The organism is Rhodococcus sp. Q (assembly GCF_005503035.1).
GTDB lineage: Bacteria > Actinomycetota > Actinomycetes > Mycobacteriales > Mycobacteriaceae > Rhodococcus_G.
This window is the reverse complement of sequence record NZ_SCOY01000003.1, coordinates 57,672-114,191: the sequence shown is the minus strand read 5'-3', so window position 1 is coordinate 114,191 and position 56,520 is coordinate 57,672. Positions and strand designations below refer to the sequence as shown.

General features: G+C 67.0%; 57 protein-coding genes (2 of these 57 running past the window's edge). 30 read left to right on the top strand and 27 right to left on the bottom strand.

The window, feature by feature from the left end:
• Positions 1–73: the 3' portion of an acyl-CoA dehydrogenase family protein gene (locus FFS72_RS04680; protein WP_137872861.1), read on the top strand. It extends 1,040 nt beyond the left edge of the window; only the last 73 of its 1,113 coding nucleotides appear in the window; the start codon falls outside the window, past its left edge; it ends in the stop codon at positions 71–73.
• 148 nt (positions 74–221) lie between these two features.
• Positions 222–1,844, top strand: coding sequence for a long-chain-fatty-acid--CoA ligase (locus tag FFS72_RS04675; RefSeq protein WP_137872860.1), 1,623 nt, complete (start codon positions 222–224; stop codon positions 1,842–1,844).
• Positions 1,845–1,851: 7 nt separating this feature from the next.
• Here the strand turns inward: FFS72_RS04675 and FFS72_RS04670 are convergent, their stop codons facing one another.
• From FFS72_RS04670 to FFS72_RS04660, 3 genes are all read right to left on the bottom strand, one after another.
• On the bottom strand, positions 1,852–3,252 hold the full coding sequence (locus FFS72_RS04670; RefSeq protein ID WP_137872859.1) for an NAD(P)-binding protein: 1,401 nt from the start codon (positions 3,250–3,252) through the stop codon (positions 1,852–1,854).
• A gap of 120 nt (positions 3,253–3,372) precedes the next feature.
• Entirely contained in the window at positions 3,373–4,488 is a 1,116-nt protein-coding gene (locus FFS72_RS04665) for an NAD(P)H-dependent flavin oxidoreductase (protein WP_050066389.1), read from the bottom strand.
• The gene (locus tag FFS72_RS04660) at positions 4,488–6,149 is read right to left on the bottom strand and encodes an acyl-CoA synthetase (RefSeq protein WP_137872858.1); all 1,662 of its coding nucleotides are present in this window, start codon (positions 6,147–6,149) and stop codon (positions 4,488–4,490) included. The genes FFS72_RS04665 and FFS72_RS04660 overlap by 1 nt, the downstream gene beginning before the upstream one ends.
• 80 nt (positions 6,150–6,229) lie before the next feature.
• Between FFS72_RS04660 and FFS72_RS04655 the strand changes: the two genes are divergently transcribed.
• Together FFS72_RS04655 and FFS72_RS04650 are read left to right on the top strand one after the other, a co-directional pair.
• Complete coding sequence (locus FFS72_RS04655) at positions 6,230–7,054, top strand: crotonase/enoyl-CoA hydratase family protein (RefSeq protein ID WP_050066387.1); 825 nt, start codon at positions 6,230–6,232, stop codon at positions 7,052–7,054.
• Between the two features lie 91 nt (positions 7,055–7,145).
• Positions 7,146–7,595, top strand: coding sequence for a PPOX class F420-dependent oxidoreductase (locus tag FFS72_RS04650; RefSeq protein ID WP_137872857.1), 450 nt, complete (start codon positions 7,146–7,148; stop codon positions 7,593–7,595).
• Between the two features lie 14 nt (positions 7,596–7,609).
• Here FFS72_RS04650 and FFS72_RS04645 read toward each other — a convergent pair whose 3' ends face one another.
• Complete coding sequence (locus FFS72_RS04645) at positions 7,610–8,263, bottom strand: superoxide dismutase family protein (RefSeq protein ID WP_137872856.1); 654 nt, start codon at positions 8,261–8,263, stop codon at positions 7,610–7,612.
• A gap of 58 nt (positions 8,264–8,321) precedes the next feature.
• Positions 8,322–9,362, bottom strand: coding sequence for an LLM class F420-dependent oxidoreductase (locus FFS72_RS04640; protein ID WP_137872855.1), 1,041 nt, complete (start codon positions 9,360–9,362; stop codon positions 8,322–8,324).
• Between the two features lie 106 nt (positions 9,363–9,468).
• Here FFS72_RS04640 and FFS72_RS04635 point away from each other — a divergent pair, with 106 nt between their 5' ends.
• From FFS72_RS04635 to FFS72_RS04615, 5 genes are read left to right on the top strand one after another with little or no spacing between them, the layout of a single operon-like run.
• A complete protein-coding gene (locus FFS72_RS04635; RefSeq protein ID WP_502704080.1) occupies positions 9,469–10,419 on the top strand; it encodes a Zn-ribbon domain-containing OB-fold protein in 951 nt (316 codons plus the stop codon).
• A gap of 14 nt (positions 10,420–10,433) precedes the next feature.
• A complete protein-coding gene (locus FFS72_RS04630; RefSeq protein WP_137872853.1) occupies positions 10,434–11,498 on the top strand; it encodes a thiolase family protein in 1,065 nt (354 codons plus the stop codon).
• Between the two features lies 1 nt (position 11,499).
• Positions 11,500–12,675: a thiolase family protein gene (locus FFS72_RS04625; protein ID WP_050066383.1), complete on the top strand. Its 1,176-nt coding sequence runs from the start codon at positions 11,500–11,502 to the stop codon at positions 12,673–12,675.
• 10 nt (positions 12,676–12,685) lie between these two features.
• Positions 12,686–13,549, top strand: a complete 864-nt coding sequence (locus FFS72_RS04620) for a TIGR03619 family F420-dependent LLM class oxidoreductase (RefSeq protein WP_137872852.1) — start codon at positions 12,686–12,688, stop codon at positions 13,547–13,549.
• A 7-nt stretch (positions 13,550–13,556) separates the two neighbouring features.
• Positions 13,557–13,985: a nuclear transport factor 2 family protein gene (locus FFS72_RS04615; protein WP_050066381.1), complete on the top strand. Its 429-nt coding sequence runs from the start codon at positions 13,557–13,559 to the stop codon at positions 13,983–13,985.
• Positions 13,986–14,171: 186 nt separating this feature from the next.
• On the opposite strand, the gene FFS72_RS04610 is transcribed toward FFS72_RS04615, so the two are convergent.
• Positions 14,172–15,437, bottom strand: a complete 1,266-nt coding sequence (locus FFS72_RS04610) for a cytochrome P450 (RefSeq protein WP_137872851.1) — start codon at positions 15,435–15,437, stop codon at positions 14,172–14,174.
• 162 nt (positions 15,438–15,599) lie between these two features.
• On the opposite strand from FFS72_RS04610, the gene FFS72_RS04605 reads away from it, so the two are divergent.
• The 3 genes from FFS72_RS04605 (at position 15,600) to FFS72_RS04595 (ending at position 18,154) form a co-directional block, all read left to right on the top strand.
• Positions 15,600–16,763: a steroid 3-ketoacyl-CoA thiolase gene (locus FFS72_RS04605; protein WP_137872850.1), complete on the top strand. Its 1,164-nt coding sequence runs from the start codon at positions 15,600–15,602 to the stop codon at positions 16,761–16,763.
• A gap of 136 nt (positions 16,764–16,899) precedes the next feature.
• Positions 16,900–17,724: an alpha/beta fold hydrolase gene (locus FFS72_RS04600; RefSeq protein WP_137872849.1), complete on the top strand. Its 825-nt coding sequence runs from the start codon at positions 16,900–16,902 to the stop codon at positions 17,722–17,724.
• Between the two features lie 82 nt (positions 17,725–17,806).
• Positions 17,807–18,154: a zinc ribbon domain-containing protein YjdM gene (locus FFS72_RS04595; protein WP_137872848.1), complete on the top strand. Its 348-nt coding sequence runs from the start codon at positions 17,807–17,809 to the stop codon at positions 18,152–18,154.
• Between the two features lie 138 nt (positions 18,155–18,292).
• On the opposite strand, the gene FFS72_RS04590 is transcribed toward FFS72_RS04595, so the two are convergent.
• Complete coding sequence (locus FFS72_RS04590) at positions 18,293–18,967, bottom strand: hypothetical protein (RefSeq protein ID WP_137872847.1); 675 nt, start codon at positions 18,965–18,967, stop codon at positions 18,293–18,295.
• A 145-nt stretch (positions 18,968–19,112) separates the two neighbouring features.
• Positions 19,113–21,422 (bottom strand): ATP-binding protein, encoded by a 2,310-nt coding sequence (locus tag FFS72_RS04585; protein ID WP_137872846.1) that lies wholly within the window; start codon positions 21,420–21,422, stop codon positions 19,113–19,115.
• A gap of 225 nt (positions 21,423–21,647) precedes the next feature.
• On the opposite strand from FFS72_RS04585, the gene FFS72_RS04580 reads away from it, so the two are divergent.
• Positions 21,648–22,325 (top strand): aldose epimerase family protein, encoded by a 678-nt coding sequence (locus FFS72_RS04580; RefSeq protein ID WP_137872845.1) that lies wholly within the window; start codon positions 21,648–21,650, stop codon positions 22,323–22,325.
• Positions 22,326–22,402: 77 nt separating this feature from the next.
• On the opposite strand, the gene FFS72_RS04575 is transcribed toward FFS72_RS04580, so the two are convergent.
• On the bottom strand, positions 22,403–22,882 hold the full coding sequence (locus tag FFS72_RS04575) for a hypothetical protein (protein ID WP_137872844.1): 480 nt from the start codon (positions 22,880–22,882) through the stop codon (positions 22,403–22,405).
• Between the two features lie 331 nt (positions 22,883–23,213).
• The gene (locus tag FFS72_RS04570; RefSeq protein WP_137872843.1) at positions 23,214–23,630 is read right to left on the bottom strand and encodes a DoxX family protein; all 417 of its coding nucleotides are present in this window, start codon (positions 23,628–23,630) and stop codon (positions 23,214–23,216) included.
• A 230-nt stretch (positions 23,631–23,860) separates the two neighbouring features.
• Between FFS72_RS04570 and FFS72_RS04565 the strand changes: the two genes are divergently transcribed.
• The 9 genes from FFS72_RS04565 to FFS72_RS04530 all read left to right on the top strand — a co-directional run bounded on the left by FFS72_RS04565 (position 23,861) and on the right by FFS72_RS04530 (position 32,683).
• Positions 23,861–24,079: a three-helix bundle dimerization domain-containing protein gene (locus FFS72_RS04565; RefSeq protein WP_137872842.1), complete on the top strand. Its 219-nt coding sequence runs from the start codon at positions 23,861–23,863 to the stop codon at positions 24,077–24,079.
• 129 nt (positions 24,080–24,208) lie between these two features.
• Entirely contained in the window at positions 24,209–24,415 is a 207-nt protein-coding gene (locus FFS72_RS04560; RefSeq protein ID WP_137872841.1) for a three-helix bundle dimerization domain-containing protein, read from the top strand.
• A gap of 90 nt (positions 24,416–24,505) precedes the next feature.
• Complete coding sequence (locus tag FFS72_RS04555; RefSeq protein ID WP_137872840.1) at positions 24,506–24,946, top strand: hypothetical protein; 441 nt, start codon at positions 24,506–24,508, stop codon at positions 24,944–24,946.
• A gap of 133 nt (positions 24,947–25,079) precedes the next feature.
• Complete coding sequence (locus FFS72_RS04550; RefSeq protein WP_137872839.1) at positions 25,080–25,955, top strand: hypothetical protein; 876 nt, start codon at positions 25,080–25,082, stop codon at positions 25,953–25,955.
• A 328-nt stretch (positions 25,956–26,283) separates the two neighbouring features.
• On the top strand, positions 26,284–26,418 hold the full coding sequence (locus FFS72_RS26935; protein ID WP_283235402.1) for a hypothetical protein: 135 nt from the start codon (positions 26,284–26,286) through the stop codon (positions 26,416–26,418).
• A 46-nt stretch (positions 26,419–26,464) separates the two neighbouring features.
• Complete coding sequence (locus FFS72_RS04545; RefSeq protein WP_137872838.1) at positions 26,465–27,628, top strand: N(5)-(carboxyethyl)ornithine synthase; 1,164 nt, start codon at positions 26,465–26,467, stop codon at positions 27,626–27,628.
• 121 nt (positions 27,629–27,749) lie between these two features.
• Entirely contained in the window at positions 27,750–27,914 is a 165-nt protein-coding gene (locus tag FFS72_RS26330; protein WP_171018562.1) for a hypothetical protein, read from the top strand.
• Positions 27,915–28,505: 591 nt separating this feature from the next.
• Positions 28,506–29,147: a ScbR family autoregulator-binding transcription factor gene (locus FFS72_RS04540; protein ID WP_249353121.1), complete on the top strand. Its 642-nt coding sequence runs from the start codon at positions 28,506–28,508 to the stop codon at positions 29,145–29,147.
• A gap of 266 nt (positions 29,148–29,413) precedes the next feature.
• Positions 29,414–32,683: a protein kinase domain-containing protein gene (locus tag FFS72_RS04530; protein WP_137872837.1), complete on the top strand. Its 3,270-nt coding sequence runs from the start codon at positions 29,414–29,416 to the stop codon at positions 32,681–32,683.
• Between the two features lie 97 nt (positions 32,684–32,780).
• Here FFS72_RS04530 and FFS72_RS04525 read toward each other — a convergent pair whose 3' ends face one another.
• Complete coding sequence (locus FFS72_RS04525; protein WP_137872836.1) at positions 32,781–33,488, bottom strand: hypothetical protein; 708 nt, start codon at positions 33,486–33,488, stop codon at positions 32,781–32,783.
• 498 nt (positions 33,489–33,986) lie between these two features.
• Here FFS72_RS04525 and FFS72_RS04520 point away from each other — a divergent pair, with 498 nt between their 5' ends.
• Positions 33,987–34,265, top strand: coding sequence for a hypothetical protein (locus FFS72_RS04520; RefSeq protein ID WP_137872835.1), 279 nt, complete (start codon positions 33,987–33,989; stop codon positions 34,263–34,265).
• Positions 34,266–34,344: 79 nt separating this feature from the next.
• Positions 34,345–34,785: a HEAT repeat domain-containing protein gene (locus tag FFS72_RS04515; protein ID WP_137872834.1), complete on the top strand. Its 441-nt coding sequence runs from the start codon at positions 34,345–34,347 to the stop codon at positions 34,783–34,785.
• A gap of 146 nt (positions 34,786–34,931) precedes the next feature.
• On the opposite strand, the gene FFS72_RS04510 is transcribed toward FFS72_RS04515, so the two are convergent.
• The 7 genes from FFS72_RS04510 to FFS72_RS04480 all read right to left on the bottom strand — a co-directional run bounded on the left by FFS72_RS04510 (position 34,932) and on the right by FFS72_RS04480 (position 41,469).
• Positions 34,932–37,088 (bottom strand): MMPL family transporter, encoded by a 2,157-nt coding sequence (locus FFS72_RS04510; protein ID WP_137872833.1) that lies wholly within the window; start codon positions 37,086–37,088, stop codon positions 34,932–34,934.
• Positions 37,089–37,119: 31 nt separating this feature from the next.
• On the bottom strand, positions 37,120–37,509 hold the full coding sequence (locus tag FFS72_RS04505; RefSeq protein ID WP_249353120.1) for a DUF3817 domain-containing protein: 390 nt from the start codon (positions 37,507–37,509) through the stop codon (positions 37,120–37,122).
• 299 nt (positions 37,510–37,808) lie between these two features.
• Positions 37,809–38,444, bottom strand: coding sequence for a response regulator (locus tag FFS72_RS04500; protein ID WP_137872832.1), 636 nt, complete (start codon positions 38,442–38,444; stop codon positions 37,809–37,811).
• Positions 38,441–39,607 carry a sensor histidine kinase gene (locus FFS72_RS04495; protein WP_137872831.1) on the bottom strand — a complete coding sequence of 389 codons (1,167 nt, stop codon included), beginning with the start codon at positions 39,605–39,607 and terminating at the stop codon, positions 38,441–38,443. Before FFS72_RS04495 ends, FFS72_RS04500 begins: the two co-directional genes overlap by 4 nt.
• A 98-nt stretch (positions 39,608–39,705) precedes the next feature.
• Complete coding sequence (locus tag FFS72_RS04490) at positions 39,706–40,242, bottom strand: hypothetical protein (protein ID WP_137872830.1); 537 nt, start codon at positions 40,240–40,242, stop codon at positions 39,706–39,708.
• Between the two features lie 142 nt (positions 40,243–40,384).
• On the bottom strand, positions 40,385–40,831 hold the full coding sequence (locus tag FFS72_RS04485) for a hypothetical protein (protein WP_137872829.1): 447 nt from the start codon (positions 40,829–40,831) through the stop codon (positions 40,385–40,387).
• A gap of 137 nt (positions 40,832–40,968) precedes the next feature.
• Positions 40,969–41,469, bottom strand: coding sequence for a hypothetical protein (locus FFS72_RS04480; RefSeq protein WP_137872828.1), 501 nt, complete (start codon positions 41,467–41,469; stop codon positions 40,969–40,971).
• Positions 41,470–41,649: 180 nt separating this feature from the next.
• On the opposite strand from FFS72_RS04480, the gene FFS72_RS04475 reads away from it, so the two are divergent.
• Together FFS72_RS04475 and FFS72_RS04470 are read left to right on the top strand one after the other, a co-directional pair.
• The gene (locus FFS72_RS04475) at positions 41,650–42,228 is read left to right on the top strand and encodes a dihydrofolate reductase family protein (protein WP_137872827.1); all 579 of its coding nucleotides are present in this window, start codon (positions 41,650–41,652) and stop codon (positions 42,226–42,228) included.
• A gap of 112 nt (positions 42,229–42,340) precedes the next feature.
• Positions 42,341–42,643 (top strand): hypothetical protein, encoded by a 303-nt coding sequence (locus tag FFS72_RS04470; RefSeq protein ID WP_137872826.1) that lies wholly within the window; start codon positions 42,341–42,343, stop codon positions 42,641–42,643.
• Positions 42,644–42,745: 102 nt separating this feature from the next.
• Here the strand turns inward: FFS72_RS04470 and FFS72_RS04465 are convergent, their stop codons facing one another.
• The 7 genes from FFS72_RS04465 to FFS72_RS04435 form a co-directional block, all read right to left on the bottom strand.
• Positions 42,746–43,327: a GTP-binding protein gene (locus FFS72_RS04465; RefSeq protein ID WP_137872825.1), complete on the bottom strand. Its 582-nt coding sequence runs from the start codon at positions 43,325–43,327 to the stop codon at positions 42,746–42,748.
• A gap of 6 nt (positions 43,328–43,333) precedes the next feature.
• Complete coding sequence (locus FFS72_RS04460) at positions 43,334–43,723, bottom strand: DUF742 domain-containing protein (protein ID WP_050066352.1); 390 nt, start codon at positions 43,721–43,723, stop codon at positions 43,334–43,336.
• Positions 43,724–43,729: 6 nt separating this feature from the next.
• The gene (locus FFS72_RS04455; protein ID WP_050066658.1) at positions 43,730–44,143 is read right to left on the bottom strand and encodes a roadblock/LC7 domain-containing protein; all 414 of its coding nucleotides are present in this window, start codon (positions 44,141–44,143) and stop codon (positions 43,730–43,732) included.
• Positions 44,144–44,145: 2 nt separating this feature from the next.
• A complete protein-coding gene (locus FFS72_RS04450) occupies positions 44,146–46,605 on the bottom strand; it encodes a sensor histidine kinase (RefSeq protein ID WP_137872824.1) in 2,460 nt (819 codons plus the stop codon).
• A 299-nt stretch (positions 46,606–46,904) separates the two neighbouring features.
• On the bottom strand, positions 46,905–47,831 hold the full coding sequence (locus FFS72_RS04445; RefSeq protein WP_137872823.1) for a dipeptidase: 927 nt from the start codon (positions 47,829–47,831) through the stop codon (positions 46,905–46,907).
• A 16-nt stretch (positions 47,832–47,847) separates the two neighbouring features.
• Positions 47,848–49,080, bottom strand: coding sequence for a DUF6578 domain-containing protein (locus FFS72_RS04440; RefSeq protein ID WP_137872822.1), 1,233 nt, complete (start codon positions 49,078–49,080; stop codon positions 47,848–47,850).
• A 98-nt stretch (positions 49,081–49,178) separates the two neighbouring features.
• Entirely contained in the window at positions 49,179–49,556 is a 378-nt protein-coding gene (locus FFS72_RS04435; RefSeq protein WP_137872821.1) for a cupin domain-containing protein, read from the bottom strand.
• A gap of 72 nt (positions 49,557–49,628) precedes the next feature.
• Between FFS72_RS04435 and FFS72_RS04430 the strand changes: the two genes are divergently transcribed.
• Entirely contained in the window at positions 49,629–50,084 is a 456-nt protein-coding gene (locus FFS72_RS04430; RefSeq protein ID WP_137872820.1) for a MarR family winged helix-turn-helix transcriptional regulator, read from the top strand.
• 107 nt (positions 50,085–50,191) lie between these two features.
• Here FFS72_RS04430 and FFS72_RS04425 read toward each other — a convergent pair whose 3' ends face one another.
• Both FFS72_RS04425 and FFS72_RS04420 read right to left on the bottom strand, forming a co-directional pair.
• On the bottom strand, positions 50,192–51,148 hold the full coding sequence (locus FFS72_RS04425) for an NAD(P)H-dependent flavin oxidoreductase (protein ID WP_137872819.1): 957 nt from the start codon (positions 51,146–51,148) through the stop codon (positions 50,192–50,194).
• Between the two features lie 44 nt (positions 51,149–51,192).
• Positions 51,193–52,749: a class I adenylate-forming enzyme family protein gene (locus tag FFS72_RS04420; protein WP_137872818.1), complete on the bottom strand. Its 1,557-nt coding sequence runs from the start codon at positions 52,747–52,749 to the stop codon at positions 51,193–51,195.
• Positions 52,750–52,839: 90 nt separating this feature from the next.
• Here FFS72_RS04420 and FFS72_RS04415 point away from each other — a divergent pair, with 90 nt between their 5' ends.
• From FFS72_RS04415 to FFS72_RS04405, 3 genes are all read left to right on the top strand, one after another.
• Complete coding sequence (locus FFS72_RS04415) at positions 52,840–54,033, top strand: thiolase family protein (RefSeq protein WP_137872817.1); 1,194 nt, start codon at positions 52,840–52,842, stop codon at positions 54,031–54,033.
• A 52-nt stretch (positions 54,034–54,085) separates the two neighbouring features.
• A complete protein-coding gene (locus FFS72_RS04410; RefSeq protein ID WP_137872816.1) occupies positions 54,086–55,015 on the top strand; it encodes a winged helix-turn-helix transcriptional regulator in 930 nt (309 codons plus the stop codon).
• A 194-nt stretch (positions 55,016–55,209) separates the two neighbouring features.
• A protein-coding gene (locus FFS72_RS04405; RefSeq protein WP_137872815.1) for an aldehyde dehydrogenase family protein crosses the window boundary here: on the top strand, positions 55,210–56,520 show its 5' portion. 351 nt of this gene lie beyond the right edge of the window; only the first 1,311 of its 1,662 coding nucleotides appear in the window; the start codon lies at positions 55,210–55,212; its stop codon lies off the right edge, out of view.

Below are 56,520 nucleotides of genomic sequence, written 5' to 3'. Positions count from 1 at the left end.
CGAGTTCGCGCTCGGCTCGGCGACCGAGCAGCTCCGTCGTCTCGGGCAGTCGCTCGCCGACGTTCCTGCCTGATCTTCACCCCCCCCGGAATGCCCGGCCCCCTGTGGGGCCGGGCGTTCTCGTCGTTGGAGGGGTCGACCTCACCCTGCAGAACCGACCGGCGTCCCACTCGCTGCGACCGCCCCTGGTCGACGTGTGACGGGCCACCTAGACTGCGCACATGAGCATCTCCACGCCCACGGTCGCCGATCTCCTGATGCGCCTGCGTGGCACGGAATCGAACGGAATCCTGTTCGAGGACACCAGGACTCCGTGGTCCGAGCACGTCGACCTCGCCGTCGACCTGGCCGCCGCGATCGGCACGCTGCTGGATCCGGCGCGGCCGTCGCACGTCGCCGTGCTCCTCGACAATGTTCCCGAGTTCTCACTGCTGCTCAGCGCGAGCGCCATCGGCGGCACCGTGCTCGCCGGACTGAACACGACGCGCCGCGGCGCCGCCCTCGCGGGTGACGTCGCCCGCGCGGACTGCCAGCTGCTGGTCACCGACTCCGAGAAGGTCGCGCTACTCGACGGACTCGACCTCGACGGCGTCCGCATCCTGCTGGTCGACTCCGACGAGTGGCACGATCTGCTCGCCGACCATCGCGGAAGCGCAGCGCCGGACCGCACACCGTCCCCCGACGACCTGTTCATGCTGATCTTCACCTCCGGTACGAGCGGCGACCCGAAGGCCGTCCGCGTCACCCACAAGATGGTCGCGGGGCCGGGCGTCATGCTCGCGGAGCGCTTCGGCCTGACCGACGCCGACACGGCCTACGCGTCGATGCCGATGTTCCACTCCGGCGCCGTGATGGCGTGCTGGGCCGTTGCACTCGCCGCAGGCGCGAATTTCGCTCTGCGGCGAAAGTTCTCGGCGTCCGGGTTCATGCCGGACGTGCGACGGTTCGGCGTCACCTACGCACACTATGTCGGCAAGCCGCTCGCCTACGTCCTCGCGACCCCGGAGCGTGACGACGACGCCGACAACCCGCTCAAGGTCCTGTACGGCAACGAGGGATCACCGTCCGGGATCGCGGAGTTCGCCCGACGGTTCGACGTCCGGGTGGTCGACGGATTCGGTTCCACCGAGGGCGGCGTGCTCATCCCCCGGGCACCCGGCACCCCGCCCGGTGCCCTCGGGCTGCTCCCCGCGGGCATCTCCGTCCTCGATCCCGATACCGGAGCTCCCTGCCCCACCGCGGAATTCGACGAATCCGGGCACATTCTCAACGCCGACAAGGCCACCGGGGAACTGGTGAACACCGCCGGCACCGGCAGCTTCGCGGGCTACTACAACAATCCCGAAGCGGAAGCCGAACGGGTGCGTGACGGCCAGTACTGGAGCGGCGATCTGGGCTATGTCGACGCCGACGGCTACGTGTACTTCGCGGGTCGCAGTTCGGGATGGATGCGGGTCGACGGCGAGAACCTGGGCACCTCCCCGATCGAGAACATCGTGTCCCGGCACCCGCACGTCGTCGAGGTCGCGGCGTACGCGGTGCCCGATCCGCAGGTCGGCGACCGCGTCGCCGTCGCGCTGGTCACCTCGGACGGGTTCGACATCGACGAGTTCGCCGGATTCCTCTCGCAGGCGCCGGATCTCGGACCCAAGCAGGTTCCGAGCTTCGTCCGGGTGACCGAGGACCTGCCGAAGACCGCGACGTACAAGGTGCTGGGCCGCTCGCTCAGCGCGCAGCGGTGGAACTCCGACGATCCCACCTGGTTCCGGGCGTCGGGTTCGGCGTCCTTCGTCCCGGTCACGGGCGAGCTCGCCTCCCGGCTGAACGCCGAACTCGACCGCTGACGAGGGGCTACCCGGTCGCCTGCGCTTCGGAGAAGAGCGCCATCAGCCTGGCCACTCCGGGGCGCACGCACTCGACGAAGCGGCCCACCGCATCCCGAACCGCGGGCTCGTCACGGTGTTCACCGACGCCGCGCTGATGGTTCAAACGCGACCGTTCGAGCCACTCCGCGATGTCCGGCTCCTTCGACCAGGACCGCTCCGCCGCCATCTCGGTGAGTCTCCCTCGAACCCAGTCGAGCGGGACGTCCGGCATCCGGTTCGCCGGGCACAGCCGGTTCTTCTCGTCGGCGCCGCGTCCCGAGGCCTCCACGTAGCCGACGAACGCCGCGTTGAACGGGATCAATCCGGAACGGATGGGTTGCAGCGTGATTCGATTCGGAGCGAAGATCGGCACGGCAGGCGCCGGATTCAGGCCCGACGCGGCGCAGTGCACGTAGAGGTCGTCGGCGTCCGCGGAAACGGCGCCTTCGTCGAGCACGATGGAGCGTGACTCGACACGTTGCACGTGACCGAGCCGGACCACGTCCTCGATCCTGCGGAGCTCGTCGATCTCGGCGGTGCTGCTCGTGGGCATCTTGAACATCGTGGGCGTGGCGCGCTCGTCGACCCGCAACAGAATCCGACTCTCCTCGAGGCGGCGGAAGAGGTCTGCGAGCGAGGCGGCATTCGCTGCGGCCTGCATCTGCCGCGCACCGCCCTCCACGAGGTTCCCGACGAGATCGTCGCCCTGCACGAAATACCGATTCAGGAGCCAGGATTCGCGGGGTTTGACCCACCGGATCCGCTCCGGTTCCACCCCGACCCCGAGCAGCCATACGCAGGCGTCCATCGCCGTCTTGCCCGCGCCGACGATCACGTACCGAGGCGGCGGCTCCGACACCGCCGAGAGCTCGCCCACGGGGATGCAGCGCACCCCGGCCTCGATGACGAACGGAGGCGGGGACGTGGCGGGTACCGAGGGCGACAGGTACCTGGCGTCGACCACGGCCCTGCGGACCGTCACGTCGTACCGATCGCCCGTCACGAGCGAGACGAACGCGTTGTCGCCGTCGTACTCGCACATCGGGTGGTACCGGACCGCGCCGGACGGAAGCAGGTGGGAGTGCATGACTCGGTCGAAGTAGCCGCAGATCTCGGCGCCGGTCGCCCGCTCGTACATGCCCGCGTTCAGCCCGTCGGCGTCGATGGTGCCGCCGCCGAGCGGCAGTGAGTTCACGCCGTAGTACGACGACGGCTGGTGCAGCCGGACGAACGGGTACGCGTCGTTCCAGTGCCCGCCCGGAGCGTGCCTGCGGTCCACCACGATCACGTCGGCGGAACTGTCCGCGGCCACCGCGTCCGTGAACGCCATCCCTGCCGCGCCTGCTCCGATGACGAGGTAGTCGGTATCGAGGGTGTGCGTCGCCATGATGCTCGCCTCCGGTGAAACCATCCCACCGGGCACACGGCCATGTCCAGTACACACAGGTCAGGGCCGGGCACGACTGCTCGTGCCCGGCCCTGCCGGTGTGGCCCTACGGTGCTGGTGTCAGCCTTCGAGCTTGTTCAGCCGTGCGACCGTCGCCTCGAACTCGGCGACCAGGTCGGCCATCGTGTCCGCGACGGGACGGATCTCGTTCATCCGTCCGACGATCTGGCCCGCGGGCATCGCAACGACCTCGGGGTTCTCGGCGGCGGCGATCCGCTGGTGCGCCTCCGCGACGAGGATGTTCTGCAGTGGCATCGGCAGTGCCGACGGGGCGCCGGGCGCGGACCAGGCCTCGGTCCACTTCGTCTTGAGCAACCGGGCCGGCTTGCCGGAGTAGATCCGGGACCGGACGGTGTCGCTCGACGTCGCGGCGAGCAGCGCCCGCTGTGTCGCCGACGTGCCGTCGGCAGCGCTGCCGAGCCGGTACTCGGCGGCGGTCAGCCAGTACGAGCCCATCCACACGCCCTGTGCACCGAGCGCCATCGCGGCGGCGACCTGACGGCCGCTGCCGATGCCACCGGCGGCGATGACCGTCGCGGAATCACCGACCGCGTCGACGATTTCGGGAACCAGAACCATCGACGCGATCTCGCCGGTGTGGCCGCCTGCCTCGTAGCCCTGCGCGATGACGATGTCGACACCGTTCTCGACGTGGCTCAGGGCGTGGCCCACGGCGCCTGCCAACGCAGCCACCGGGACGCCGTGCCCGTGCGCCTCGTCGATGACGTCCTTCGGCGGGGAGCCGAGGGCGTTCGCGATCAGCGCCGGACGGTGCTTGAACGCGACGTCGAGCTGCGCGCGGGCCACCGAGTGCAGCCACCCGAGCACGCCGGTGGCGTGCTCGACGTCGTCCGACAGCGGCGGCACACCGAGCTCGGCGAGCGTGCGGTCGACGAACGCGCGGTGCTCCGCCGGGATCAGCTTGTCCAGGTCCACCGCCGTGCCCTCGGTGGGGATCTTGGCGGGCATCACGACGTCGACGCCGTACGGCTTGCCGTCGGTGTTCTCGTCCATCCAGTTCAGGACGGCGTCCAGTTCGTCCGCGTCGTTGAACCGGACGCACCCGAGCACGCCCAACCCGCCGGCCCGCGAGACCGCAGCGGCCACGTGCTCGGACGGGGTGAACGCGAAGATCGGGTACTTGATGCCGAATTTCTCGGCGAGAGCGTTGTGCATCAGGAGTTTCCGTTGCCGTTCGTGTAGTGATCGTCCGCGTCGCGGGCCTCGGTCTGCTGCTTCGCCCACTTGTAGTCGGGCTTGCCCGCGGGAGAACGCTTGATCTCGTCGACGAACCAGACGCTGCGCGGCACCTTGTAGCCGGCGATCTCCTTGCGGGACGCCGCGACGATGTCGTTCATGCTCGGGCGGGCGCCGTCACGCGTCGCGACGACGGCCGCGACCCGCTGACCGAACCGATCGTCCGGAACGCCGACGACGAGCACGTCGAAGACGTCGGGATGCGTCTTGACGGCACCCTCGACCTCCTCCGGGTAGATCTTCTCGCCGCCGCTGTTGATGGAGACGGAGCCGCGGCCGAGCATGGTGACAGTGCCGTCCGCCTCGACCGAGGCGTAGTCGCCGGGGATCGAGTAGCGAACGCCGTTGTACGTCTTGAACGTTGCCGCAGTCTTCTCCTCGTCCTTGTAGTAGCCGAGGGGGATGTGGCCGTGGCGGGCCAGCAGGCCGACCTTGTCGGAGCCGGGCTCGATCCGGTTGCCGTCGTCGTCGAGGACGACGGTCGCGGCGTCGATCTTCACGCGCGGGCCGCCCGTGTGGGTGGCGCCCTTGGTGACGGTGCTCAGGCCGCCGAAGCCGGTCTCGGAGGAGCCGATGGAGTCGGTGATGTAGCGGTTCGGCAGCAGGTCGAGGAACTCGTCCTTGAGGGCCGGGGAGAACAGCGCGGCGCTCGACGCCATCACGTACAGGCTGGTGAGGTCGTAGGGCTCACCGGTCGCCGGGTTGCCTGCCTTCAGCGCGTCCAGCATCGGGCGAGCCATCGCGTCACCGGTGATGAAGATGAGGTTGACCTTGTGCTTGTCGATGACCTGCCAGACCTCGTGGCCGTCGAACTCGGGGTGCATGACCAGGGTGCCGCCGCCGAAGAGGCTGTGGAACACCGCGGACTGCGAGCCGCCGTGAATCATCGGCGGGATCGGGAAACGCACCATCGCGGGGCTGGCGGCACCGACCTTCGCGAGCTCCCACTCGTCCTCGACGCGCTCACCCGTGACGAAGTTGACGCCGCCGCCGAGCACGCGCCACCAGTCCTCGTGACGCCACATGACGCCCTTCGGCATACCCGTGGTGCCGCCGGTGTAGAGCATGAAGATGTCGTCGGGGCTGCGCTCGCCGAAGTCGCGGTCGGGCGATCCCTGCGCCAGCGCCGCCTCGTACTCGGCCCACTCGACCGAGCCGCCGGAGGCGTACTCCAGGTCGGTGCCGTCCTCGACGACGACGACGGCCTTGACCAGGGGCGTGTTCGGCAGCACGTTGGCCACCTTGTCGACGTACCGGCGCTCGACGACGAGCGCGGCCATGTCCGAGTTCTCGAAGATGTACTGCAACTCGTTCTCGACATAGCGGTAGTTGACGTTGACCATCACCGCACGCGCCTTGAACACCGCGACCATGGCCTCGATGGCCTCGATGGTGTTGCGTGAGTAGATGCCGACCTTGTCGCCCGGCTGGACCCCCTGACTCTGCAGGTAGTGGGCCAAACGGTTGGTCCGCTCCTCCAGCTGTGCATAGGTGATCTCGCGGTCGCTGTCCACGAGCGCGACACGCTCGGGATTCAGATCGATGGAGTGCTCGACAAAGTCTGCGATATGAAGGGCCACGTCGTTCAAAGTAGAACGTGTTACCGTTCTTCGCAAGAGTCAGTTTGAGACCCAGTTCACACCGTAATCGGGAGCAGCCAGTGTCCTCCACCACAGCCGAAATTTCCGACGTTTCGGACAAGTCCGCGCACTGCCTCGTCGAGAAGCGCGGCCACGTCCTCATCATCACGATGAACCGCCCGGAGGCACGCAACGCCCTCTCGAGCGAAATGATGGCGATCATGGTGCAGGCCTGGGACCAGGTCGACAACGATCCCGACATCCGCGTCGCGATCCTCACCGGCGCAGGCGGAACGTTCTGCGCGGGCATGGACCTCAAGGCGATGAACAAGAACGCACCCGGCGACGCGTTCGCCAAGGGCAGCCTCGACCCGGTCAAGTTGCCCGCACTGCTCAAGGGCCGCCGCCTCACCAAGCCGCTGATCGCGGCCGTCGAGGGCGCAGCCATCGCAGGCGGCACGGAAATCCTGCAGGGCACCGACATTCGCGTCGCCGCGGAGAACGCCCGGTTCGGCGTCTCCGAGGCCAAGCTCGGCCTGTTCCCCCTCGGCGGTTCGGCGGTCCGGCTCGTCCGTCAGATCCCGTACACCGTCGCCGCCGACATCCTGCTCACCGGCCGCACCGTGCCGGCACCCGAGGCCAAGGAACTGGGCCTCATCGGCTACGTCGTTCCCGAGGGCGAGGCGCTGACCAAGGCCCTGGAGATCGCCGAGCGCATCGCCGCCAACGGCCCGGTCGCGGTCCAGGCCATCCTCAAGACCATCCGCGTCACCGAGGGCATGCACGAGGAAGAAGCCTTCAAGCTCGAGGCGAAGATCGGCGCCGAGGTGTTCAAGAGTGCCGACGCCAAGGAAGGCCCCCGCTCCTTCGCGGAGAAGCGCGCCCCGAACTTCCAGGGCAAGTAGACCGACCCGATCGGCCCGCACCCCACACCGGCGGTGCGGGCCGATTTCGTTTCCGGGGAACATCATCCGGCGCTGCGGGGTTGTCAGCGACATGACCGACACCGACCCTCGGCTACTGGACCTCGTCGCCACACACACCCGCGGCGTCCTCGCGACGATCAGACGCGACGGCAGACCGCAGCTGTCCAACGTGATCTACGCCTGGGATCCCGATACCGGAACCGCTCGAGTGTCGGTCACCGCCGAGCGGGCCAAGACCCGCAACGCGGCCCGCGACCCCCGCGTCTCACTGCAGGTCAGCGCCGACGACTTCTGGTCGTACGCGGTGGTGGACGGCGACGCCGAACTCGGCGCGGTCGCGGCCGACCCCCACGACGAGGCGGCAGACGAACTGGTCGCGGTGTATCGCGCCGCGGGCGGCGGCGAGCACTCGGACTGGGAGGCGTTCCGCCGGGCGATGGTCACCGAGCGCCGGCGGGTGCTGCGCATCCACGCCACCCGCGTGTACGGCATGGCCGAGCTGCCGCCACCGTCGGCCTGACGGACCCGACCGAGTCAGAAGCCCTCGTCGAGACAGGCCAGTCGGGCGCCGGCCATACCTGCCTCGCCCGGTCCGGTCATCGTGTGCTTCTCATGAAGCACAACGGAGTTGGCTTCGTCCGGCCGGAACGTCCAGTCGACCGTCGTCGTCGCCTCGGCACTTCCGCCGGCATCGGTGGTGATGTCGAGCCAGACCTCGTTCTCGGGATTCGCGTAGGCCAGGTCCGACGACGGCGCCTCGTCGGACGCTGCCGGGTCCGTCACGTTCTGGTAGTGCGGCCCGGAGTCGGCCGGATCCGACCCACAGCGTCGCGTGTGGACGTGGACGCCGAAGTCTCGATTCGGCGCGAGTCCACGGGCGCTGAACGTCACCGTCGTGCGCCCGCCCTCCTCGTCCGCTGCGACGTTGACGGTGGCCCCCACCGGTACCGCCGTCTCGTCGTAGGTGAAGGCGTCGTCCTCCCCTGCCGCATCCTCGGGAGATCGGAACACATATCCGCTGGCTCCGGGAATCTCCGGAGGCAGCAGCGTCGTCGTCCCGTCGAGAATCGACGTCGGCGGCGCCTCCACCGTTTCCGGGCCGTGGGTCGATCCGTCGTCGCTGCACCCGGCGGCAACGAGAACCAGCAGGGACGCGCCCGCGATCAGATGTACGCGTCGTGAGTTCATGATCCGACGAGTGCCCACGGGCCGGCGGGCCCAAACCACGAGCCCGTGGGCCGTCGAATCAGGCGGGGTTGACGGCGTCGACGAGCTGGTGCATGTGCTCGACGTCGCGGCAGGTGACGAGGAGCATCGTCACGCCTGCCGCCTCCCATTCCTTCACCTGATCGCGGACCTCGTCGCGGGTGCCGATGATCATGGTGTCGGTGACCATCTGGTCCGGCACCATCGCGACGGCTTCCTCCTTGCGGCCCGACAGGAACAGCTTCTGGATCTCCTTGACCTCCGCGCCGTAGCCCATGCGGGTGTAGACCTGCGCGTGGAAGTTCAGTTCCGCGGCACCCATGCCACCGACGTAGAGCGCGGTGATGGGCTTGAGCCGGGCGATCTCCGCGGCGCGATCGTCGGTGATGACGACCTGGCAGGTGGCGGCGATCTCGAAGTCCTCGCGACTGCGGCGGGCACCGGGACGGGCGAAGCCCTCGTCGAGCCACTCGTTGTACATGTCGGCCAGGCGAGGCGTGTAGTAGATGGCGAGCCAGCCGTCGGCGATCTCGGCGGTCAGAGCCACGTTCTTCGGGCCTTCGGCGCCGAGCCAGATCGGCAGGTCCGCGCGCAGCGGGTGGGTGATGGGCTTGAGCGGCTTGCCCAGTCCCATCCCGTCCTCACCACGGTAGGGCAGCGGGTAGTGCGGGCCGTCGTTGGTCACGGCCCCCTCGCGGGCGAGCACCTTCCGGATGACCGACACGTATTCGCGGGTGCGCGCGAGCGGCTTCGGGAACGGCTGGCCGTACCAGCCCTCGACGACCTGCGGCCCGGAGACACCGAGACCCAGGATCGCGCGGCCACCGGACAGGTGGTCGAGGGTCAGCGCATGCATCGCGGCATTGGTCGGCGTGCGGCCGGACAGCTGCGCGACGGAAGTGCCGAGTCGGACCCGCTCGGTGCTCGACCCCCACCAGGCGAGCGGGGTGAACGCGTCGTTGCCCCAGGATTCGGCGGAGAACACGGCGTCGAAGCCACTGCGGTCGGCTTCTGTAACAAGTTCCTGCGCGTTGGCCGGGGGCTGTGCGCCCCAGTACCCAAGTTGCAACCCCAGCTTCATTTGCGTGCCTCCGTGTTTTCCCATTTCCACCGCGCTGCAGCAGTGACTCTTGCCACAGTAATAAGAACCTGTTCTACTCGATTCCGTGACCCCTGAAAAGACCCAAGTGGCCGAGCAGCCCCTGAGGGCACCACTTAATCTCAAATTCGACTACACGCGGTCCGTGGGACCGACCATCGGTGCCTTCGTCACCGGCCTCCGCGACCGCAAGGTCGTTGGCGCCCGGGGCTCCGACGGTCGCGTACACGTGCCGCCGCCGGAGTTCGATCCCACCACCCACGAGCCGATGACCGACTTCGTCGACGTCTCGGACACCGGCACGGTCGTCAGCTGGACGTGGATGCCCGACCCGATCGAGGGTCAGCCGCTGAGTCACCCGTTCGCGTGGGCGCTGGTCAAGCTGGACGGCGCCGACACGTCGATCCTGCACGCCGTCGACGCCGAATCGGCGGACGCGATGAGCACCGGCATGCGCGTGCGGGTCCGCTGGGCCGACGAGCGCACCGGGCACATCCGCGACATCGCGTGCTTCGAACCCGGCGAGAGCGAGTCGACCCCGGCGCCGGTCGCCGGCGAGCCCGTCACCGACATCGTCACCCCGATCGACCTGCACTACACGCACACCGCCTCGTTCGAGGAGACCTACTACCTGCGTGGCCTCATGGAGGGCAAGATCATCGGTGGGCGCACCGACGCCAACGGCAAGGTGTACGTGCCTCCGCGCGGCGCGAACCCCACCGACGGCATGCCGACCAAGGAGCAGGTCGAGGTGTCCGACAAGGGCACCATCACCACGTTCTGCATCGTGAACGTGCCGTTCATGGGCCAGCAGATCAAGCCGCCGTACGTCGCGGCCTACGTCCTGCTCGACGGCGCCGACATCCCGTTCCTGCATCTGATCCTCGAAGTCGACCCCGCCGAGGTGCGGATGGGTCTGCGGGTCGAGGCCGTCTGGCGGCCGAAGGAGGAGTGGGTGTACTCACTCCGGAACGTCTCCCACTTCCGCCCGAGCGGTGAGCCGGACGCGGACTACGACACCTACAAGCACCACCTCTAGGAGCCGAAAAGACCATGACAGACATTGCAGTCGTCGGCTTCGCACAGGCCCCCCATGTGCGCGAGACAACCGGCACCACCAACGGTGTCGAGATGCTCGTCCCCTGCTTCCAACAGTTGTACGCGGAGCTCGGAATCACCAAGTCCGACATCGGTTTCTGGTGCTCGGGTTCCTCCGACTACCTGGCCGGCCGCTCGTTCTCGTTCATCTCCGCGATCGACTCGATCGGGGCCGTGCCTCCGATCAACGAGTCGCACGTCGAGATGGACGCCGCCTGGGCGCTGTACGAGGCCTGGGTCAAGATCATGACCGGCGAGGTCGACACCGCCCTCGTGTACGGATTCGGCAAGTCGTCCGCGGGCAACCTCCGGCAGATCCTCGCGATGCAGACCGACCCGTACCTGGTCGCCCCGCTGTGGCCGGACTCCGTCTCGATGGCAGGCCTGCAGGCCCGGCTCGGACTCGACGCCGGCAAGTGGACCGCCGAGGACATGGCGAAGATCGCGCAGCGCAGCCGCGCCGCCGCCAAGGACAACCCGAACGCGCAGCTCTCCGGCGACGTCGACATCGACGCACTGCTGGCATCCGACTACATCGCCGACCCGCTGCGCGCGCACGACTGCGCGCCGATCACCGACGGTGCGGCCGCGATCATCCTGGCCCGTGGCGACCGTGCCCGCGAGTTGTGCGAGCGACCGGCATGGATCACCGGGTTCGAGCACCGCATCGACTCCCCCACCCTCGGGTCGCGCGACCTGACGGTGTCCCCGTCCACCGCCGCCGCCGCTCGCGCCGCGACCGGTGGTGACGTTTCGAACATCGACGTCGCCGAGCTGCACGCGCCGTTCACGCACCAGGAGATCATTCTCCGAGAGGCGATCGGCCTGACCGACGCCACCACCATCAACCCGTCGGGTGGCCCGCTCACCGGCAACCCGATGTTCTCCGGCGGCCTCGAGCGCATCGGCTACGCCGCACAGAAGATCATGAGCGGTGACGCACAGCGCGTCCTCGCCCACGCCACCAGTGGCCCTGTGCTGCAGCAGAACCTGGTCGCCGTCATGGAAGGACGCAACTGATATGGCCCCGCAACTCGCCGCGGTCCTCGGCACCGGCCAGACGTACTACGTCGCCAAGCGTCACGACGTGACGATGGCGGGCATGATCCGCGAGGCGGTCGACCGCGCGATGGCCGACGCCCGCGTCGGCTGGGACGACATCGACGCCATCGTCATCGGCAAGGCCCCCGACCTGTTCGAGGGGTCGATGATGCCGGAGCTCGCGATGTCGGATGCATTGGGCGCCAACGGCAAGCCGCTGCTGCGCGTCCACACCGCCGGCTCGGTCGGTGCCTCGACCGGCAACGTCGCCGCCAGCCTGGTGAAGTCCGGCGTGCACAAGCGGGTGCTCGCTGTCTCGTGGGAGAAGCAGTCCGAGTCCAACGCCATGTGGGCGCTGTCCACGCCGGTGCCGTTCACGATGCCGGTCGGCGCGGGTGCGGGCGGGTTCTTCGCCCCGCACGTGCGCTCGTACATCCGCCGCTCGGGCGCACCCGATCACATCGGCGCGATGGTGGCCGTCAAGGATCGCCGCAACGGTGCACTGAACCCGTACGCACACCTCAAGCAGGCCGACATCACCGTCGAGTCCGTGATGGAGTCCCAGATGCTGTGGGACCCCATCCGTTTCGACGAGACCTGCCCGTCCTCGGACGGCGCCTGCGCCATCGTGATCGGCAACGAGGACGCGGCGAAGGCTGTCGAGGCCGACGGCCGCAAGGTGGCGTGGATCCATGCGACCGCGATGCGCACCGAACCGCTGGCGTACGCCGGCCGCAACGTTGCAAACCCGCAGGCCGGCCGCGATGCCGCGGCCGCACTGTGGAAGGCCGCAGGCATCACCGATCCGCTCACCGAGATCGACGAGGCCGAGATCTACGTGCCGTTCTCGTGGTTCGAGCCGATGTGGCTGGAGAACCTCGGATTCGTGGCCGAGGGCGAGGGCTGGAAGTTCACGGAGGCAGGCGAGACCGCGATCGGCGGGCGGATGCCGGTCAACGCGTCGGGCGGCGTGCTCTCGTCGAACCCGATCGGTGCATCCGGCATGATCCGGTACGCCGAGTCGGCGATGCAGGTGATGGAACGCGCCGGTGACCACCAGGTCGACGGCGCGCGCAAGGCCTTCGGCCACGCGTACGGCGGTGGCTCGCAGTACTTCGCGATGTGGGTGGTCGGCTCCGACCGCCCGACCAACTAGGAGGCGCGCCGTGAAGTTCACCGTCGGAATCGCGATGAGTCCGCTCGAGCAGCTGGTGCCGCTCGCGCAGACCGCAGAGGAGTGCGGGTTCGCGAACATCGCCCTGCCGGACTCCCTGTTCTTCATGGAGACCGCGGCAGCGGACTACCCGTACACGCCGGACGGATCCCGGATGTGGAACGCCGAGACCCCGTGGGTTGACCCGCTGATCGCCGCCACGGCGATGGGCACGGCCACCTCGACGATCGGCTTCTACACCAACGTCCTCAAGCTGGGTTCCCGTAATCCGCTGCTGCTCGCCCGCCAGGTCGGGTCGGTTGCGAACCTGACGCAGGGCCGCTTCGGGTTCGGCGTCGGGATCGGCTGGGCACCCGAGGAATTCGAGTGGTGCGGCGTCCCCTTCAAGAAGCGGGGCGCCCGCGTCGACGAGATGATCGAGGTCATCAAGCTGGTTCTCGACGGCGGGATGGTCGAGTTCCACGGCGAGTTCTACGATTTCGACCGGCTTCAGATGAGCCCGGCACCGAAGTCGCCGGTGCCGTTCTACGTCGGTGGGCACACGGAGGTCGCGCTCAAGCGTGCGGCCCGGGTCGGCGACGGCTGGACGTCGGCGATGATGAAGTTCAAGGATCTGGCGGCGACCAAGGTTCGCCTGGACGAACTCCGTGCCGAATACGGCAGGGAGAACGAGCCGTTCGAGATCCAGGCCGTGTGCATCGACCGTTTCGGCAAGGACGGCTACGCCGAACTCGCCGACGCGGGCGTCACCGACACCATCGTGGTGCCGTGGTTGTTCGACGGTGTCGCCTTCGACGGACCGCTCGAAGCCAAGCAGGACTCGCTGCGCAAGTTCGCCGCCGAGAACATCGGATAGGAGCATCATGACCGAGACCACGACCAGCCAGACCGACCACCCGGCCCTGATCGCCTCGCGCGCATCGCAGTCCGCGGCGAGCGGCAAGCGCAAGGAAGAGTGGCTGAACCTGTTCGCCGAGGACGGCTGGGTCGAGGACCCGGTCGGCCCTTCGGGTTTCGATCCCGAGGGCAAGGGACACCACGGCCGCGAGGCGATCTCGAAGTTCTACGACATGACGATCGCCAACACGGACTCGCTCGAGTTCATCATCGACGACCAGCTCCAGTGCGGACAGGAGGTCGTGAACATCGGCCGGATCCGCACGGTGATGGCGGGTGCGCAGATCGACGCCGAGGGCGTGTTCGTGTACCGCGTCAACGACGAGGGCAAGCTGCAGTCGCTGCGCGCCTTCTGGGAGGTCGAACGGGCCATGAAGACACTCGTCAAGCTCTGACCCTGACACAGAGAAGGGCCGCACCGAGAAATCGGTGCGGCCCTTCTCGTTTCGTGGGAACTGTCTCAGTCGCCGTCGCGTACCCGGCTCGCACTCGGTGGAAATATCCGACAGCGCCGGCGGGAACCCTCACGATCCCGCCGGCGCCGCCTCGCGCACCGTGACGAACTCTCCCTCAGTGAGTCGTCAGTGCGCGACGGGGCAACCCCCACCGGTGCCCTGGGTCTGGTAGTCCACCTGGTACTCCTTGAGGCCGTTGAGCCATCCGGAACGCAGGCGGCGAGGGGCGCCAACCTCGACGAGGTTGGGAAGGTAGTCGGCGATCGCGTTGAAGATCAGTTCGATCTCCATGCGGGCCAGGTTCGCGCCGAGGCAGTAGTGCGCACCGGTGCCACCGAACGAGAGGTGCGGGTTCGGGTCGCGCAGGATGTCGAACTTGTGCGGCTCGTCGAACACCTCCTCGTCGAAGTTCGCCGACACGTAGTTCATCACCACGCGCTGGCCCTTCTTGATCGCGACGCCACCGATCTCGGTGTCCGCGAGCGCGGTGCGCTGGAACGCGGCGACCGGGGTGGCCCAACGGATGATCTCGTCGGCGGTGGTCTTCGGGCGCTCCTTCTTGAACAACTCCCACTGTTCGGGATTGTCCATGAACGCCTTCATGCCGTGCGTGGTTGCATTGCGCGTGGTTTCGTTGCCCGCCACCGCGAGAACGATGACGAAGAAGCCGAACTCCTCGGCGCTGAGCTCGTCGCCGTCGACGTCGGCCTCGATCAGCGTGGTGACGAGGTCGTCGCCCGGGTTCTGCTTGCGCTCCTCGGCGAGCTGGTATGCGTAGCCGAGGATTTCCATCGACGCGGCGGCCGGATCGATGTCGGCGAACTCGGGGTCGTCGTAGGAGGTCATCTGGTTGGACCACTCGAAGACCTTGCCGCGATCCTCCTGCGGCACACCGATCAGCTCGGCGATGGCCTGCAGCGGCAGCTCGGCGGCGACCTGGGTGACGAAGTCGCCGCTACCCTCTGCGGCGGCGGCCTTGACGATGGACTCGGCGCGCTCGCGCAGCTCGTCCTTGAGGCCGTTGATCGCGCGAGGGGTGAAGCCGCGGGAAACCAGCTTGCGGAGCTTCGTGTGCTCGGGGGCGTCCTTGTTCAGCAGGACGAAGCGCTGCAGTTCGATCTGCTCGCGCTGCATGTCGTCGGCGAAGCGCGGGATCGCGGTGTTCTCCCAGGTGGAGAACACGTCGCTGCGCATCGACACGTCACGGATGTCCTCGTGCCGGGTGACCAGCCAGTAGCCACCGTCGTTGAAGCCGCCGACACCGTCGGGCTGCTCGACCCAGAGCACAGGCTGAGTCTTGCGAACCTCGGCCAACTCTTCGACCGGGAGTCGGTGTGCATAGATGTCCGGGTCCGTAAAGTCGAATCCCGCGGGAATGTTGGGCTGTGCCACTGCTGTCTCCTGCCCTCGCGACGATGCCGCCAAGTGATCTGTAACACGTTCTATCGATATTGAATCACAACCCCTCCGTCTAGGAAAGATCTGAGTACAGAGTCCTTGCCGACCGGCGGAACCTGTTCTACTTTTTTGAGAGAATCGTGAAAGGAGCCCACTGTGGGCACACCAGTAATCGTCGAAGCCGTCCGGACCCCGATCGGCAAGCGCGGCGGATGGCTGTCCGGCCTGCACGCGGCGGAGACCCTCGGCGCTGTCCAGGTCGGTCTGCTCGAGCGCGCCGGAGTCGATCCGGCCCTCGTCGAGCAGGTCATCGGCGGCTGCGTCACCCAGGCCGGCGCGCAGTCCAACAACGTCACCCGCACCGCCTGGCTGGCGGCGGGTCTGCCCTGGCAGGTCGGCGCGACCACGATCGACTGCCAGTGCGGCTCCGCGCAGCAGGCCAACCACCTCATCGCGGGCCTCATCGCGACCGGTGCCATCGACATGGGCGTCGCGTGTGGCGTCGAGCAGATGAGCCAGGTCCCGCTCGGCGCGAACGTCGGCACCGAGGCCGGTCCGCGGCGCCCGGCGTCGTGGGACATCGACATGCCCGCGCAGTTCGAGGCGGCCGAGCGCATCGCCAAGCGTCGCGGCATCACCCGCGAGGACATCGAGGCGCTCGGCGTCCGCTCGCAGGCACTGGCCAAGCAGGCCTGGGAGGAGGGCCGCTTCGATCGCGAGGTGCTGCCCGTGACGGCGCCCATCATCGGCGAGGACAAGCTCCCCACCGACGAAAAGCACATCGTCTCCCGCGACCAGGGTCTGCGCGACACCACCGCAGAATCCCTCGCCAAGCTCAAGCCCGTCATCGAGGGCGGCATCCACACCGCAGGCACCTCGTCGCAGATCTCCGACGGCGCCGCCGCCGTGCTGCTGATGGACTCCGACCGCGCACTCGCACTCGGCCTCAAGCCGCGTGCGCGCATCGTCTCGCAGGTCCTCGTCGGCGCCGAACCCGAGTTCCACCTCGACGGACCCGTCCAGGCCACCGCGAAGGTCCTCGAGAAGGCAGGCATGAAGATCGGCGACCTCGACCTGTTCGAGGTCAACGAGGCATTCGCGTCCGTCGCACTGTCCTGGGCACAGGTACACGGCCCCGACATGGACAAGGTCAACGTCAACGGCGGCGCTCTCGCGCTCGGCCATCCGGTCGGCAGCACCGGCTCACGCCTGATCACCACGGCCCTGCACGAGCTCGAGCGCCGCGACGGCTCCACCGCGCTGATCTCGATGTGCGCGGGCGGCGCGCTCGCCACCGGCACCATCATCGAAAGGCTCTGACACCACGCAGCGCCGGCCACCGACCCGCCCCGTCCTGCGATCGACACACCGCAGGACGGGGCGGTACACGTCGCTTCGCACCCACGCGGGACACGACCCCTGTCGTCCCGAAAGACACTGACACGGAAGAAGATTCATGCCGATCGCCACCCTCAACGGGATCCGACTGAACTACGACGTCACAGGCGAGGGTCCACTGGTGCTGCTGATCATGGGAACTGGCAGCCCCGGACGAGTGTGGCGCACCTATCAGGTGCCGGCCCTGGTCAAGGCCGGGTTCCGGGTCGCCACGGTCGACAATCGCGGGATCGCACCGTCGGACGAGTGCGCCGGCGGGATGAGCATCGACGACCTCGTCGCCGACACAGTGGCGCTCATCGAGCACCTCGGCGGCACCCCCACCCACGTGGTCGGCACATCGATGGGTTCCCGTGTGGTCGCCGAACTGGCCCTGGCGCGCCCGGACCTGGTTGCCAAGGCCGTCATGCTCGCCGCCACCGGTCGCCCTCACCCGATGGCCCACACCCTCAACCTCGGCGAACAGGCGCTTCACGACCAGGGTATGAAGCTGCCGGCGCCGTATGCCGCCGCGATCAAGGCGACGCTCAACCTCTCACCCCACACTCTCGAGGACCCGGACCGGGCGCAGGAGTGGCTCGACATCTTCGAGTTCTCTGCCGCGGCCACGCCGTCGGCGGGTGTCCGCGCACAACTCGGCATGGACCGCTCTCACGATCGGCTCGCCGACTATGCCCGCATCACCGTCCCGAGTCTGGTCATCGGATTCGCGGACGATCGGATGACTCCGGCCGTGTTCGGACGGGAGGTTGCCGACGCCATCCCGAGCGCCCGCTACGAGGAGATCGAACACTGTGGACACTTCGGCTACCTGGAGCGACCCGACGAAGTCAACAGTGTGCTCATCGACTTCCTGACCGGGCGTACCACGACGCCACGCTGATCCGTGCCCACCTTCGGACGATGCCGACCGGACCGGTAGCCGGTCGGCATTTTCCATCAGGGATCTGGAATATCCTGATCCGGTGGACCAGACCCTGCCTCCCTGCCCTGAATGCTCCAGCGAGTACACCTACGAGATGGGGGCGCTTCTGGTCTGCCCGGAGTGCGCACACGAGTGGGCGCCGGCGTCCGCGGATGCTGCGGACGAGTCAGGGGTGATCACGGATGCTGTAGGTAACGTCCTCGCCGACGGCGACACCGTCACTGTGGTCAAGACCCTCAAGGTCAAGGGCAGCCCCACCGGCATCAAGGCCGGCACCAAGGTGCGCAACATCCGCCTTGTCAACGGAGTCGGCGACCACGACATCGACTGCAAGATCGACGGAATCGGGCCGATGCAACTCAAGTCGAGCGTCGTCAAGAAGGTCTGACCCGGCCCGCACCGAACCTCACTTCCAGTTTCTCTCTCGTCTCTCCACGCCACCTGAAGAGGCCCGAGCTCACCGCGCAACGTGACGCTGCCATCGGCGGCTCGCACGACGAACACGAGTGCTGCCTACGCGGACGAATCAGCTGTCGGCGTCCCCGCTCGCTCCCCAGAGATGCGCTGCGTAGCGCGGGCATGTCTCTTCGTCGTCGAGGTCGTCGAGCACTGCCGAGAGTTCCGAGTGGCCATTGAGCGCGGCGAGGGTCATGAGCACGTAGCGGAGGTCGCGCTCGTCCCGGTGTGGAAGCGCGGCAGTCTCGACAGTGATCCTTCGCGCCTCGGCGAGCGCCTCTGCATGAGGATCAGGCCCCACGTCCCGAGACGAAACGGCGGCGATCGTCTCCTGCCACATGCTGGGCGTGGAGTCGCTCACGATGAGCCCGAGGACGGTGACGTACTCGAGTCGCTGCTCGACGCTCACGCGCCGAGCGATGCTGACCAGGTACGGAAAAGCAGCGACGGCGGCCGGCCAGGTGGTGCCTTCCGAAACGAGTGCGGGCCACTGCTCGGTGAAGCGCTCGCCGTCCACAGGATCCGCATTCATCGCGCGCAACCAGTCGGGCACCCACGTAGCATCGCCGTCCCTGGTCGACAGATCCTTCCAACGCGGGTCGTCCAGGGGAAGCGCCCTTGTCGTGGAGGCCTCCGGACGCCAGAGGGATTCGCTACTCGGCTGCATCACGAGTCCATCGTCGACGAAGACAGCGAGGATGTCGAAATCGATGGGGACTGGGTTGGTTTCGGTGAATCTGCGCATCTCGTGTCCCGAGTACTCGACGAACCGCGGCACAACGGCCGCGGACTCGGGACCGCTCGAGAGCACTGCGGCCGGGCGGCCGGTCCCCCTCGAGAATCGTCGACTTCTCGTGAGCGCTCCGGAGCCACCGGAGACCCTCCCGCCGTCAGGCCTCCTGACCCGCGCCCGCGGCGACCCACGCTGTGATCTGCGCGCGTGTCGTGAAGCCCAGCTTGGTGAGGATGTTCTCCACGTGCCCCTCCGCGGTGCGCTGTGAGATCACCAGCTGCTGCGCAATGGCCTTGTTGGTCATCCCCTGTGCGACGAGTTCGGCGATCTCTCGCTGCCGTCGGGTGAGACGCATCGTCGGCGCGCTCGCACTCGGCTCGGCGGGCGTCTGGTCACCGAGTGCGTAGGCGATTGCCGCGTCCACGGAGAGGTCGCGCCCGCGCGCGAAGGCGGCCTCGAACGCTTTCTGGCCGATTGCATCCGTCGACTCGCGAACGACTCGATCGTGATGGCCGAACAGGTCGCGGACCACGATCGTGGGGCTGCCGGCCGCCTCCCCCACCCACGCTGATGCACCCATCAGTACCGCGGCCCGCTCGGGACGGTCCGCAGCGAGCCAGGCCAGGATCTCGAGACACATCGCGAGGCCGAGAGGATCGTCGACGAGACGGGTGAGCCGCACCCCCTCTTCGATCAGCTGTGCCGCGCGCTTGGTGTCGCCCTGCTCCCAGACCGCCAGTCCCAGCATGCCCAGCGAATAGGACCGGTACATGGACTCGCCGTACGACGCGGTGAGGGCGACCACCTCCTCGTGGCAGGCGATCGCGCGTCGAGAGTCCCCCGCCAGCCCGCATGCCATGGCGAGTCCGACGAGGGTCCCGACGCGGGCCAGCGGGGCGCCCTCGGCGCGGAGTGTCGGCAGTGATTCCTCGAAACACTCTATTGCGCGGGCGAAGTCACCGGAGAAGGTCGCGAGGTAGCCGGTCGCGGAAACCGCGAACGCGAACACCGCGGGATCGTCTTCGGGGTGTGTCAGGGCGCACGCCGCATCGGTCCACTCCTGGGCCGCCGGAATATCCCCCTGCATCAACGCCAGCATGCTGCCGAGGCACAGCGCCGTCACCCGCGACCCGGCCGGAGCGCCGTCGGCACGTGCCAGCGCCCGATCGATCCAGTACCGCCCCTCGCTGTACAGACCGCGGGAAACCCAGTAGGGATAGATCGCGACGACCATGTGCAGCGCGGCGTCCGGTTCCGCCGCGGCAGTGACGCTGAATTCCAGCGCCGCGCGAAGATCGTCGCGTGTCCGGTCGAATCGAGCGAGCCACTCGAGTTGCCGGTTCCCGATCCACTCGGCCTCTGCCTGCAGCGTCAGCCGCTCACACCAGCCCTGGTGACGCTGCCGCAGGAGCGCCGACTCGCCGGCCTCCGCCAGCCTCTCCAGCCCGTACTCGCGAATCGTCTCGAGCATCCGGTACTGGGCGACCTCGCCCGTCTCCTCCCGGATCAGAATCGACTTGTCGACCAGCGAGCCGAGCACGTCGACCAGCTCGCTGTCGGCGAAGCCGCTGACCTCGGCTGCGGCGTCGAGCTCGAAGCCGCCGGCGAACACCGCCAGCTGGCGCCACAGCGTCCGCTCCCGGTCGCTCAGCAGGTCGTGACTCCAGTCGATGCACAGCTGCAACGTCTGCTGCCGCGACGGGGCGACGCGAGTGCCGGTGGTCAGCAACCGGTATCGGTCGGTGAGCCGAAGGAGGATCTGCTTCAGCGACAGCGCGCGCAGCCGGGCCGCGGCCAGTTCGATCGCCAACGGCAGGCCTTCGAGCCGCTGGCATATCTCCGCGACCATGCACTGGTTGTCCACGGTCAGACTGAACCCGGGAACCGCGGAGCGAGCCCGAGCTTCGAACATGACGACGCCCTCGTACCGGCCCAGACCCCGCAGCGACGCCGTTGTGTCCGGATCCGGAACTGTCAGTGGCGGAACCCGCAGCACCGCCTCCTCCCCGGCGGCCAGCGCCTCCCTACTGGTCGCCAGGATCCGCACCTCGGGGCATGCGCTCAGTACGGCCTTCGTGAGCTCGGCGACCTCCGTCACCAGGTGCTCGCAGTTGTCGAGAACGATCAACGCGCGCCGGTCGGCAAGGAAGTCGATGAGCAGTGGAAGTGGCGAGCGGGCCACTCGTTCCCGGAGCCCGAGCGCGGCGACCACCGTGTCCGCGAGCAGGTGCGGTTCGGCGAGTGCCCCGAGCTCGACGAGCCAGACCCCGTCCTCGAAGTCTTCCTGAAGGTTCGCCGCGACCCGCAGCGCGAGCCGGGTCTTACCGACACCACCCATCCCGGTCAGCGTCACCAGGTGCGACTCGGACAACAGCCGACGAACCTCCGCCAGCTCACGGCGACGGCCGACGAAATTGGTGAGTTCGTGCGGGAGGTTGCCCACCCGCACCCGCACTGCCGACTGCATAGGGACATCCCTTCGGTGTCGCGGCGCCACTACCCTGCGCAGCTGAGGGAGCAAGGGTATCTCTACCCGGATCCGAGTGGGCGGAACGCACCCTGATCGAAACTCGAACGGGCGAAAAACGTTCTGCCGGGAGTGATCCCATACGACACGACCGAGGACTCGGTCGGCGTATCATTCGCATGGTTGCCGAATCGCGGCAACGGTCTCGACGGGTGGGGAAGCACGATGGTCGAACGTCCTGAACAGCGTGGCGGCCGGTGGTCCGGGAACCGTGCACCCAAGCTTCTCGCAGCCTGCGTCCTCGTCACCGGGATCGCGCTGGGCAACATGGGAATGGGAGTCGCCGGGGCCGAAACCGATTCAGGTTCCTCGTCTCCCTCCGCGGTCGACCTGGAATGGGAGGCCTCGTGGGCGGCCTATCGGCTCGAGTCGAGCCAGGCCGACTGGGCACTGACGACCGTGACCGTCGACCTGCCCGTCACCATCGACGCGCCCGCCGATCGGGTGTTCCCGGCGTACTCGAACTTCAACAACAGCCTAGGACGCCACCCGTTCCTGAAGGGCATCCTCGACCGCCGCAGCTACACCGACGCCGACGTCTGGGAGTTCATCGCCCTCGAGGACATCCCGGCCGGCTCGGCATCGATTCCGGGTCGCACCGTCGGGCAGCAACGGACGTACGCCGCCGAACGCTGGTACACCACCGACACCTGGGATGCGCCCGGCGTGATCACCAACCAGAAGTTCACCTTCACCGAGAACGGCGGCGCGACCACTGTCGTCGAGCACCTGACGTTCAGGGCACCCGCAGTGCTGATCGACTACACCGTGCAGAACGGCGTGTCCTCTCACATCGAGAATCAGCAGGCCATGAAACGCGACATCGAGAACGGCACGCTCTAGGGGTACCCGGCCGTCACTGTTGGTGCCGGGCAGGCCGCAGCTGGCGTTCGAGCTGCACAAGGCACCGACACTTCAGTTCACTCTTCTCGCGTCTGCGTGTTCTTTCCGGTCGCGCCGCCGTTGCGAGCTTCGATGGCCTCGACGGACTTCTTGAACTGCTTCCCCAGAACGCGGGTGCCGAAGAATCCGAGCACCCCCGCGAGCAACCGTCCCCTGAGGTTCTTGCCATCGCGGACCACGACGGCGTCCACATCTGTCACACCCGAGGGCTGCTGGGTGAGCGTGTAGGTGTGGCCCGAGGCACCACCCCACAAATTGGAGTCGGTGGTCGTCATCACCACCCGATGGGGGTCGGTCCAGTCGTAGTGCAGGGTTTCCCAGATGCCGCTCGAACCCTCCGTGACATCAGCGTCGTGGGGGCCTTCGTGATGCACCTTGAGGTAGCCATCGGCACTGTTGCCGAAGAGTTCCTTTCGACCGGGCCCGAAGTCGGTGAGACCGGCCAGGAACTGCTCGGGCGTCGCGGTGGTCGTCTGGTGAAGATGAATCGTGGTCATGGCGCCTTCCTTGACACGTGGATGGTCCCCTCGGCCCTGAGGACCGAAGTCGGTGCACATCCAGAACACCACTCACGCGAGCGTCGCGGAAGGGGTTCCGTCGCCCCGATCCTGCCGGCCCCTGACTGGCTCTTCTCGCGGCCGCATCGCTTCGGGACCTAGGACCGGATCTTCAACGGCGACACACGATCGCTCTGAGCCGGAGCCGCCATCAGCAATCCACCAGACGTCTGAACTCACACGGCTGCAGTATCTTTCATCTGGTTTCTGATGTGTATCCGAGGAGCTCGCTCAGATACTGGTAACGCCAACCCAGGCGCTGGAACCGAGCTCAGGAGATGGTGAACAGTGGCCCGGTGATGGTCAGCCCCAGATCGCTGGTGTGAGCGAAGAATGCGAACAGCATCAATGCCGCGCCTGCCAACGCGATGTCCTTGTTGAACTGGATCATCTCCGTCTGTCTGGCCTGCGCGTCGGATTCGGACCAGAAGTTGTGCATCAGCGCCGCGGTCGGGACGAGGAAGGCGACCAACAGCAGAGCACCGAGGTCGGCCCAGACGCCGAACAGCACGCTCAATGCACCGACGACCAGGACCACGCCCGAGACCACGACGGAGAGCTGCGGGACGGGTACGCCCTTGCTCGCGGCGTACTGGGCCATGGCCTTGGATTGCGTCAGGTGGCCGAGAGCCGATGTCAGGAACAAGACCGAGAACAAGATTCGGCCGATGAGAACGAGGATGTCCATCGTCTACCTCCGCTGTGAGCTCTTGGTATTCGAACCATGGATTGACACTCCCTCAACAGCATTCTCCTGCATTTTGACCAGTCAGGTCACCGGATGGGTTGGGCTGACCCAGCAGCGGAGTTGGGAAAGAGACGATATATCGGAGAAGCACGCACCGAAGGGCCCGAACGCAGGGCAAATTGCCAGGAAACGGCAACCTGGCGTTCACCGTTCGATGGTCGAATGCCGGTATGGGCAAGAAGAAGGACGACGCCGACTCGAAAGAGGCCGCGGCACTGAGCGACATTGCGGCGGCGATCAAGAACGACTTTCCGCACCTGACCGACGATGACGTCGCCGCGATGATCGCCCGCGCCCGCGAGGACTTCTACAACCGGCCCATCCGCGACTTCATCCCACTGTTCGTTGAACGCCGGATCCGGGCCCAGCTCACCAACCAGAAGGAATAGGCCGGAAACGGAACTACGCAAGTCCCTCGAAATCCGCAGCGGCGACACTCGCGGAGCCCGACACGCGCCGGAAGTAGGAACAGAAGCAGTCCTATTGGCCAAGGTCACTGAGCTGAGTGAGACTTTCTCATGTTGCCGAAAGAAGAACAGCACCTGATCGACCTCTCGATCCGACGCCTCGCCGCCAAGTACCCGAACAAATCCCTCTCCGAAGTCAGCGATGCCGTCATCCGCGCCCGAATCCGCTTCGACGGCAAACCCATCCGCGATTTCGTGCCTCTGCTCGTCGAGCGTCACGCCGACAAACAACTCCGCATCGCCCGGCCTACAACCTGAACGACCACACCGGGTGCCGATCACCGGTGACGCCGACAGGATTCGGGTTGCGGGTGGATCGCACGCGCCTGGTCGGGTTGACTTTCCTATATGTCCAAGGTGGCCGCAGCTGCGGCCTGCATCACCGCCGTCATCACGGTGGCCGGGTGTGACAGCGGGATCGACTCGCGTGTCGGCTCGCCACCCGTCGCCGTGTCATCGGCGAAACCCGACACCTGGTTCGCCGCCGAGTTCATTCAGACGATGATCGGCATGGAACTCTCCTCCTCCGACGACCCGGCGGCGGAAGTGTCCGCGGCCGTCGCGCTCGCCGACGCCGACTGCCACTTCTTCGCCATCAACGACCTCTCCTCCACCCACAGCCCGCAGCAGAATGCGACACGCCTCGATGGCCTGGTCCGCGACCTGCGGGCGAGATATCCGGCAGCCGACGCCCAGATCCGGCAGGGACTGATCCAGCAAGCCGAATTCGCCTGCCCCAACTACGTCGACGTGCTCGTCGTCTACGACACGTGGGCCGCCACCCGATGACCCCACATCTCACGACAGCGAAGCTCGACAGCGGCCGTGCACGGAGCGCGGATGGGCCGCGGATCGTTCCGTGCCAGCCCGAACGGTCGAATTCGGCAGATTCTCGGCCTGGTTGTCGTGCGATCATGTTGAGGTGAGTGCTGGGGCTACTGCCGCGGCCTGGGCCGAGCAGCAGATCGCTTCTGTGCGCGACGATCCGGCTGGCCGGATCGCGCTCATGCAGCGCTGCTACTTCGGCCCGTACGGCAAGGCCCCGCGGCATCTCCCGTTCCAGCGGGCGGCGATGTCGTTCATGCGATGGCAACTCCGGCGAGGTCTGCTCCAACCACTGTCCAGCGACCATCCCGGTAGTCCATGGTGGCGTGCGGTGAACGAGCGCATCCTTCGTGACGGGTGTGAGGCGGTGGCCCTGAGCGGGGACTTCACCGGGCCGACCTCCTCGCAGACGGTCGACTTCTGGATGTCCTTCGCCGACTACCCGACCGCTCGGTCCTGGTATCGAGCGCACAACGGGAGCGTGGTCGCCGCCTACCTCGAGCACCGCGACGAGGCGGCGGCCGAGAACGAGGCCGAGCGCTTCTTCATGAACGTCGTGCTCTGCCGTGTCCTGTTCAGCCACGCCCTCGTCGCGGCCCCCCGACTCTCGCTCGGATGGCTACGCCCTCTCGCCCCGTTCCTGGGTGACCCGAGATTGGGCATGACCGGGATTTTCCTACAGCTGTCTCGCGTGCTTCCGGACCAGTACCCGCTCGCCGAGGGGGTTCGGTCCTACCTCGATGCCGAGCTCGGATTCGGCCGACTACTGGACTACGGGGTGATCATCCCCAGGCTGCAGCAGCTCTATGAGTGGTCATCGCACGAGCTCGCCGCGCCTGGCCTGCGCGACTGCATCCGCGACGGAGCCCTGACCTACGCATGGCCATTCGAGGACCGCGACGTCTGGCGGCCTCCGAAGTCATTCACCGTCCAGATGACGCAACGGGCGCTCCGACCAGAACGACGCGCCTGAGCGACCACAGCATCGGCGCCCACACGGACGGGCCATCGACCGACCGATCCCGCTTCCACCATTTCTGTTGTGGCGCGGGTTGATCGGGCACACGCTGCTCCGCTTCCCAGTGGCCCCGGTTGCGATCGACGCGCCGGCGCTCGCTCCAGTCCCATCACATCCCCGCGACCCTGACCAGAGGCTTTCCATACCCTCCGATCAGGGTCCGGAGACCGTCGTTCTCTTCCTCGAAGGTCCCCCGCGACCCGAGATGATGCGTCGATCACGTCGACAGTCCCGTACAGTCGGGGGATCAGGACCCTTCAGGTCCTCAATTGAGGGTGGCAGCATGGCCGACAAATCGCCTCGCAGTTCCATGTCCAAGAAATCCGGCAAGTCGCTGAAGGAAAAGCGCGCCGACAAGAAGGCCGGGTTGAGCACCAAGGCCGATTCCGAGATCGTCGCGAACGTCAAGAAGCGCTGACGCACCCCAGCCCCTCATCCCCAAACCTGCAGGAGCACAATCACATATGCTTGATCTCGGCGTCCTGGCGCATTCTCGGAAGAAGAATGAGCGACGCCTGCCGATCCATCCGCGTCACTTCCACCGGATCGACGACGATCTGCGCGCGCACATCTTTCTCGAGCCCGGGTACGGTGAGCCGTTCGGCGTTTCCGATACCGATCTGGAACCACTGGTGGCGGGCTTCCGCTCCCGGGACCGGTTGATCGCCGAGTGCGACGTGATCGCTCTCCCCAAACTTCAGGCGAGCGACCTGGCGGAACTTCGTGAGGGTCAAACGGTGTGGGGCTGGCCGCATTGCGTCCAGGACACCGAAGTGACGCAACTGGCCGTCGACCGGCGCCTGACGCTCATCGCCTTCGAGGCGATGAACCACTGGCGCAGCGACGGAGGGTTCGGGCTACACGTGTTCCACAAGAACAACGAGCTCGCCGGATATTGCTCGGTGATACACGGTCTGCAGATCATCGGCTCCACGGGTCACTACGGCCGTCGGCTGCGCGCGGTCGTCATCGGGTTCGGTGCGACTGCCCGAGGTGCCGTCACAGCGCTGAACGCACATGGCATCGACGACGTTCGGGTGCTCACCAATCGTGAAGTGGCCGCGGTCGGTTCGCCGATCCACTCGGCACGGATCGTCCGATTCGTGCACGATGCCGCCGATCCGCATCGGAGCTACGTGCTTTCCGAGGAGGGACGCGTGCCTCTGGCGCCCTATCTCGCGGAGAACGACATCGTCGTCAACTGCGTGCTGCAGGACACCGCCGAACCACTGACGTTCCTGGTCGAGGAAGACCTGGAGGCGTTCACGTCGGGCAGCCTGATCGTCGATGTGTCGTGTGATGCCGGCATGGGTTTCAGCTGGGCGCGGCCCACCTCGTTCACCGACCCGAGCTTCGTGGTCGGCAACAACGTGCACTACTACGCCGTCGACCACAGCCCGTCCTATCTGTGGAATGCCGCGACCTGGGAAATCAGTGAAGCCCTGCTCCCCCACTTACGGACGGTCCTGTCCGGCCCGGAAGCCTGGGCCGACGACCAGGTCATTGCGCGCGCGATCGAGATCCGCGACGGGGTGATCCGGAATCCGGCCATCACCGGGTTCCAGCAGCGCGCCGCCGACTATCCCCACGCGGTGGTTGCGGACGCTGCGAGTTCGTCGGGTCCATGATCCTGAGCCGTGTGGTTCGGTGGGATATTGCCCAGTGGCGCAGGAAGATCCGGCCGGTTCGGGTGGGGCCTCGGCCGGAACGACTGTTGATGCGCTGCACGCGACCTTGCAGAATGGGGGCGTGCAGCAACGCGTTGGTCGGTTGACGACGGCCGACGGCAACGGCTTGGCGTACGCCACGATCGGCGACGGCCGGCCGCTCGTCTACGTCTCCGGCTGGCCTGAGCGCGGGCAGGGGAACGGGACACCGATCGTTGGTCAGTACGTCTCGGGATCCCAGAAATAGAGCCGACTCGCACCTACGCTGATCAAGAACCCCGACGGCGGGTTGAGTTGCCTAGCGGAGCGATCCAGAAACAAACCGACTGAACGGTTAGTGGGTAGGCTGCGGATAACTCGGAGACCACAACCGCGGCCGTGCCATGTGCCGCGACGCTACTACCCCACGTCCGAATCCATTCCTCTGCTGGCCCTCACCGCAGAACCGGCAACCGGCTGTGCGTGTGACACAGCTTCGAGCCGCTGGTGGTGCAATCTCGACCGACGAGGGCAACGTGCCTTGCTGAGAGCCCCGCCCGTCGCGGGAGAAAGCACCTGTGTGTCCTCTCCGTGCTGGGCGAGGCAGCTGACAGCCCGACTCCGCGCGGCAGGGAGCATGCGACCGCGAGCGCGGCGAATGCACCAACCCGGACGACACTCGCTCGATGCCACGCCACGTAGGGTGGCAGAACCGATGAAATCGGTCGCCCGAGTAACCGCGATGCGCGGGGACGCCGGTGGGAGACGGTGTGCCGTCATCACTGGTCACTCGTGTGGGGGCTGGTCGGGACGTTCGTGAAAGATGTCGGTTTCGTTGAACTGAGAGGGACTTGAATCGGTGGCTAGGCAGGAGCGGGCGATCGCGACTCGGCAGCAGATCATCCGTGCGGCCGCCGAGTGCTTCGATATCACGGGGTACGAACGCACGACCCTGTCCGACATCGTCGATCAGTCCGGCGTCACCAAAGGCGCCGTGTACTTCCACTTCAGATCCAAGGACGATCTCGGAACCGTCGTCATCGACGAGCAGCACGCAATCTCGATGGCCGCGGTAGCCCAGATCCGCACCACCGGCGCGCCAGCCCTCGAGCAATTGGTCATGCAGGCGTACGAGATGGGGCGTCAGATGATCGACGATCCCGTGGTGCGAGCGGGCATCCGACTCACCCTCGAGCTCAGCGCCGCGGATGGCCCTCCGAAGCCCTACCTCGACTGGATCTCCGGCCTCGATCACATCTTCCGTGATGCGGCCGCCGAGGGCGACCTCGCCGACACGATGGACCCAGCGCATCTCGCGCGGTATTTCGTGGCGGCATTCACAGGGGTGCAATTGGTGTCGAACGTCCTCACCCAGCGCCACGACCTCGAACTGCGAATCGCGCAGATGCTCGAGGTTTTTCTCCCTTCGATCATGGCCCCGCGGCGTCGGCGGCGAGCCGAGAGCTACTTGGGTGCGAGGTGGACTCCCCCGCAGACGTGATCCGAACATGCACCTCACTGACTGCGAGTACCAACTGGTCGCTCCACACACCGAGGGTGTGCGAGAGACGTTGGGTGAGCCGACGTTCGACGCCCTTGGCAGGCACCGCGATCACCTCGCGCGCGAAGGGACCGGGCCGCGAGCACGGCGCTGATCTGGTACGCACCCCGAATCGGGTGGCAGTATGGGATTCCAGAACCTGCCGTGAGGTGAGTGCCGTGCCGTATCCCCGAGGACGTCCTACGCGCGACGGATCGGCCTGACCGATGGCCGGAAGCGATCCGTTCGCGACTCAGCGTGGGGTGAACCCGTCGGTGGTGTCGGAGCTCGATGCCGCCGGGTTCACCGATGCGAGCGAGATCGGACGCGGCGGTTTCGGTGTCGTGTACCGCTGCACGCAGGCACCGCTGGACCGCACCGTGGCGGTGAAGGTGCTCACCGCCGATCTCGACGAGGAGAACCTCACCCGGTTCCTCCGGGAGCAGCGTGCGATGGGTCGACTGACCGGGCACCCCAACATCGTCAACGTCCTGCAGGTCGGCAGCACGGAGAGCGACCGGCCCTACATCGTGATGCCCTATTGCGCGCAGCGTTCGCTGGACGTGCGGATCCGAGACTCCGGACCCCTGCCGCTCGAGCAGACACTGCAGTTCGGGGTGAAGCTCGCCGGTGCGGTGGAGTCCGCGCACCGGCTCGGCATCCTGCATCGCGACGTCAAACCGGCGAACGTGCTGCTCACCGACTACGGCGAACCTGCCCTGACCGACTTCGGCATCGCACACGTCTCCGGCGGGTTCGAGACCGCCATCGGCACGTTCACCGCGACGCCGGCCTTCACCGCGCCCGAAGTTCTCGATGGCGGATCGCCCAGTCCCGCCGCGGACGTGTACGGACTCGGCTCGACGCTGTTCTGCGCGCTCACCGGCCACGCGGCCTTCGAGCGTCGCAGTGGAGAGCAGGTCGTCGCGCAGTTCCTGCGCATCACCACCCAACCCGTCCCGGACCTACGCGAACTGAACATTCCCGACGACGTCGCGGCCACCATCGAGCGCGCCATGTCCACCGACCCGGACGCCCGCCACACCGCCGCACAGCTCGGCGACGCACTGCGTGAAATCGAGTTCCGCCACGGTCTTCCCGTCGACGAGATGGCCCTGATGACGTCCACGCCGTCGCTGAGGCGGAGTGATCGTCGACCTCCGAACGGTGGCGGGCGCTCGCCGACGGTCACCTCCACGCGCAACAAGAAGGGGAACCTGCCCGCGGAGCTGACGAGTTTCGTCAACCGTCGCAACGAACTGGCGGAGTCCAAGGAGCTGATGTCGAGTTCCCGGCTGGTGACGCTCACCGGAATCGGTGGCGTCGGCAAGACCCGCCTCGCGCTGCGGATCGCGTCGAGCACCCAACGCGCCTTCGCCGACGGGGCGTGGCTGGTCGAGCTGGGCGACCTCCACGACGGGTCACTGCTGGTGAGCCTGGTGGCCTCGGCCCTCGGGCTCAAGTCCTTCTCGATCCAGCCGCTGCAGACGGTCCTCGCGGAGTTTCTCGAGTCGCGCCAGACCCTGCTGGTGCTCGACAACTGCGAGCAGGTGATCGACGCGGTGGCGGACCTGACCGGGACGCTCCTGCAACAGTGCCCCGACCTGCGGATTCTCGCCACCAGCCGGGAGTCGCTCGGCATCAGCGGGGAGAAGACGCTTCGCGTCCCGCCGATGACCGCGCCCGAGCCCGACCGCTCACTCGATCTCGGGGGTCTGCCCAGCTACGACGCGGTGACGCTGTTCACCGAACGCGCCGTCGCGGCACTGCCGGGATTCGAGCTCACCGAGGACAACATGGCCGCCGTAGCCGGGATCTGCCACCGGCTCGAGGGCCTACCGCTGCCGATCGAACTGGCGGCCGGACGACTGCAGGCACTGTCGCCCGAGCAGATCCTGCAGCGTCTCACCGACCGCTACACCCTGTTGAGCCGCGGCAAGCGCGCCGCCCCGTCGCGACAGCAGACGTTGCGACTGTGCATCGACTGGAGTCACGACCTGTGCACCCCAGAAGAGCAGAAGCTGTGGGCTCGGCTGTCGGTCTTCGCGGGCAGCTTCGAACTCACGGCGGTCGAGCACGTGTGCGGCGCCGACCTGACACCGGACGCGCTGCTCGACCTGATTGCGTCGCTGGTGGAGAAGTCGATCCTGCTGCGCGAGGAATCGGCGACCGCAGGGAGGTACCGCCTCCTCGAGACCCTCCGCGAGTACGGTCTCGAGAAGCTCGAGGAGTCCGGCGAGGTCGCGCGGATGCGGCGACGCCACCGGGACTGGTACGAGCGCCTGGCGCTGCAGGCCGAGGCCGACTGGATAGGACCGCGCCAGCTGGACTGGATCGCCCGCCTGAAACTGGACCAGCAGAACATCCGCGAGGCGTTGGACGCCAGCATCGCGGAGCCGGACGACGTGGCGGTCGGCCTGCGCATCACGGCGGCTCTGTACGCCTTCTGGCTCGCCACCGGACAGCTCAACGAGGGCGCCCGCTGGACCGAACGGATGTTGGTCGAAGGTGTTCCGCGGGGCGCGGATTGGGTGCGGGCCGTGAGCCTCGGCGGGGTACTCAACGGTTTTCAGGGTGATGTCGAGACCGGCGCCGAGCGGGTCGAATGGGCACGCGCCGCAGCGGCGGACACCGGCGACCCGGACGCCGACGCGACCGTGCTGTACGCGGCCGGAAACCTCGCGTTGATGTCCAACGATCTGCCCACCGCGGCAGCACATTTCGATGCGTCCCTGGAGACCTGTCCGCCCGAGGACCTCCTGCTACGGGTCGTCACGCTGACCGGCGTCGAGGTCGCCCACGGGCTGCTCGGACACGCGGCGAAGGCTGCCGACTGCCTCGAGCAGGTACTGGCCATCACCGAGCCTCGCGGCGAGCTCGTGTTCCGAGCCTGGGCACTGCGCACACTCGGGTTGACGGTGTGGTCGACCGAGCCGGCGCGAGCGGTCGCTCTGATCGAACAGGCCGTGCAACTGTTCCGATCCGTCGACGACTCGTTCGGCTCCGCGCCGTGCATCGAATGCCTGGCCTGGATCGCCGCGGACGGCGACGACTTCCCGCGGGCGGCGGTGCTACTGGGCTCCGCGCAGGCCATGCGGCGGACGGGGGGCGTGCCGAACATCGCGCTCCCGACCCTGCGCGAATTCCACGACGAATGCGAGCAACGGACACGTCGCGCGCTCGGCCCGAAGTCCTTCGACGCGAACTACCGCAAGGGAGCATCCGCGAGCTTCGGCGAGGCCGTGGCGTACGTGCTGGCCGAGACCGCCGAGCCTGCCCGGCCGGCTGCCAAGGACAAGACCAAGCCGACGTTGACCCGACGCGAGCAACAGGTCGCGGACCTCGTCGCCGAGGGCCTGACCAACAGCGCCATCGCCGCCCGACTCGTGATCTCGCAACGAACCGCCGAGGGACACGTCGAGCACATTCTCGCGAAGCTGGGATTCACCTCCCGAACACAGATCGCCGCGTGGGTCGTCGAACACAACCGGGGCTGACCGCACGACCCACTCGGGCGGGTCCTGGCGGACTGAACTTGACGGCGCAAGGCCGGTTCCCGCAGCGGAACCGGCCTTGCGACACTGACGAGTCGGATCAGGACTGGAAGAGGGACCCGAGCGATCCGAGATCCACCGAGCCGGCACCCGGATCGACGGGATCGACCGGATCCACCGGGTCGACCGGTCCACCCGCGCCGATGGTGACGGTCGCCAGGGCCTGGCCGCCTGCGTTCACCGGTACGTCGTTGGCCGGCCGCTTGCCGTCCTTCGGAGTGCAGAAGGTCGGTGCGTTCTGTTCCGACCCGAGCGCGAACGCCCGTGCCAGGAAGGTGTCGTAGTTCGTCTCGCTGTTGTAGTTCGCGGCGTCGCCCGACACGCGCACCTTCGGGGTGACGACGCCCTCGGCAAGGGCCTTGACGGTGACCTCGACGGCGGGCAGCTGGAACTTCGTGGAGCCGTCGGCGGTCGGGTTGCCGTCCATGTCGGTCTTCGTCTTCTCGACCGCGATGCCACCGGGGGTGTTGAGGCTGGACTTCGGGCCGTTGCCGACCGTCTCGTTGTCGCCGGACAGGCGCAGGATGGTGCCGGCCGCGTCGGGCTCGCCCGCTTCGTTGACGCGGATGACCGACGGTGCGACACCGACCAGGCCCTTGCTCGTGCCCGCCACGACCGTGGCGCCGACGAACTCGGTGTTCTCCGGGATCTCCCAGTCGATCTTGAGTCGCTGGATGTCGGTGGTGGTGGCGATGGACTCCTTGTCGGGCAGCGAACTGACCGTCGGCTGCAGCGTGTAGCTGAACAACAAAGATCCAGTTCACGACACAAAAGTGGCTTGCCATTAGCTGAACTAATAAAACCTGTTCTATACAGGCTCTTTGTGATTCACTGGCGCAACGTTTACTCGGTGGGCGTGGTCGGCGATGGACTGCGCGCCGCCAGACGAGCACATTGATTGCCACCGCCGGGCGAAGCGTCTTCCTGGAACTCGGCAGAGCAGCTAGCGCTCGCGGCCTACGCTGGTCTACAGAAGGGTCGGGGCGGATCCCACGTTGGAGGCCACGCCATGCGCCGCACAGCGATTCACCTACTCATCGCCGGCGCCGTTGCATCGGCAACCACACTGATGCCGTTCCTCGGCTCCCCGGCGGCAGCGGCGAACCTGCCGCCCGGCCCAGCGGCTTCGACCACGCCGTTTCAGATCCCGGCCACGTTCCTCTCCGGTTGCGGGGTCGGATTCAGGTGCTACTTGCCGCCGCTGGTGACACTGACCCCCACCGCAACGACGGGAGCGCCGGGCGAAGTGACCTTTCAGCTAGCCCGTCCAACCACGTACCAGATCGACACGTACGACTGCATTGGCATGACCATGTACTGGCGAAACCTGACGACCGGCGCCACTGGCACAACCCAGGTCCTCCGCGTCCCGATCGACTACAGCCGCACAACGCCGCAGGACTTCTGCGCGTACACCCCTTCGACGGTGGAAACCGGCAGCGGCATCGTCACCGCGACCGCCGACGCGCGGACCGCCGATCACCGCCCCGTCAGCCCGGGCGTCGTGGTCCTCCACGTCCCCTGAACCGCAGACTCGACAGGCATTCGAGATGACGTCGAAGTGCTCGACTCCGTGACAGGCAAGCCCCGTAGCGTGACGTCTCATGACGTCGGAATCGGCACCTGCACGTGAAGTGATCGCCAATTTCTCTCAGTGGAGCGCTGATGCGCGCTTCACCGCCCTGCGTTCGTTGGTTCCCGGCGATGACGACGGATCGGTGCTGGCTCCGTTTCTGCTCGGTGTTGCAGCGGATGTGTCAGAGGACGACCTGGTGAGAATCGAGGCGGTGAGGGTCTTCGAGATCCTTCTGGTCGACGACGACTCTCTCGCCGAGGGCTGCCGCAGGGCGCTGATCCACCTGGCCCGAACGGACGACGACTGGGATGTCCGCAACGCAGCCGGCTGCGCGGTGTTCGGCCTACCCGGCGCCGAGCGCGAACTCGAGACGATGCGCTCGGTAATCGCCACGGAACAAGAAGAATTCGTCCGCGACAATGTCGAAGCCGCGCTCAAGACGTTCCTCCGACGCCGCGACTCCGCGTAGTTCCGTCCACCGGACACGTGGAGGTCACCAACATCGAAAGGACGGAAGCGGCAGGAAATCCCGGAGGGTTCAATCCGCATGCATGGGGAAGGGGACCCGCAAACGCGGGCCCCCTTCCCCATGCATGCGGATTCTTCTGCCGGCCCCTAGACGCCGGACAACTCCACATCCGGATCCCGTTCGGGTGTCGGTCGAGGAACTGTCGGCCACAGTGCCTTGTCGCCGAGTAGGCGCATGATCGCCGGAACGAGCAGGGGTCGAACAATGAAGGTATCGAGCAGGATTCCGATGGCCATCGCCAATCCGAACTGGAACAGTTCCCGGATCGGTTGGGTGGTCAACACGGCGAAGGTGGCCGCCAGGATGACACCCGCGGAGGAAATCACCCCACCGGTCCGGGTGAGTGCAACCCGCAACGCTTCCCGTGGTGGATGTGCCGAAAGTTCTTGCCGGTAGCGGCTCATCAGGAAGATGGTGTAGTCGACACCCAGAGCGACCAGGAACACGAACACGTAGACCGCGACTCGATTCCCGATTCCGGCGTCGCCCAGCACCGTGACGGTGATGAAGGTCGTGAGCCCGAGCGTCGCAGTGAACGACAGTACGAGAGTTCCGACCAGATACAGGGGTGCGAGAGCCGATCGCAGCAGCAGCGCCAGCACTGCGGCCACGATCAGGAGCACCAGCGCGGCGACCACCCAGTTGTCGCGATCGAGCGCCGAACGGATGTCGGCAGCGTGAGCGCTTTCGCCACCGACGAGGACCCGCGCACCGTCGATCCCAGCGGTGTCTGCGGCGGATTGCGCGACGGACGCCAGGGTTTCGATACGGTCCAGAGCAGCGGGACTGTAGGGGTTGTCGGTGAAGGTGACCTCGAATGCTGCCGTCGCCCCGTCGGCGCTGACCGTGGGACTCTCGCTCAACCGGGCGACCCCGTCCACGTCCGCCAGTTGACGGGTGATCTCGTTCCAGTCGGGCGACGGTGTCCCGGCCGGTGCGGTGACGTAGACGGTCGACGGCGCGATCTCGCCGGCGCCGAACGCATCGGCGATCATGTTCTGGCCGGTCTCGGACTGGGTGTCGATCCGGAATCCGCTGATGAAGTCGAAGCTCTCGCGATAGCCCGCCAGTCCCGCGGTCATCACGAGCAGACCGAGCAGTGTGGAGACCAGCACCGCTTTCGGCGATCGGTCGACCAGGTTCGCGATCCGTTCCCAGACCTTGCCTCCCACACGACCCGATGCCGCTTGGGTTGTGGACGGCCAGAAGAGTTTTCCCCCGAAGAGCAGCATGAGCGCGGGGGTGAAGGTGAAGGCGACCAGTCCCATCGAGGCGACACCCAACGCGAGATACGGTCCGAACCCGCGCAATGCCGGAGAGATTGCCACCAGCAGAGCCAGCATGGCCAGGACGATCGTCGACACACTCGACAGGATCGATTCGGAGACTCCCCGCAGAGCCCGCATCATCGCGGCCGATCGCTCCGATTCCGCGGCGAGTGCCTCACGGTAGCGGGCGATGACGATCAGCGCGTAGTCGGTGCCGACACCGAACAGAAGCACGGTCATGATCGATGCGGTCTGCGAACTGATGTCGAACCAGCCCGCATCGGCCATCATCGCGCCCACCGTTTCGGCGAGCCGCATCGCGACGCCGACACCGGCCAGCGCCACGACCACGAGGACGGGCGATCGATAGATCACCATCAGGATGATCGCGACCAGCAGGATTGTTCCGAGGAGCAGGATCTTGTCGCCGCTGCGGAACACCTCCACCGTGTCGGTGGCGATCCCGGCTGGTCCGGTGACAGCGGCATCGGCCGGTCCTGCGGCCTCGCCCACCAGATCGCGAAGGGTGCCGACCGTGTCCTGGAACGACTCGTCTGTCGGGTTGCCTGTCAGCGAGACGACGACCATCTCGCTGGCGCCGTCGGTGGTGCGCAGGCTGCCGTCGCCATGACTGTCGGCGGTGACCACCGCGGCGATCGACGGGTTGTCGGCTTTCGCGCCGTTGATGCTCGCGGCGATCCGGTCCACTGCCGCCGAGGTCTCGGAACTGTCGGCGCCGTGAACGACGACGATCGCGGGAGTTCCCTCACTTCTCGGGAACTCGCGGGCCGCCAACTCGGCGGCGTGTACGGATTCCGACGAAGCGGGCGGATCGTTTGCCCCCGCGTTGTTTTCGACCTCCTCCAAGGTGGGTGCCACACTTGCGAGTGCACCCACGAGGACGATCCACAGCAGAACGAGGATGCCGGCCCGACGGCGGGACCCGAAGAGGGTTTTCATGAAGCGTGATGTCATGTCGTTGCGTCCAATCCCGACCGGAATGCGTTCATCGCACCGGCGTCGGATAGCGGGCCGGGAAGTCGGAGTGACGGTCCGCCCCCGGAACGAAGCGCCCGGTGCGATCACCCCACACCTCGAATGCGATCGTGGCGAACGGTGGCAGTGAGGACACCAACGCGAGCAACAAGGTCCGCAGGCGCCAGCCCAGTCGGACGTACATTGCGATCGAGAGCACAACGAACGTCACGAACACCGCCCCGTGCAGGGGTCCGAAGATGCGGACGCCGAGGTCGGTGCTCTTCGCGATCCACTTGAAGTACATGCCGATCAGCAACCCGAGCCAGGTCGCTGCTTCCAGCGACGCAACAACACGGAAGGCGCGCACCAGCATTCGAGCGTTCGAAGGCTCCCCTCGTCGCATCTGCCGTTCGCTCATGCGATCCCCGCCATGTTTCCTGGGGTGCTTGCTTTTTCGGCCACATCGGCCTTGGTCAGCCGTCGGTGACAAGGACCCGCCAGAGCGTGCCCGAATGCGCAATTGACAAGTGTCTTCACGCCTTCCATCCGACCGAAATCCGGGCTCCGGCACATCGGAAGAACGGTCGGATTCATCTACGACTTTGGATAGAGGCAGCGCGGAAACTGCCTGTCGGAGCCGTCCTGAACCGGCCGCGACGACCGCCCGGTCACCTCCGATGATGGAGGTTGCTCTCCGACCACCCGCTGGTGGCTGGACTAGTCGATGCCGCCGCCGATGATCCCCCGCGCGCGTGCCTGCGCGACCGCCGCGGTCCGCGATCGCACACCCAGTTTTCCGAACACGTTCGTCAGATGCGTCTTCACCGTGCCTTCGCTGAGGAACATCCGGCGAGCGATCTCCCGGTTGGAATATCCGACCGCCACCGCCTCCAACACCTGAACCTCGCGCGGGGTGAGTGCCACCCCGGGATCACGCATCTGCGCCATCAGTTTCGAGGCCACCGCGGGAGACAACGCGCTCGCACCCCCCGCTGCCGCCACGATCGCCGTGAACAGTTCGGCCGGCGCGGTGTCCTTGAGCAGGTAGCCACTGGCACCGGCTTCGATCGCACGCAGAATCTCGGCGTCGGTGTCGTAGTTCGTCACCACCAGGACACGTGGTGCATTCGGCAGCGACCGGATCTGACTGGTCGCTTCCACACCGGTCAACCCGGCCCCGAACCTCAGATCCATGAGTACGAGATCGATCGCCCCATCACGGCACAACGCAACAGCCTCTTCGCCGGTGGCGGCCTCGGCGACGATCGTGATCTCCGCTGAGTGCCGTTCGAGCAAGGCCCGCAACCCTGCACGCACGATCGCATGGTCGTCGGCAAGCACCAGCCGGATCATCTGTGCTCCTCCTGTTGCGCGAGCGGAAAAGTCACAGATACGGCGGTGTGCCCGGGTTCGGATTCGATGGACCACCGCCCACTGAGCTGCTCGACACGGGTGCGCATGGCGTTGAGTCCGAAGTTGTGTGCGGCGGGATCGTCCAGGATCGCGGCATCGAAACCATGCCCGTCGTCGACCACGTCCAGATGTACTTCGTCGGTCCCATAGGTGAGGGTGACGACGGCGTGGCGAGCACCGGCGTGGCGCACGACGTTCGACACCGCCCCCTGAGCCAAGCGCACGAGAGCTGACGCCACCGGCATCGGCAGGGACACCGCCTGCCCCTCCACGAGGAGACGAACATCGCAGCTCCCGGCTGCCGCTCGCTCACACACCCTGTTCAGCGCGTCGACAAGCGAGCTTCCCGCCAGGTCCGACGGCGAGAGCGCTGCGATGAGACGCCGGGCGTCCGCCAACCCCGCCGACGCAGTTCGCCGAGCCATCACGACCTTGTCCGCCGCGCCGGGGGGCAAGTCTTCGGCCTCGGCAGCGTGCAGCAGCATCTGAATGCTGCTCAGGCCCTGCGCAACGGTGTCGTGAATCTCTCGGGCCAGCCGCTCCCGTTCCGCCAGTTCGCCCGCGGAGCGCTCCTTCTCCGCCAACTCCGCACGGGTGCGATGCAGTTCCTCGATCAGTTGCTGTCGTCGTTCCGTTTCGTGGAACAAGACGCGGAACCCGAGCCCGACAACGACACCGACAACAGCACCGAGCAGCGACCCGACCACCGCCCCACCCCAGCGGCCGTCGACGTGGACCCCGATCACCACGTTGACGATCGTGATCGCGGTCACCGCTGCCAGCGCCGGGATCAACGGCATCTCGGTCATGAACAGCAGAATGAGCCCGAACGACACATACGCTGCGTCGGCACCCAGGAGTGCCATCGCCACCCAGACCGCACACAACGAACCCAGCCAGGCGAATCGCGCGACCGGAGCACGCCGTGAGGCACCCACTATGTGAACAACGACGAACACGGCCGTCAACGCGCCAATCCACCCGGCATAGGGCTCGGAGAGCAGCACTGCCCGCAACAGCACGATCAGCGCCAGAACCAGGACGAGAACGTGCAGGCCTAGACGAAGGCGCGCGTCTCGCGTGAACGCGTAGTCATCAACCATCACCACACAAGGTAGCTGCAGCCGTGTTCACTCGTTCGTGATCGCAACGGTGGACGAAGGAAATCAGCGCCCTCGGGCCGTGGGCTGAGGATGACTGGTCAGCGAACGAATGCGATGCCGACGCTGGGACCACCGCCCGGGAGTTCGACCAGCGGGCTGCTCAGCCACTTCTGCGGAGTCACGTCGTAGGTGAACCGTTGGAAGATCGGGTTCTCGACCGGGCGCATATTGATCACGATGGAGTCAGGGCCTTGTCCGGGGATGACGTAGAAGTGGTCGGGGGCGACGGCACCGATGGTGACGAACTTCGCCGCCGGCGTGTCCAGTGCGTCGATCTCGTAGACGCGCCGGTACTCGGTTGCGTAGATCGCGCCCATTTTCGATGCCGAGACGACCACGACCTCGCCGGCCTCGTAGATCGGGAATCCCGCATTGCGGGCGGCGACGAGGGCCTCGACGGTCAGACCCTCGGGGGCGCCGATGCTGCCGTCGGACGATGCGCTCGACGCGGCCACGGTGATCGGCCCAAGCGGATTCGGGTTCGGTGTTGCGGATGCGGGTGCCGCCGCGCCTGCGACCACTGCCGCGGAAAGGGCTGTCGCAGTGAGTAGTTGATTCAACTTGCCTGCATTCATGGAGATCCCCCGGGATCGTTGTGCGTCAGCTCTGGACCGGATTCAGTACCCAGAGTCGTGGAACGTATGCGTTGAGCGATGTCAGATCGTGCCGGTTGCCGGCGGGATCGAGCGCAACTCCTCTACAGCCGCACACAGCCCCCTAGAGTCCCCTGAGCCCGAGCAGTCGACTCGCCAGGCCAGGCGGTCGATCCCCTCGCCCCCTCAGTCGATCTACGAGCTCAGGCGTGTGGGGCGGGAACGAGTCGAGGATCTCGGCGGCTCCGAAAGCGATGGATTCGCCTCGTTTCGCGCGATCTCGAGCATCCGCCCAGCCCGTGACGAGGAGGTACCACCCCGCAACCACTGGCGGGTCCGAAACCAAGACCGCTTCGATCTCCGCGACACCGTCGCTGACCGAGGCGACATCCTCGACCGTCCGTGATACCACGACGATCTTCGTCGATGGATCGCTGTTCCACACCGTCGCGTTGGCCCACCGCGTGTAAAGCTCGGTCTCCCTGCGTTCTCGGGCATCTTGCCGCCACCAGAATGCGAGAAGCCCCGCCACGATCAGCACAGTGGAGCCCCAGAGAACGAACTCGAACACGACCACATCCTAGGGATTGACACGCGCCATCAGGCGGTCCGGGCAGCGACATCTGCGGGTGACGCTTCGCGAGGGTGCGCGACGGCTGGATCATCGACCGATCGGCACCGCACAATCCGCTACGCCACGCTCACACGTCACGGCACCTGCAGACGCGTCGGATCGATCGGGCGATGAGGGCGATCGGGTTCCATGCGCAGCTCGACGGCGCCCGGGCCCGGGTGGATCTCGGCGAACATCACCTGTGTGGGCGCCGACGGGATCATCAGACCCGCCACGCGACCGTGCTCGACACCGTGAGCACCGGTGTCCAGATTGCGCCAATGAACGCTCACCCCGACACTGCAGTGCGCGGTGGTACCGGAGATCCCGAAGAACCCGCCGGTCACCTGGATCGATGCTGTCCCGGGACCACGGGGCGAGGTCAACAATGCGACGTGCCCGCCGCACAGCGGCCCATCCGCGACGGTGTAGAGGGGCCCGGACCACACCGCGGGAGACATGGGTTGCGCGTCCGCGATGGCCGGGAGCGCTCCGGCGAGCAAGCAGCCCAGCGCGATCGCTGGTGGGCGGATCGCGCCGAGGAGCCGAGCGCTCGGCGTGCGGGTGGGCGACGTGGGAACCGTCGGAGTCGTCATGACCTCGCCTTTCCGGGGCGTGTCTGCGCCGCATCCATCGTGAGCCTGACACCCGTCGTATCGCGTCGGGGAGCGTGTCCCGTTACGCGCCGCTCCACCAGAGTCGAACTTGCGATGAGATTCGCCGTTGTTTCCTGTCCATATCCACACACCCCGATCAACCGCACCGAGGAGAGCATCATGACCGCCACCTACACCTTCGACGTCTTTTCCAGCCTCGACGGCTACGGCGGCGTCAGCGGAGGCGACTGGGGCGGATACTGGGGCAAGCAAGGCCCCGAACTACTCGACCGCCGCCTCGCCCTGTACGAGGCGGAGCAGCGGATGGTCTTCGGAGCCAACACCTACCGGGCGTTCACGCAGCTGCTGACCTCGGGCACCGAGGAGTCCGTGCGCGACCCATGGGTCACCCGGATGAGGAGCCTGCCGGCGACCGTGGTGTCGACCACCCTGCACGAGCCTCTCGACTGGCCGGACGCGACCGTCGCACGCGGTGATGCCGTCGATGTCGTCGCCCGGCTCAAACAGGAGTCCGACGTGCCATTGCGTTCCCATGGCAGTCTGTCGATGAACCGGGCGCTGATGGCCGCCGGCCTGATCGACCGCGTCCAGGTGACCCTCTTCCCTGTGATCACCGGTCAGACCGGTGATGACCCCATCTTCCGGGGCGCAGCGGACTTCGACCTCGAGCTGCTCGAGAGCCGAACGCTCGACGGCAGCATCCAGGAGCTCGTCTACCGCCCCTCCCTACATGCGTAAGTCGTCGATGCTCGCTCCGTCAGTCAAACAAGCCACCAACTCGACGGGCGATATATATCGTCCTCCACGACGTCGATCGACGTCGAAGAAGCACTAGCGCAGAGGATCCATCGTGAAGCGATCAATCATCGTTGCATTGGCCGGCGCAACCATCGCCCTCGGCGCCGGGGCGTCGGCATCTGCCGCGCCGGCCGGCGTGGACGATCCGGTCCTCCCTGTCCCCTGGGCCGGAAGCAGTTCCGGCAGCGCCGACTTCTTCTATCCGCACGACGGCCAGAACGCCGGATCCACCGACCTCGCACAGGACTCCGGATCCAACGACCTCGGCAACCTTGTGTTCCTGGCACCGTTCAGGTTGCTGTGCTGGGCCTTCACCGGCCAGCCGCTACAAGCCTGCATCCCAGACGATCTGTGATCCCGTAGCGGGAACCTACCCGAGGTCGTTCACCGGCCCTCCGAGATCGAACCGTCACTGCGACACTACATTACGCCAAGACCGGTACGGGCCGTGCGATCCTCAGGCCACCGAAGCGCTGGCTTGAACGATGAGGTGTTCGACGAGGGTGATCAGTACGGACTTGCACGACTCGCGATCGCGCGCGTCACAGAGCACGACGGGGGTTCCGACATCGAGGTCGAGTGCGTCGCGAACCTCGTCGGTTGTGTATCCCTGGGCGTTGTCGAAGCAGTTCACCGCGACCGTGAACAAGACTCCGCGCCGTTCGAAGAAGTCGATGGCGGCGAACGAGTTCTCCAGACGACGGGTGTCTGCGAGTACGACCGCGCCGAGGGCTCCGCGCACCAGTTCGTCCCAGAGGAACCAGAACCGGTCCTGTCCGGGTGTACCGAACAGGTACAGCACCAGACTCTCGTCGAGGGTGATGCGACCGAAGTCCAGAGCCACCGTCGTCGTGGTCTTGCTCTCCACACCCGACAAATCGTCTACGCCGGCGGATAGTTCGGTGATCGTTTCCTCGGTACGCAGCGGTGCGACCTCGCTGACGGAGGACACCATCGTGGTCTTCCCGACCCCGAAGCCGCCGGCTACGAGAATCTTGACCGAAGCAGCCAGGTCGGCTGAGGACGCATTGTCATGCATGGTTGTCTACAGCTTTCGGATTCCATCGAGTACTGCTTGCAGAATGTTAATGTCGCCGATCCCCGAGATGTCGTTGACGGAGTCGCTGTTCAAGGGAGACCGGAAGTTCAGCAGTCCGTCGGCAATGAGGTCACCGACCAGGATCTTGGTCACTGCCAGAGGCAGATTCAGGTGCGCCGAGACCTCCGCAACCGATTGCGCGGTGCGGCACAGCTGAATGATCTCCGCGTACTCGGATTCGACGTGCTGCAGCCGCGGAGCCGGAGACACGGTCACGACGAGCGTGAGCATGTCGAGATCGTGTCCGGCCCCAACCGTGCGGCCCCGTGTAACGGCATACGGACGGATCAAGGGACCGGCAGCATCGTCGAACCACGATTGGCCTATACGTGTCACGGCAACCTACGCTCCATGCTCGGCCGAACCGTTGCGAGGATCGGTGGACAGGAAGCTACCGACACGCTGCACGGTCAGGTTCATTTCGTACGCGACCATACCCAGGTTCGCGGTATCCGTGGCATGCAATGCGATACATGCGTTGCTGCCGGCGGCCGTCACGAACAGCACCGCCTTGTCGAGTTCGATGACGGCCTGGCGAACTCCGCCGCCTTGAAAGCGAAGCCCCGCGCTGCGCGCCAGACCGTACAAAGTGGCCGACATGGCAGCGAAGTGCTCGGCGTCCTCACGGCTGATGGACGTGGATCGGCTCAGGAGCAGCCCATCAGTGGAAAGCACCACTGCGTAGCGCACTCCGGCAAGACGATTGATCAGATCGTCGAGGAGCCAGTTCAGATCACCTGAGTTGGTGGTCGTCACCTTCACCTTCGTTCACCTTCCGTTTCGTCCGTGTTCGGGTACTCGACCGGGGGTTCCGCGTGCCGAGCTTGGTGGGTACCGTACGCGATGGCAGACATTAGATCTCGCGCTTGCTGCGCCGATCGTGACGGCTGCTGCTCTTCCGCCTCGGGTTGAAGGTCGTGCGCCAGTTCCGGCGCCAAACTGGCCTGCCTGCGACGGCGAGGAAGGCCCGGGCGGGCGTCACCACCGTTGTCGGACACCGGCTGCGGGGTGAAGGACTCGTGCTCGGCAGCCTGGGTCGGCAGCTCGTGCCACGACGTCGTCACAGCATCGTCCGTGTACTCGGTGTGTGGCTCGTCTTCGATGCGCTCGACGATCGCCCAGTCCTGTGACGGGGCCGCGAACTGCGCGGGCTGCTCGGTGGGCGGCGCCGACGTGGGGCGTGCCATTGTCGCGACACCCGACGCGGCCGCCGAGTGTTCGGTCGACTCGAGTGCCGGCATGGCGCTGACCGGCCGCCTTTCGGTCTCGCCTCCGGCGAACCGATCCGACTGACGGTCGGGCATCGGCGTCGAGTCCGCGGCGACCGCCGAGTTCGGCACCAGCACGATGGCACGAATGCCGCCGTACACGGATTCGGTCAGCTGAACAGAGATTCCGTGCCGCAGGCCCAGTTGCGAAACGATGAACAGGCCGAGGCGCGAGGTCGCCGACAGGGTGTCGACTCCGAAATCCGGCGGATTGCGCAGCATCTCGTTGACGCGAACGATCTCCTCGCCGGGCATTCCCATGCCCTGGTCGGTGATCTCGATCGCGACACCCTTGCCGACCACGTTGCCGGTGACCTCGACGCGTGACTGCGGCGGGGAGAACGCCGTCGCGTTGTCGACGAGTTCGGCGAGCAGGTGGATGAGGTCGGCGACGACGTTGCCGACGATGAACACCTGCGGCATGCGGTGCGTGTGCACCCGCTTGTAGTCGAGGCTCTCACCGATCGCGCTGCGCACGAGATCGGCCAGGGGCACCGGGGTCCGCCACTGACGGCCAGGCTCGCCGCCACCGAGAATGATGAGGTTCTCGGCGTTGCGGCGTTCGCGGGTCGCGAGGTGATCGAGGCGGAAGAATGTCTCCAACATGGCAGGGTCTTCCTGTCGTTGTTCGGCCTCGTCCAGGACCTCGAGTTGCCGATGCACCACCATCTGGCTGCGGTGGGCGATGTTGAGGAACACCGCGCGCACACCCTCGCGGGTGCGGGCCTCGGTGACCGCGGCGGAAACGGCCGCTTCGTGTGCGCGGTTGAAGGCGTTTGCCACCGACCCGATTTCGTCGTCACCGAAGTCCAGGTGCGCAGCTCCGGTATCGATCTTCTCGCCGGCCCCCAGCTTGCGCATGGTCTCGGGCAGTTCGACCTCTGCCAGGTCCAGCGTTTCCTTGCGCAGGCGCTTGAGCCGCCCGATCAGTCGGTTGGCCAGCCACAGCGACAGCAGGAACGCGAGGAACGCAACCACGAGCACGGCGGCACCCGCCCACAGCGAGTTCGTCGCGGTCTGGCTGCCCTCGTCGGCCGCGATCCGGTTCGCCCCGTCGTTCACGTCCTTCCAGGCGTCGATCACGCCTTCGGCCATCTGCTGCTGCGCGGCGTTCCACGCGGCGAAGGTCATGGGAGGAGGCGGGACGTCACCGTCCTTGTCCGGCTCAGGCGGCGTGATGAGGTAGTCCTCCATCGCGGCCACCTGCTGCCAGCCGGGAGATGCCAGCGCTCCCTTGATCTTCTCGGCGGCCGGATCGGCGCCCAGGTCGCCGGCGAGTTGCGGCAGTGCGGTCCGGTACGACCCGACCAGGTTTCGATAGTCGTTGCGCAGCGGGCCGTTGCTGAGCAGTCCCTGCATCTCGGCAGCGGTGAGCGCGGCGGACCGCGACATTCCCTCCATCGCGTGCAGGAGGCGCACGCCGTTGATGAGCGCAACGCCGACCTCGGCGCTGGGCGCATTGGTGGTGATCAGGTTGGTGCCGAGCGCAACGGCATCGAGAATCGTGTTGAAGAGGGCATAGGTGTCGTTGATCGACATCCGTCCGGCGTCGATCTGACCGCGAATCTGCGGCAGGCTGGCGCCCAAGGTGTCGAATCCACCCGTGTCGGCTCCCATGACGCCCTGCGAGGCGGACTGCATCTTCGCACCAAGCGGGGCCAGCTGCGCGAACGCGGTGTCGACCCTGCTCCGCGCTGCGGCGAGCTCGGCCGGATCGGTCCGCTCACCGGCCAGCTGCCACAGCGACAGCATTCGCTCCTGTTCCACCCCGGCGACCACGTCGCGGGCATAGCCCATGGCGTCTCGGTTCGCGTCGGCCCACTGTTCCGACTGTCGACCCTCACGTATCAGGTAACCCGCTGTTCCTACACCGATTCCGAGCAACGCCAGGCTTGGCACCAAGGCGATGGCCAGGACCCGGGCTCGGATGCCGAGGCGCACTTTGAACATCGGTGGAATATAGCTGGACGAATGTCCGACGTGAACTCGGGTCTCACTATTCGACCGTTGCCGATTCAACTGAGCCCCTTGGCGTTTAACCCTACGCCCGGTGGCAAGGTGAATTTCCAGGCTGACGAAGCGCTTACTTCGTGTTGCCCAACGGACGATCGGACCCGGACGATGGGGATGCGCCGGCGTTGTCCCGTGGCGCCGGTCTCGCTCGTTGCGGCGTGGACGCCGCCCGTTCCTCAGATCCTCCCGAGGCAGGGATCTGCACTTGTCGGCCGCCAGGCCTGCCGGGCGACCCGTTAGAAGTTGCCACCGAGCACTGCACGGATGTCGCAGGTGCGCCAACCCCGGCCGGCAAGGTGCTCACCGAGTGTCAGCAGCGTTTCCGGCGGCATCCACTCAATGGTGCCCCAGCGTGTGTAGTTGTCGTCGAACAGGTGAGGGTTGCGCGTGACCTCGTCGATGAAGTCGGCGTAGTCGAACGAATAGTCGGTACTGACGCCGACGTGGTCGATGCCGACGAGGTCGACGGCGTACTCGAGGTGCCGCGTCATCGAATCCAGGGTCGGGGTGTTCGGTCCGAGGAAGATGCCGACACCGGTGATGCCGATGACGCCGCCGGTTGCTGCACACTCCCGAGCCTGGTCGTCGGTGATGTTGCGCGGATGATCCCAGACCGAACGCATGCACGAATGACTGTAAATGACAGGGCCGGTCGACTTCTCGCACATCTGCAGGCCCGTCCTGGTGCTGCAGTGCGAGCCGTCGGGGACGATGCCGACCTGATTCATCTCGGACACGAGCGACCGTCCCCACGAGGTGAGTCCCCCGTCGGCGGTGTCGAGACATCCGCTCCCGGCACGGTTGGCCTGGTTGTAGGTGGGTAGCAGTGTGCGCACCCCGAGGCCGGCCAGGATGGCGAGGTTGTCGAGATCTCCGTCGAGCGGACGGGAGTCTTCGAGGTCGAACACGACGGCGATGCGACCGGCATCGGTGATGGTCTCGACCTCATCGAGGTCGGCCGCAAGGTCGAGCTCGGAGTGCGCCTCGATCTCGGTCCGGTAGTACTGCAGGAGCGCAACGGTTTCGGTGAATGTGTGGGGCGAGTAGCCGGCATTCACCGATACCAGCGCGCCCCCGGGACGCCGGTATCGAGTCAACAGGTCGACATCGGCGGTGGTCTGCAACGGCAGGCAGGCGTGCTGGTCCCACAGGAATGAGGTCACGACACCCGATACTCCCTCACCGATCCGAGAGGGGCACCCGCAGAATCGGAACCAGGCCGGCGTTCGCAGGATCCGCGTACGGATCCGGTTGAACCCAGCGGACACTCCCCTCGACCCGTACCTCCAGATCCACGGGACACGGTTCGCCGTCCGGGTCCCGCACGACGAGCGCACCGCCGGCCGTCCACTCCCCTCGGCCGCCACCGCGCATCCGGGCGACGGTCGCCGTCACCCGATCGACGGTGGCCCGGTCGGCCACCACCGTCAGACGCCGGTCGTCGCCGAGGACCCGCACGCGGTGCGCGTCACCCTCCACCCGGATCGGCCCGTACCGGCGGTCGGCGCACATCCTCGGACCGGTCGCCCGCAGGAGGTAGACGCGCCCGCCGTCGAGAACACTGCGCCCGCCCTCCGCGCAGACACGTTCGACGGTCACCGATGCGGCGCCGGTCCGGTCGCACCGGAACACGTCGTGACCGGACGTGATCCAACAGCCGCCGGCATCCGCGTGGACGGCCCGAGTTGCGTACCCCCCGTGGGAGATCTCCATCGTCAGCGGCAGCAGGTATTCGGTCACCCGCGGCGGGATCCCCGTCGTGTCGACGTGCAGCAGCACCGGATCGGCCCGGTGCATCACCCACACGTCGGTGTCGTGGGTCGCCACCGATCCCGGCATGAACTCACTCTCGGCCACCGGAACATCGTCGAGATCCAGGTCGACGAGAACGCCTGTATCGACCCAGGGTTCACCGTCGGTCGCTGCTGACCAGTCCGACCAGAATCGGCGTGGAGTCGCAGTCACCGCGGTGAACCACTCCGTTCCCGGAACTGCCCGCGTCCCGGTCGCGGTGCGTTCGAGACGCTGCCGCACCACCCGCACTCGCCGGACGCGCCCGCGCACCGAAGGAGGATCGTCGCGTCCGTCCGCCAGATCGACGACGAAACTCCCGTCCAGTTCCACCGGGCCTGCGACCGGCCGCGGCGACCACCACCGCGCCGCCCACCTGTCACCGGACACCTCCATCAGCCAGTGCAGACCGCCCCCACCGTCGACGGGGGTCCGGCCGTACGCCGGCCGCGCGGTCCCACGAAGCGCACATCGGCCCGGCATCGGAGCGACGGCGGCAGGAACGAACGAGAGAATGACGTCGATGACATCACCGCAGGCCGGTGGAGCGAGCGACCGGTCGTCGAGGATCCACCCTTGAACGAAAACAGGAAACGTGCGACCAGCAGTGCCGGTGTTCATCGTCAGACCCCACGCACTCGGAGAACCGACGGACGACGCCGTCGGGCACGGGCTACCTTGCACGAGAGCATACCGAGTTCGAACGTGCTGACGTGCCTCTATTGCGCCCAGGGCGGCGCGATCTGCTCCCCGCCGCCGCTCATCGTCGCCGTCATCCCGACGAGGGTGGTGACCCAGGCACTGGCGGGTTCCACTGCCGCATTGGTGACGCGAAGGACGGCGCCGGAGGGAACGAGCACCGCATCTCCCGTTGCGGCGGTGAAGCTTTCACCGTCCAGCTCGATGTCGAGGGCGCCACTGGTGATGTACAGAACCTCCTCCTCCGTCATCGTGTGGGCCTGCCCCGGGGTGTTGGGCTCGAAGTCGGCGCGCCACGCGGCGAGTGACCGAGCGCCGCTCACGCTGGACGCGAACGAGGTGAATGCGACCCCGTGCATCTGGAATGCACGGGCTTGTTCGCTGACGAGATGGACCATGACTCCTCCTGACCAAGTAGACAACCATGTTGACCATATACCGACAACCTGGTTGTCGGTAGAGTCGAGGCCATGGACCCTGTCGACGACGTGGCGATGCCGTTCCTGCTGATGCGCGCCTTCCGAGGACTGGTCGACTCCGTCCACGAGGACTTGGCCCAGCACGGATTTCCGGGGATCCGCGCCCATCACGGATTCGCGTTGCAGGCCATCGGCGACGGCTGCACGAGCGTGGCACTCGGCGAACGCCTCGGCGTCTCCAAGCAGGCGGCGGCGAAGACGGTGAAGTCTCTCGAGGACCTGGGCCTGGTCGAACGCCGACTGAACGAAGCCGACCGGAGGGAGCGCACCCTGGTGATCACGCCACGCGGGCGACGACTACTGGCCCTGTCTGCGACCGCCTTCCGGCGCCAGGTGGCCACCTGGCGCACGCGGGTCGGAGACGACCGCGTCGACGCCACTCTCACCACCCTGCTCGGCGTGGGGAGCGGCGGCCGAAGCGACACGGACCTGTCGGACTGGCAGTAGCCCCTTCAGGGGTTACCGCCTGCCCTCGGGGTTGGTGCGGGTAGCCCGATCGCAGAGCGGCCGTGGCGGGACGCGGGGTTCGCCGCGCCACGGCCGGGCACGCGGACTCAGATTGCGGCGGCCGCGGTCAGCCGGCTCGCGCGCTGGAATGCCGCGACGTACTCGCGCTCGATCTGGTCGACGATCGCGCTCACCGGTTCGACGGCGCGGATGGGGGCAAGTCCCTGGCCCGCGGCCCAGACGTCCTTCCACCGCTTCATCGATTCGGCGCCCGCGGTGTAGTTCTTCTCCCCGGTGGGCGCCGTCAGGTTGTCGGGATCGAGGCCGCAGGCGGCGAGGCTGGGCTTGAGCCACGACGCCGGAGTGCCGGTGATCGCGGAGCTGACGACGAGGTCGTCGGCGCCGTGATCGACGACCATCTGCTTGTACTCGTCGACGGCCATGCTTTCCGCGGCGGCGAGGAACCGGGTGCCCATGTAGACCAGGTCGGCGCCTGCGGTGATCGCGCCCGCGACGCCGTGGCCGTCGCTGATGCCACCGCCGACGATGATCATCCCGTCGAAGTACTCGCGCACGGCGGAGGTGAACGCGAACGGCGACAGGTGGCCGGTGTGTCCGCCCGCGCCTGCCGACACGCACGCCATGCCGTCGACACCTGCGTCGGCGGCCTTGCGCGCGAGGCGCAGATTGACGACGTCGGCGATGACGGTGCCGCCGTACCCCTTGACGATGTCCATCACCGGCTTCGGCGATCCGAGGGCGGTGATGACGATCTGCGGCTTGTACTCGCCGATGAGGCGCAGGTCGTCCTCGAGTCGGGCGTTGCTGCTGTGGGTGATGACGTTCGCCGCCCACGGCGCGACCGGACCGGCGGCCGCGCCGAGCTGATCGGTGATCGTGCCCATCCAGGTGTCGAGATCTGCTGCGGTGCGGCAGTTCTGCGTCGGGAAGGAACCGACGACACCGGAAGTGCAGGCGGCGACGACGAGCTCGGGCCCGGACACCAGGAACATCGGCGCCGCGACGACGGGCAGCCGCAGAGAGGTCAGGAACGAGTCGGTCATGGTGTCCTCTTTCGAAGTCTGTCGTTGTACATGTCTGTGGGAGTTCACGATGCGGCCGTGGCGAGGGCGTCGAGCAGCACGGCGGCCGCGGTTCGATCGACCTTTCCCAGCGCGGTCAACGGGAGCCTGTCCACGCGGTGCACGGCCTTGGGGCGCTTGTAGTCGGGCAGGCGCGTTCGGCTGTCCGCCAGCACGGCGGCGTCGGTGACGTCGGCATCGGCCGAGGTGTACGCGGCGACGATGCGCTGCCCCCACATCTCGTCGGGCAGTCCGACGACGACGACGTCGTCGACGCCGGGGATCGCGGAGATCGCCTCCTCCACCTCGCGTGGATAGACGTTGTACCCGCCGGTGATGATCATGTCCTTGCTGCGTCCGGTCAGGTGGATGTACCCGTCGGCGTCCCGGTAGCCGAGGTCCCCCGAGTAGAGGACCCCGTCGACGTGGCTCTTGCCGAGATCGGTTCGCGTGTCCGCATTGTGGTAGCCGGGGCTGACCGCAGCACCCGAGACCACCAGTTCGCCGATCTCCCCGTCGGGGCAGCAGGCGTCGTCCGCGCGGAACTCGATGACCACCTCGGGACAGGCTCGTCCCACGGTGCCGAGCACGTCGGCGTCGTGGAGCACACCGCGACGGTGGTCGTCCGCGGTCAGCACGGTCAACGGCGGGATCGCCTCGACCATGCCGTAGTACTGAACGAGGTTGGGCGTGATGCGGTGGTAGGCCTGCCGAATGTGTTCGACGGGCATCGGCGCCCCCGCGTACGCGAGCATGCGGATACGCCGCATCACCGACAGCCGGGCGTCGTCGAAGTCGAGTAGTCGCGCGACGACGGTGGGCACGAGCGCGGTGTGGGTCACCGAATGCGCCGCGACGGCGTCGAGGAGGCCGGCCGGGCCGACGTGATCGAGGAGGATCTGGCGTCCACCTGCTTCGAGGAACGGCAGCACGAACAGCCCGCTGGTGTGAATGACGGGCCCTGCGTGCAGAAACACCGCCGGGTCGCCGCCGTCGAGGGTTCCGGCGAGCACCTGCTCCCGCATCGCCTGCAGCGATGCCAACCGGTTCGCGTGGGTTCGCCTGGCGCCCTTCGGGACTCCGGTGGTACCGGACGAATAGTGCAGTGCACACAGTGAATCCGCATCCGGTGTCGGCATCTTCGCATGCCGTGGAGCCCGGGCCGCCACCTCATCGAGGGACGGTCGGTCCGATGACGCCCCGCCGACGGTGATCACCGTCGGCACGATCGTCCGTGCGGTGAACTCGGCCGCACCGTCGATCCTGGTGTCGACGATCAGTGCGCCCGGTGTGCAGTCGGCGACGATGCGTTCCCAGTCCGCCGGACCCACACGCGGATTGACGGCCACCCGGACGAGCCCACCGATCGCGAGTGCGAGATCGACCTCCACTGCTGTGACGGAGTTGCCGAGCAGGACCACGACCGTGGTCCCTGCCGTGATGCCGAGATTGTGCAGGCCTCCCGCCAGCGCGTGCGCCCGATCGGACAATTCCGTGAACGTCCGAGTCGCGTGATCGTCCTCGAGCGCGATCGCGGGCCCGTACCGATCTGCCGCGGTACGGACGACGTCGGCGATGGACATGAAGCTCCCTTCATTCGCTACAGTTATTGAAGTAGACAACGGCGGGCGATTTTCCGCAAGGACCACGCCCCACCGCACAGGAGGAAGCTCATGTCCCGACCCCTGTCCCCATCGGACCGACGCATCCCGTGGGTGATCGACGCGGTCCGGACCCCGTTCGGCGCCGCCCGCGGCGCCCTCTCCCACGTTCGGGCCGACGACCTGGCCGCACTGCCGATCACGGACCTGGTCCGCAGACACCCCACGCTCGACCCCGGTCGGATCGACGACGTCGTGTGGGGAAACGCCAACGGTGCAGGTGAGGACAACCGCAACGTGGCCAGGATGGCGGCATTGCTCGCCGGACTCCCCCACACGATTCCGGGAGTGTCGGTCAACCGGCTGTGCGGTTCCGGCGCCGAAGCGATGCTGTCCGCGGCCAGGCAGGTCGCCGTCGGCGACGCCGACATCGCGATCGCGGGCGGCTCGGAGTCGATGAGCCGCGCTCCCTACGTACTTCCGCCGGTGGACTCGGCGTTTCCCCGGTCGATGGAGCTGATCTCCACGACCGTCGGCTGGCGCATGCCGAACCCCCGGTTCCCCGCCGCCTGGACCGAGACCCTCGGCCGGTCGGCAGAACTGGTGGCGCAGCAGGCGGGCGTCGGCCGCGCCGAGCAGGACGAATGGGCGCTGCGGTCCCACGAGCTGGCGGGCCGGGCCTGGGCGTCGGGGGTGCACGACGGGTTCGTCACCGCGCACCCGAACCTCGACCGCGACGAACCGATCCGCGAGACCGACATCGCGACCCTGTCCGCCCTGCGTCCGGCCTTCTCCCGCGACGGCAGCGTCACCGCGGGGAATGCGTCGCCCATCAGCGACGGAGCGGTCGCGGCGCTGATCGGTACCGCGCCGCTCGCCGACGAACTGGGTGTCGAACCGCTCGGCCGGATCCTGGCGTCCGTCGTCGTCGGAACCGAGCCCGACAAGTTCGCGCTCGCACCGGTGCCCGCCGTCACGAAGGCGCTGGACCGTGCCGGTCTCGGGCTCGCGGACGTCCGAGTGCTCGAACTGAACGAGGCGTTCGCAGCGGTGGTGCTGTCCTGCCTCCGCGAACTGCCCGGAATCCCGGTCGACCGGGTCAATCCGTTCGGCGGCGCGATCGCCCTCGGCCATCCGCTGGGTGCGTCGGCGGCCCGCATGGTGGTGGACTGCCTGCGCCATCTGCGCCGGCTCGGCGGGGGCATCGGGGTCGCGGCGGCGTGCATCGGCGTCGGCCAGGGCATCGCTATTGTGTTGGAGGCCTGACAAACGATTCGAACGACACGATCGTCGCGGGCAGTGCCGGGAGGTGGGTGACGTGGCCGAATCCGAGGCCGCCGCACCTCAGGGCCCGGTCGCGCAGACCGTCGATCTGCTCGGCGACCGCCTCACCCTCGCCATCCTGCGCGAGGCGTTCGTCGATCACCTACGCCGCTTCAGTCAGTGGATCGACCGGACCGGCGCCCCGCCCGCGATGCTGACGGCACGCCTGAACGCGCTGGTCGAGGCCGGCGTGATGGAGCGCCGACCACAGGACAACGGCCACGACCGCCACGACTACCACCTGACCGAGCTCGGGCTGGCGACCTGGGAGATCCTGGCCAGTGTCTGGACCTGGCAGCGCGAGTGGTCCCCGGAGGGGCAGCTGCAACCCGAGTTGATCCACGTCGACTGCGGCCACCGCGGACCGCCTGCGCTGATGTGCCTGCACTGCGGCGCCGCCGTCGGCCCGCGCGACGCGCACCTCGAACTGGACCGCGAATCACTGGTGCTCGCGACGGGGAGCGGGCGGCGGCGATCGACCCGCAATTCCCCGTCCGTGAGCCGGGCCGATCTGCAGTTCACCGAAGTCATGGAGGCGATCGGGGACCGCTGGAGCGCGCTGGTCACCGGCGTGGCGCTGACCGGCGTCCGCCGATTCGGCGAGTTCCAGTCGATCCTGAAGATCTCGCCGACGACCCTCACCGAACGGCTGGGACGGCTCTCCGAGGTGCAGATCCTCACCCGCAGCGAACACGGCAACGGCCGCGAGTACGTGTTGACGCCGCGCGGTCGGGCCCTGTTCCCGATCTTCGCGTTCCTGTTGTCCTGGACGCAGGTCGCACACCCCGATGCGCTCCCCCTCGGCCCGCAGATCCGCCACCGCGCCTGCGACTCCTGGCTGCTCCCGGCGCTGCAATGTCGCGGGTGTGAGGCAACGCTCGAGCGCACCTCCGTGCACTTCGAGCCCCTCCCGTTCCACGCGTAGCCTCCGCGCCGGCCTCAGCAGTTCCCACCCGCGAGCGGTCCGACACAGTCGACCGTTGACAACCAGCATGTGTCCTGCTTCACTTCATTAACAGTAGTTGTTTCGGTCAAAGCGGACGAGCATCCCTCACACCGGCGTCTCCCCCGCCGCCCGACCTACTCGCCACAGATCTGCTCACACAGGAACGAGCGCGAATGTTCTTCGAAACCCATCTCGATCTTCTCCAGGCCGCGGCCGAGGCCAACCGCACCCGCGCGGCGTGGACCGGGTACGCATCCATCACCCCACCCGACGCCGCACAGTCCGACGCCATCGTCGGCGCCTACGACGGTGCCACTCTGCGGCTTTCGTCTCCCACCGAATCGGTCGTCACCGCCGACGAGGTCTCCCCGTACACCGGGAAGGCACTCAACGTCAGCTACGGCGCCCCGTCCGCGGACGAGGCACTGGTCGGTGCGGCGGCCGCCGCCACGGCGCTCCGGGATGCGGACATCGAACGTCGGATCGGCGTGTGCCTCGAGGCGCTGCACCGAATCCACCTCCGCGGCCAGGAGTTTGCGGCCGTCACCGCGCACACCACCGGACAGAGCCTGAACATGGCGTGCAGCGGTAGCGGGACCAACGCGCTCGACCGCGGTCTGGAAGCCGTCGCGATGGCCTGGGCCGCGATGACACGGGTACCCGAGAACGTCACCTGGCAGCAGAGATTCGGCAAGTCGGACGTCACGCTGCGGAAGCGGTTCCGTACCCGGCCGATCGGCACCGCACTCGTCGTGGCCTGCGCCTCGTTCCCCGCGTGGAACGCCTACCCGGCGATCCTCGCGAACCTCGCGACCGGCAACCCGGTCCTCGTCAAGCCGCACCCCCGATCGGTGCTCGCCACCGCACTCGCGGTAGAGGTGATCCGCGAGGTGCTGGCCGAGGCGCAGCTGCCCGCCGACGCCGTCCAGCTCGTCGTCGACACCGTCGACGCCCCCATCGCCGGCGAGCTCGCCACCAGTCCCGAGGTGCGGATCGTCGACTTCACCGGCAGCCCCACATTCGGATCGTGGCTCGAACGCAACGTCCCGAACACCCTGGTGTTCACCGAAACCGCGGGCGTCAACACCGTCATCGTCGATTCCGTGACGGATCTGTCCGCGGCGATGCGCACCCTGGCAGGCGGGCTCTCGCTCTTCAGCGGGCAGATGTGCACGACACCCCAGAACATCTACATCCCGGATGCGGGCGTGGACACGGACAATGGCGTGGTCTCGCGAGACGACGTCGTCGCGGCCCTGCTGTCGGCGATCGACGATCTCGCCGGAGCCCCCCGCCGGGCCGGAGCGGTGTGTGGCGCAGTGCAATCCGAGGCGACGCTGCAGTCGATCACCGCGCTCGCCGACGCTGCCGAGGCAGACGGGACCCTGGTCCGCAGGCCGGTACCGTACGCCCATCCGGACTATCCCCAGGCCCGGGCCGTGACCCCGCTGGTCGTTCGGGTCGATCCGCGTCGAGGTTCGACG

What these genes read in the sequence shown, in the direction of transcription:
- FFS72_RS04675 (WP_137872860.1), top strand. Translation starts at nt 222, where the DNA reads ATGAGCATCTCCACGCCCACGGTCGCCGATCTCCTGATGCGCCTGCGT.
- FFS72_RS04670 (WP_137872859.1), bottom strand. Translation starts at nt 3,252, where the DNA reads ATGGCGACGCACACCCTCGATACCGACTACCTCGTCATCGGAGCAGGC.
- FFS72_RS04665 (WP_050066389.1), bottom strand. Translation starts at nt 4,488, where the DNA reads ATGCACAACGCTCTCGCCGAGAAATTCGGCATCAAGTACCCGATCTTC.
- FFS72_RS04650 (WP_137872857.1), top strand. Translation starts at nt 7,146, where the DNA reads ATGACCGACACCGACCCTCGGCTACTGGACCTCGTCGCCACACACACC.
- FFS72_RS04645 (WP_137872856.1), bottom strand. Translation starts at nt 8,263, where the DNA reads ATGAACTCACGACGCGTACATCTGATCGCGGGCGCGTCCCTGCTGGTT.
- FFS72_RS04640 (WP_137872855.1), bottom strand. Translation starts at nt 9,362, where the DNA reads ATGAAGCTGGGGTTGCAACTTGGGTACTGGGGCGCACAGCCCCCGGCC.
- FFS72_RS04630 (WP_137872853.1), top strand. Translation starts at nt 10,434, where the DNA reads ATGACAGACATTGCAGTCGTCGGCTTCGCACAGGCCCCCCATGTGCGC.
- FFS72_RS04625 (WP_050066383.1), top strand. Translation starts at nt 11,500, where the DNA reads ATGGCCCCGCAACTCGCCGCGGTCCTCGGCACCGGCCAGACGTACTAC.
- FFS72_RS04615 (WP_050066381.1), top strand. Translation starts at nt 13,557, where the DNA reads ATGACCGAGACCACGACCAGCCAGACCGACCACCCGGCCCTGATCGCC.
- FFS72_RS04600 (WP_137872849.1), top strand. Translation starts at nt 16,900, where the DNA reads ATGCCGATCGCCACCCTCAACGGGATCCGACTGAACTACGACGTCACA.
- FFS72_RS04590 (WP_137872847.1), bottom strand. Translation starts at nt 18,967, where the DNA reads ATGCGCAGATTCACCGAAACCAACCCAGTCCCCATCGATTTCGACATC.
- FFS72_RS04585 (WP_137872846.1), bottom strand. Translation starts at nt 21,422, where the DNA reads ATGCAGTCGGCAGTGCGGGTGCGGGTGGGCAACCTCCCGCACGAACTC.
- FFS72_RS04580 (WP_137872845.1), top strand. Translation starts at nt 21,648, where the DNA reads ATGGTCGAACGTCCTGAACAGCGTGGCGGCCGGTGGTCCGGGAACCGT.
- FFS72_RS04575 (WP_137872844.1), bottom strand. Translation starts at nt 22,882, where the DNA reads ATGACCACGATTCATCTTCACCAGACGACCACCGCGACGCCCGAGCAG.
- FFS72_RS04570 (WP_137872843.1), bottom strand. Translation starts at nt 23,630, where the DNA reads ATGGACATCCTCGTTCTCATCGGCCGAATCTTGTTCTCGGTCTTGTTC.
- FFS72_RS04565 (WP_137872842.1), top strand. Translation starts at nt 23,861, where the DNA reads ATGGGCAAGAAGAAGGACGACGCCGACTCGAAAGAGGCCGCGGCACTG.
- FFS72_RS04560 (WP_137872841.1), top strand. Translation starts at nt 24,209, where the DNA reads ATGTTGCCGAAAGAAGAACAGCACCTGATCGACCTCTCGATCCGACGC.
- FFS72_RS04555 (WP_137872840.1), top strand. Translation starts at nt 24,506, where the DNA reads ATGTCCAAGGTGGCCGCAGCTGCGGCCTGCATCACCGCCGTCATCACG.
- FFS72_RS26935 (WP_283235402.1), top strand. Translation starts at nt 26,284, where the DNA reads ATGGCCGACAAATCGCCTCGCAGTTCCATGTCCAAGAAATCCGGCAAG.
- FFS72_RS04545 (WP_137872838.1), top strand. Translation starts at nt 26,465, where the DNA reads ATGCTTGATCTCGGCGTCCTGGCGCATTCTCGGAAGAAGAATGAGCGA.
- FFS72_RS04530 (WP_137872837.1), top strand. Translation starts at nt 29,414, where the DNA reads ATGGCCGGAAGCGATCCGTTCGCGACTCAGCGTGGGGTGAACCCGTCG.
- FFS72_RS04515 (WP_137872834.1), top strand. Translation starts at nt 34,345, where the DNA reads ATGACGTCGGAATCGGCACCTGCACGTGAAGTGATCGCCAATTTCTCT.
- FFS72_RS04510 (WP_137872833.1), bottom strand. Translation starts at nt 37,088, where the DNA reads ATGACATCACGCTTCATGAAAACCCTCTTCGGGTCCCGCCGTCGGGCC.
- FFS72_RS04505 (WP_249353120.1), bottom strand. Translation starts at nt 37,509, where the DNA reads ATGAGCGAACGGCAGATGCGACGAGGGGAGCCTTCGAACGCTCGAATG.
- FFS72_RS04500 (WP_137872832.1), bottom strand. Translation starts at nt 38,444, where the DNA reads ATGATCCGGCTGGTGCTTGCCGACGACCATGCGATCGTGCGTGCAGGG.
- FFS72_RS04495 (WP_137872831.1), bottom strand. Translation starts at nt 39,607, where the DNA reads ATGGTTGATGACTACGCGTTCACGCGAGACGCGCGCCTTCGTCTAGGC.
- FFS72_RS04490 (WP_137872830.1), bottom strand. Translation starts at nt 40,242, where the DNA reads ATGAATGCAGGCAAGTTGAATCAACTACTCACTGCGACAGCCCTTTCC.
- FFS72_RS04480 (WP_137872828.1), bottom strand. Translation starts at nt 41,469, where the DNA reads ATGACGACTCCGACGGTTCCCACGTCGCCCACCCGCACGCCGAGCGCT.
- FFS72_RS04475 (WP_137872827.1), top strand. Translation starts at nt 41,650, where the DNA reads ATGACCGCCACCTACACCTTCGACGTCTTTTCCAGCCTCGACGGCTAC.
- FFS72_RS04465 (WP_137872825.1), bottom strand. Translation starts at nt 43,327, where the DNA reads ATGCATGACAATGCGTCCTCAGCCGACCTGGCTGCTTCGGTCAAGATT.
- FFS72_RS04450 (WP_137872824.1), bottom strand. Translation starts at nt 46,605, where the DNA reads ATGTTCAAAGTGCGCCTCGGCATCCGAGCCCGGGTCCTGGCCATCGCC.
- FFS72_RS04440 (WP_137872822.1), bottom strand. Translation starts at nt 49,080, where the DNA reads ATGAACACCGGCACTGCTGGTCGCACGTTTCCTGTTTTCGTTCAAGGG.
- FFS72_RS04435 (WP_137872821.1), bottom strand. Translation starts at nt 49,556, where the DNA reads ATGGTCCATCTCGTCAGCGAACAAGCCCGTGCATTCCAGATGCACGGG.
- FFS72_RS04430 (WP_137872820.1), top strand. Translation starts at nt 49,629, where the DNA reads ATGGACCCTGTCGACGACGTGGCGATGCCGTTCCTGCTGATGCGCGCC.
- FFS72_RS04425 (WP_137872819.1), bottom strand. Translation starts at nt 51,148, where the DNA reads ATGACCGACTCGTTCCTGACCTCTCTGCGGCTGCCCGTCGTCGCGGCG.
- FFS72_RS04420 (WP_137872818.1), bottom strand. Translation starts at nt 52,749, where the DNA reads ATGTCCATCGCCGACGTCGTCCGTACCGCGGCAGATCGGTACGGGCCC.
- FFS72_RS04415 (WP_137872817.1), top strand. Translation starts at nt 52,840, where the DNA reads ATGTCCCGACCCCTGTCCCCATCGGACCGACGCATCCCGTGGGTGATC.